Origin of the sequence: Streptomyces sp. NPDC048192 (assembly GCF_043202415.1) — a bacterium.
Taxonomy (GTDB): Bacteria; Actinomycetota; Actinomycetes; order Streptomycetales; family Streptomycetaceae; genus Streptomyces.
On record NZ_JBIDAL010000012.1, the window covers coordinates 170,883 to 226,218 of the forward strand.

General features: G+C 72.7%; 52 protein-coding genes and 3 tRNA genes (1 of these 55 running past the window's edge). 30 read left to right on the plus strand and 25 right to left on the minus strand.

Annotated elements, in window-relative coordinates; translation table 11 throughout:
* Positions 1 to 202 precede the first annotated feature (202 nt).
* Complete coding sequence (locus ACGFZN_RS26225) at positions 203 to 613, minus strand: hypothetical protein (RefSeq protein WP_393860926.1); 411 nt, start codon at positions 611 to 613, stop codon at positions 203 to 205.
* Positions 614 to 879: 266 nt separating this feature from the next.
* On the opposite strand from ACGFZN_RS26225, the gene ACGFZN_RS26230 reads away from it, so the two are divergent.
* On the plus strand, positions 880 to 2,340 hold the full coding sequence (locus ACGFZN_RS26230; protein WP_393860927.1) for a hypothetical protein: 1,461 nt from the start codon (positions 880 to 882) through the stop codon (positions 2,338 to 2,340).
* Between the two features lie 58 nt (positions 2,341 to 2,398).
* Here the strand turns inward: ACGFZN_RS26230 and ACGFZN_RS26235 are convergent, their stop codons facing one another.
* Positions 2,399 to 2,995, minus strand: coding sequence for a histidine phosphatase family protein (locus ACGFZN_RS26235; protein WP_393860928.1), 597 nt, complete (start codon positions 2,993 to 2,995; stop codon positions 2,399 to 2,401).
* Positions 2,996 to 3,210: 215 nt separating this feature from the next.
* On the opposite strand from ACGFZN_RS26235, the gene ACGFZN_RS26240 reads away from it, so the two are divergent.
* From ACGFZN_RS26240 to ACGFZN_RS26270, 7 genes are all read left to right on the plus strand, one after another.
* Positions 3,211 to 4,152, plus strand: a complete 942-nt coding sequence (locus ACGFZN_RS26240; RefSeq protein ID WP_393860929.1) for a phosphatase PAP2 family protein — start codon at positions 3,211 to 3,213, stop codon at positions 4,150 to 4,152.
* Positions 4,049 to 5,284, plus strand: coding sequence for a hypothetical protein (locus tag ACGFZN_RS26245; protein WP_393860930.1), 1,236 nt, complete (start codon positions 4,049 to 4,051; stop codon positions 5,282 to 5,284). The genes ACGFZN_RS26240 and ACGFZN_RS26245 overlap by 104 nt, the downstream gene beginning before the upstream one ends.
* Positions 5,275 to 6,873 carry a hypothetical protein gene (locus tag ACGFZN_RS26250; RefSeq protein WP_393860931.1) on the plus strand — a complete coding sequence of 533 codons (1,599 nt, stop codon included), beginning with the start codon at positions 5,275 to 5,277 and terminating at the stop codon, positions 6,871 to 6,873. Before ACGFZN_RS26245 ends, ACGFZN_RS26250 begins: the two co-directional genes overlap by 10 nt.
* Positions 6,870 to 8,207 carry an AAA domain-containing protein gene (locus ACGFZN_RS26255; protein ID WP_393860932.1) on the plus strand — a complete coding sequence of 446 codons (1,338 nt, stop codon included), beginning with the start codon at positions 6,870 to 6,872 and terminating at the stop codon, positions 8,205 to 8,207. Before ACGFZN_RS26250 ends, ACGFZN_RS26255 begins: the two co-directional genes overlap by 4 nt.
* Before the next feature lie 151 nt (positions 8,208 to 8,358).
* Positions 8,359 to 8,727 carry a hypothetical protein gene (locus ACGFZN_RS26260; RefSeq protein ID WP_393860933.1) on the plus strand — a complete coding sequence of 123 codons (369 nt, stop codon included), beginning with the start codon at positions 8,359 to 8,361 and terminating at the stop codon, positions 8,725 to 8,727.
* A 159-nt stretch (positions 8,728 to 8,886) separates the two neighbouring features.
* Positions 8,887 to 9,456, plus strand: coding sequence for a bifunctional DNA primase/polymerase (locus ACGFZN_RS26265; RefSeq protein ID WP_393860934.1), 570 nt, complete (start codon positions 8,887 to 8,889; stop codon positions 9,454 to 9,456).
* Positions 9,447 to 9,520 (plus strand) — tRNA-Lys (locus ACGFZN_RS26270). The genes ACGFZN_RS26265 and ACGFZN_RS26270 overlap by 10 nt, the downstream gene beginning before the upstream one ends.
* A 154-nt stretch (positions 9,521 to 9,674) precedes the next feature.
* On the opposite strand, the gene ACGFZN_RS26275 is transcribed toward ACGFZN_RS26270, so the two are convergent.
* Positions 9,675 to 10,964 (minus strand): M6 family metalloprotease domain-containing protein, encoded by a 1,290-nt coding sequence (locus ACGFZN_RS26275; protein WP_393860935.1) that lies wholly within the window; start codon positions 10,962 to 10,964, stop codon positions 9,675 to 9,677.
* A gap of 291 nt (positions 10,965 to 11,255) precedes the next feature.
* On the opposite strand from ACGFZN_RS26275, the gene ACGFZN_RS26280 reads away from it, so the two are divergent.
* Positions 11,256 to 13,058, plus strand: a complete 1,803-nt coding sequence (locus tag ACGFZN_RS26280) for a putative bifunctional diguanylate cyclase/phosphodiesterase (protein ID WP_393860936.1) — start codon at positions 11,256 to 11,258, stop codon at positions 13,056 to 13,058.
* Here ACGFZN_RS26280 and ACGFZN_RS26285 read toward each other — a convergent pair.
* The 3 genes from ACGFZN_RS26285 to ACGFZN_RS26295 form a co-directional block, all read right to left on the minus strand.
* Positions 13,037 to 14,134 carry an LLM class flavin-dependent oxidoreductase gene (locus ACGFZN_RS26285; protein ID WP_393860937.1) on the minus strand — a complete coding sequence of 366 codons (1,098 nt, stop codon included), beginning with the start codon at positions 14,132 to 14,134 and terminating at the stop codon, positions 13,037 to 13,039. The two genes, ACGFZN_RS26280 and ACGFZN_RS26285, sit on opposite strands and share 22 nt — an antisense overlap.
* A gap of 81 nt (positions 14,135 to 14,215) precedes the next feature.
* A complete protein-coding gene (locus ACGFZN_RS26290; RefSeq protein WP_393860938.1) occupies positions 14,216 to 14,947 on the minus strand; it encodes a decarboxylase in 732 nt (243 codons plus the stop codon).
* Positions 14,944 to 15,732 (minus strand): decarboxylase, encoded by a 789-nt coding sequence (locus ACGFZN_RS26295; protein WP_393860939.1) that lies wholly within the window; start codon positions 15,730 to 15,732, stop codon positions 14,944 to 14,946. Before ACGFZN_RS26295 ends, ACGFZN_RS26290 begins: the two co-directional genes overlap by 4 nt.
* 147 nt (positions 15,733 to 15,879) lie before the next feature.
* On the opposite strand from ACGFZN_RS26295, the gene ACGFZN_RS26300 reads away from it, so the two are divergent.
* Entirely contained in the window at positions 15,880 to 16,830 is a 951-nt protein-coding gene (locus ACGFZN_RS26300; protein WP_393860940.1) for a D-2-hydroxyacid dehydrogenase, read from the plus strand.
* A gap of 31 nt (positions 16,831 to 16,861) precedes the next feature.
* Entirely contained in the window at positions 16,862 to 18,244 is a 1,383-nt protein-coding gene (locus tag ACGFZN_RS26305; protein WP_393860941.1) for an amidase, read from the plus strand.
* Here ACGFZN_RS26305 and ACGFZN_RS26310 read toward each other — a convergent pair.
* Entirely contained in the window at positions 18,231 to 18,725 is a 495-nt protein-coding gene (locus tag ACGFZN_RS26310) for a DUF3830 family protein (RefSeq protein WP_393860942.1), read from the minus strand. The two genes, ACGFZN_RS26305 and ACGFZN_RS26310, sit on opposite strands and share 14 nt — an antisense overlap.
* 47 nt (positions 18,726 to 18,772) lie before the next feature.
* Here ACGFZN_RS26310 and ehuB point away from each other — a divergent pair, with 47 nt between their 5' ends.
* The 6 genes from ehuB (at position 18,773) to ACGFZN_RS26340 (ending at position 22,962) form a co-directional block, all read left to right on the plus strand.
* Positions 18,773 to 19,690, plus strand: coding sequence for an ectoine/hydroxyectoine ABC transporter substrate-binding protein EhuB (ehuB, locus tag ACGFZN_RS26315; RefSeq protein ID WP_393860943.1), 918 nt, complete (start codon positions 18,773 to 18,775; stop codon positions 19,688 to 19,690).
* A complete protein-coding gene (gene ehuC, locus ACGFZN_RS26320; RefSeq protein WP_393860944.1) occupies positions 19,687 to 20,406 on the plus strand; it encodes an ectoine/hydroxyectoine ABC transporter permease subunit EhuC in 720 nt (239 codons plus the stop codon). Before ehuB ends, ehuC begins: the two co-directional genes overlap by 4 nt.
* Entirely contained in the window at positions 20,403 to 21,053 is a 651-nt protein-coding gene (gene ehuD / locus ACGFZN_RS26325; protein WP_393860945.1) for an ectoine/hydroxyectoine ABC transporter permease subunit EhuD, read from the plus strand. The genes ehuC and ehuD overlap by 4 nt, the downstream gene beginning before the upstream one ends.
* A complete protein-coding gene (gene ehuA, locus ACGFZN_RS26330; RefSeq protein WP_393860946.1) occupies positions 21,043 to 21,825 on the plus strand; it encodes an ectoine/hydroxyectoine ABC transporter ATP-binding protein EhuA in 783 nt (260 codons plus the stop codon). The genes ehuD and ehuA overlap by 11 nt, the downstream gene beginning before the upstream one ends.
* Before the next feature lie 206 nt (positions 21,826 to 22,031).
* Positions 22,032 to 22,790 carry an IclR family transcriptional regulator gene (locus tag ACGFZN_RS26335; protein ID WP_393860947.1) on the plus strand — a complete coding sequence of 253 codons (759 nt, stop codon included), beginning with the start codon at positions 22,032 to 22,034 and terminating at the stop codon, positions 22,788 to 22,790.
* Positions 22,791 to 22,888: 98 nt separating this feature from the next.
* A tRNA-Lys gene (locus tag ACGFZN_RS26340) sits at positions 22,889 to 22,962 on the plus strand.
* A gap of 138 nt (positions 22,963 to 23,100) precedes the next feature.
* Here the strand turns inward: ACGFZN_RS26340 and ACGFZN_RS26345 are convergent.
* The 4 genes from ACGFZN_RS26345 to ACGFZN_RS26360 form a co-directional block, all read right to left on the minus strand.
* The gene (locus ACGFZN_RS26345) at positions 23,101 to 23,550 is read right to left on the minus strand and encodes a DUF3592 domain-containing protein (RefSeq protein WP_393860948.1); all 450 of its coding nucleotides are present in this window, start codon (positions 23,548 to 23,550) and stop codon (positions 23,101 to 23,103) included.
* A 118-nt stretch (positions 23,551 to 23,668) separates the two neighbouring features.
* Entirely contained in the window at positions 23,669 to 24,280 is a 612-nt protein-coding gene (locus ACGFZN_RS26350; RefSeq protein WP_393860949.1) for a lytic polysaccharide monooxygenase, read from the minus strand.
* Positions 24,281 to 24,417: 137 nt separating this feature from the next.
* Positions 24,418 to 25,551 (minus strand): SPFH domain-containing protein, encoded by a 1,134-nt coding sequence (locus tag ACGFZN_RS26355; protein WP_393860950.1) that lies wholly within the window; start codon positions 25,549 to 25,551, stop codon positions 24,418 to 24,420.
* A 105-nt stretch (positions 25,552 to 25,656) separates the two neighbouring features.
* Positions 25,657 to 26,757: a peptidoglycan-binding protein gene (locus ACGFZN_RS26360; protein WP_393860951.1), complete on the minus strand. Its 1,101-nt coding sequence runs from the start codon at positions 26,755 to 26,757 to the stop codon at positions 25,657 to 25,659.
* 187 nt (positions 26,758 to 26,944) lie between these two features.
* On the opposite strand from ACGFZN_RS26360, the gene ACGFZN_RS26365 reads away from it, so the two are divergent.
* From ACGFZN_RS26365 to ACGFZN_RS26380, 4 genes are all read left to right on the plus strand, one after another.
* Positions 26,945 to 27,018: transfer RNA gene (locus ACGFZN_RS26365), tRNA-Lys, on the plus strand.
* Positions 27,019 to 27,181: 163 nt separating this feature from the next.
* Complete coding sequence (locus tag ACGFZN_RS26370) at positions 27,182 to 27,931, plus strand: FadR/GntR family transcriptional regulator (RefSeq protein ID WP_393860952.1); 750 nt, start codon at positions 27,182 to 27,184, stop codon at positions 27,929 to 27,931.
* 309 nt (positions 27,932 to 28,240) lie between these two features.
* Entirely contained in the window at positions 28,241 to 30,202 is a 1,962-nt protein-coding gene (locus ACGFZN_RS26375) for a glycosyltransferase family 2 protein (protein WP_393860953.1), read from the plus strand.
* On the plus strand, positions 30,199 to 32,133 hold the full coding sequence (locus ACGFZN_RS26380; protein ID WP_393860954.1) for a galactose oxidase-like domain-containing protein: 1,935 nt from the start codon (positions 30,199 to 30,201) through the stop codon (positions 32,131 to 32,133). Before ACGFZN_RS26375 ends, ACGFZN_RS26380 begins: the two co-directional genes overlap by 4 nt.
* A 3-nt stretch (positions 32,134 to 32,136) precedes the next feature.
* On the opposite strand, the gene ACGFZN_RS26385 is transcribed toward ACGFZN_RS26380, so the two are convergent.
* From ACGFZN_RS26385 to ACGFZN_RS26425, 9 genes are all read right to left on the minus strand, one after another.
* On the minus strand, positions 32,137 to 33,159 hold the full coding sequence (locus ACGFZN_RS26385; protein ID WP_393860955.1) for a glycoside hydrolase family 6 protein: 1,023 nt from the start codon (positions 33,157 to 33,159) through the stop codon (positions 32,137 to 32,139).
* A 112-nt stretch (positions 33,160 to 33,271) separates the two neighbouring features.
* Positions 33,272 to 33,928, minus strand: coding sequence for a class F sortase (locus ACGFZN_RS26390; protein WP_393860956.1), 657 nt, complete (start codon positions 33,926 to 33,928; stop codon positions 33,272 to 33,274).
* Positions 33,929 to 33,937: 9 nt separating this feature from the next.
* Positions 33,938 to 34,498, minus strand: coding sequence for a hypothetical protein (locus ACGFZN_RS26395; RefSeq protein WP_393860957.1), 561 nt, complete (start codon positions 34,496 to 34,498; stop codon positions 33,938 to 33,940).
* 106 nt (positions 34,499 to 34,604) lie between these two features.
* Positions 34,605 to 35,387 carry an HAD-IIA family hydrolase gene (locus ACGFZN_RS26400; protein ID WP_393860958.1) on the minus strand — a complete coding sequence of 261 codons (783 nt, stop codon included), beginning with the start codon at positions 35,385 to 35,387 and terminating at the stop codon, positions 34,605 to 34,607.
* Positions 35,388 to 35,520: 133 nt separating this feature from the next.
* Complete coding sequence (locus tag ACGFZN_RS26405) at positions 35,521 to 36,228, minus strand: phosphonatase-like hydrolase (RefSeq protein ID WP_393860959.1); 708 nt, start codon at positions 36,226 to 36,228, stop codon at positions 35,521 to 35,523.
* Between the two features lie 8 nt (positions 36,229 to 36,236).
* Positions 36,237 to 37,361, minus strand: coding sequence for a TIGR03364 family FAD-dependent oxidoreductase (locus ACGFZN_RS26410; RefSeq protein WP_393860960.1), 1,125 nt, complete (start codon positions 37,359 to 37,361; stop codon positions 36,237 to 36,239).
* Between the two features lie 132 nt (positions 37,362 to 37,493).
* Positions 37,494 to 38,249 carry a GntR family transcriptional regulator gene (locus ACGFZN_RS26415; RefSeq protein ID WP_393860961.1) on the minus strand — a complete coding sequence of 252 codons (756 nt, stop codon included), beginning with the start codon at positions 38,247 to 38,249 and terminating at the stop codon, positions 37,494 to 37,496.
* Between the two features lie 47 nt (positions 38,250 to 38,296).
* Positions 38,297 to 39,184: a hypothetical protein gene (locus ACGFZN_RS26420; protein WP_393860962.1), complete on the minus strand. Its 888-nt coding sequence runs from the start codon at positions 39,182 to 39,184 to the stop codon at positions 38,297 to 38,299.
* A gap of 113 nt (positions 39,185 to 39,297) precedes the next feature.
* On the minus strand, positions 39,298 to 39,669 hold the full coding sequence (locus tag ACGFZN_RS26425; protein WP_393860963.1) for a hypothetical protein: 372 nt from the start codon (positions 39,667 to 39,669) through the stop codon (positions 39,298 to 39,300).
* Between the two features lie 114 nt (positions 39,670 to 39,783).
* On the opposite strand from ACGFZN_RS26425, the gene ACGFZN_RS26430 reads away from it, so the two are divergent.
* Positions 39,784 to 40,197 carry a VOC family protein gene (locus ACGFZN_RS26430; RefSeq protein WP_393860964.1) on the plus strand — a complete coding sequence of 138 codons (414 nt, stop codon included), beginning with the start codon at positions 39,784 to 39,786 and terminating at the stop codon, positions 40,195 to 40,197.
* A gap of 23 nt (positions 40,198 to 40,220) precedes the next feature.
* Here ACGFZN_RS26430 and ACGFZN_RS26435 read toward each other — a convergent pair whose 3' ends face one another.
* Complete coding sequence (locus ACGFZN_RS26435; protein WP_393860965.1) at positions 40,221 to 41,399, minus strand: ROK family protein; 1,179 nt, start codon at positions 41,397 to 41,399, stop codon at positions 40,221 to 40,223.
* Positions 41,400 to 41,447: 48 nt separating this feature from the next.
* Between ACGFZN_RS26435 and ACGFZN_RS26440 the strand changes: the two genes are divergently transcribed.
* From ACGFZN_RS26440 to ACGFZN_RS26450, 3 genes are all read left to right on the plus strand, one after another.
* Positions 41,448 to 42,527, plus strand: a complete 1,080-nt coding sequence (locus ACGFZN_RS26440) for a Gfo/Idh/MocA family oxidoreductase (protein ID WP_393860966.1) — start codon at positions 41,448 to 41,450, stop codon at positions 42,525 to 42,527.
* The gene (locus ACGFZN_RS26445) at positions 42,527 to 43,039 is read left to right on the plus strand and encodes a heme-degrading domain-containing protein (RefSeq protein ID WP_393860967.1); all 513 of its coding nucleotides are present in this window, start codon (positions 42,527 to 42,529) and stop codon (positions 43,037 to 43,039) included. Before ACGFZN_RS26440 ends, ACGFZN_RS26445 begins: the two co-directional genes overlap by 1 nt.
* Positions 43,040 to 43,126: 87 nt before the next feature.
* On the plus strand, positions 43,127 to 43,999 hold the full coding sequence (locus tag ACGFZN_RS26450) for an LLM class F420-dependent oxidoreductase (RefSeq protein WP_393860968.1): 873 nt from the start codon (positions 43,127 to 43,129) through the stop codon (positions 43,997 to 43,999).
* A 166-nt stretch (positions 44,000 to 44,165) separates the two neighbouring features.
* Here ACGFZN_RS26450 and ACGFZN_RS26455 read toward each other — a convergent pair whose 3' ends face one another.
* The 3 genes from ACGFZN_RS26455 to ACGFZN_RS26465 form a co-directional block, all read right to left on the minus strand.
* A complete protein-coding gene (locus tag ACGFZN_RS26455; RefSeq protein ID WP_393860969.1) occupies positions 44,166 to 45,023 on the minus strand; it encodes a fumarylacetoacetate hydrolase family protein in 858 nt (285 codons plus the stop codon).
* A 143-nt stretch (positions 45,024 to 45,166) separates the two neighbouring features.
* Positions 45,167 to 45,910 (minus strand): YidC/Oxa1 family membrane protein insertase, encoded by a 744-nt coding sequence (locus ACGFZN_RS26460; RefSeq protein WP_393860970.1) that lies wholly within the window; start codon positions 45,908 to 45,910, stop codon positions 45,167 to 45,169.
* 91 nt (positions 45,911 to 46,001) lie between these two features.
* Complete coding sequence (locus ACGFZN_RS26465) at positions 46,002 to 46,328, minus strand: DUF6412 domain-containing protein (protein WP_393860971.1); 327 nt, start codon at positions 46,326 to 46,328, stop codon at positions 46,002 to 46,004.
* A gap of 127 nt (positions 46,329 to 46,455) precedes the next feature.
* Between ACGFZN_RS26465 and ACGFZN_RS26470 the strand changes: the two genes are divergently transcribed.
* Positions 46,456 to 47,292: a serine hydrolase domain-containing protein gene (locus tag ACGFZN_RS26470; protein ID WP_393860972.1), complete on the plus strand. Its 837-nt coding sequence runs from the start codon at positions 46,456 to 46,458 to the stop codon at positions 47,290 to 47,292.
* A gap of 88 nt (positions 47,293 to 47,380) precedes the next feature.
* Here the strand turns inward: ACGFZN_RS26470 and ACGFZN_RS26475 are convergent, their stop codons facing one another.
* On the minus strand, positions 47,381 to 47,908 hold the full coding sequence (locus ACGFZN_RS26475) for a winged helix-turn-helix transcriptional regulator (protein ID WP_393860973.1): 528 nt from the start codon (positions 47,906 to 47,908) through the stop codon (positions 47,381 to 47,383).
* A 149-nt stretch (positions 47,909 to 48,057) separates the two neighbouring features.
* On the opposite strand from ACGFZN_RS26475, the gene ACGFZN_RS26480 reads away from it, so the two are divergent.
* From ACGFZN_RS26480 to ACGFZN_RS26495, 4 genes are all read left to right on the plus strand, one after another.
* Entirely contained in the window at positions 48,058 to 49,464 is a 1,407-nt protein-coding gene (locus ACGFZN_RS26480; RefSeq protein ID WP_393860974.1) for an MFS transporter, read from the plus strand.
* A 274-nt stretch (positions 49,465 to 49,738) separates the two neighbouring features.
* Positions 49,739 to 51,214, plus strand: coding sequence for a beta-1,6-galactanase (locus ACGFZN_RS26485; protein ID WP_393860975.1), 1,476 nt, complete (start codon positions 49,739 to 49,741; stop codon positions 51,212 to 51,214).
* Positions 51,215 to 51,307: 93 nt separating this feature from the next.
* On the plus strand, positions 51,308 to 52,318 hold the full coding sequence (locus tag ACGFZN_RS26490) for a hypothetical protein (RefSeq protein ID WP_393860976.1): 1,011 nt from the start codon (positions 51,308 to 51,310) through the stop codon (positions 52,316 to 52,318).
* A gap of 224 nt (positions 52,319 to 52,542) precedes the next feature.
* On the plus strand, positions 52,543 to 55,336 hold the 5' portion of the coding sequence (locus ACGFZN_RS26495) for a DUF3427 domain-containing protein (protein ID WP_393860977.1). The gene runs 356 nt beyond the window's last position; the window shows 2,794 of its 3,150 coding nt (coding positions 1-2,794); it begins with the start codon at positions 52,543 to 52,545; its stop codon lies beyond the right edge, outside the window.

The following is a 55,336-nucleotide window of genomic DNA, read 5'->3' on the forward strand; positions in this document are numbered from 1 at the left end:
CGGCCGGTCCGCGGGCCAGCTGGCCGGCAGGCTTGCTGCGGCTTCCGCAAGCCCGCCACTCCGGCGCCCGGCCGGCTGGTCCGCAGGCTATCTGCGGTTTTCGCGGGTCGACCGGTGCGCGGGGCGACCTTCTCAAGTCCGCCGCTCCGGCGCCGAAGCGGCCGGTCCGTACCACTCACCGCGGCGGCTCCGGGCGGCGGCGCTACCTGCAGTTGTCGGCCGCCTCGATCAGCCGGGCCGCCTCCCCGAGGGCCCGGCGCAGCACGGTGGGGTCGGTGGCGAGATCCGCCTCGCCGGGCGGCAGCAGCCAGTCGGAGCCCTCCAGCGGCGGTTCGGGGTTCAGCCTGAGCCCGCGTCCGTCGGTGCGCGTGCAGGTGCTGCCGGGCACGTCCCAGCCGGCCGCGGTGCCCGCCGGGACGAGGAAGCCGAGGGTGGCGCCGCCGTCGTGCAGTACGGGGCCCACCGCGTCACCGGCGCCGCGCCGCAGGATGTCGACGGCCTCCAGGCCCTGCCGGGCCGGCACCGTCACCAGATCGCATCCCGGCGCGTCCCCCACGGCTCTGGACGGCGGCGTACACGCCTCGTTGCTCTGGCGGGACTCCCCGGTCTCCATGACGTCCTCCACCACACAGCCCTGTTGCGGTCCACCGGGTTCAACGCGCGAGCACGTCAACGGCTACGGCCGAAGTGCGCCGCAAAGGATGGCAGTTCATGGCAGATCGTGGATGAGATATCCGGTTTGTAGCCAAACACTGCGTGGCGGACCCCTCACAGCAGGTACGTTCATGCCCGCCGGAATCAGGGCGTCACTCGGACAACTCGTCACGAACCCGTCCCGGATCCGGCATGGTTCGACGGTTCGCACGAGAGGACCCGGCCATGGCGTCGTCAACCGTGACCTCGTCACAGCCCGACCGGCCACCCCGGCCGAACCTCGCCTTCCGGCAACTGCGCGGCAGGCGCTCACCGGCCGAGTTCGCGGCGCTCGTACGGCGAGCCGCGCGCGAGATCGGTGAGCGGGTGAGCTGTGACGCGCGTTACGTCGGCAGGGTGGAGGCGGGTGAGATCCGCTGCCCCAACTACGCCTACGAACGGGTGTTCCTGCACATGTTCCCCGGACGCACGCTCACCGACCTGGGCTTCGCGCCCCGCTCGTCCGTCCGCGGCCGCGCCGCGCGTACGGCGGCGGACGCGGCCGGGGAACCCGCCGCCGAGGCACCCGCTGAGTCGGCCGGGGCCGTCGATCCGTATGACACGCAGGACCCGTGCGGCGCGCCAGGACCGTACGCGAAAGACCACCTGAACCACGAGGAGAGCGACGTGCTGCGTCGCGCATTCATGACCGGCGGAGGCGCCACGGTGGCCGCCGCCACGCTGAGCCCGCTGGGGCTCGCCACGGACGCCGCGCCGCCGGCCCGTCCCCCGCGCCGGCCCGGCGGCTCCGAGGCGGCCGCCCTGGAGGAGGCCGTCCGGCGCATCCGGCTGCTCGACGACCGGCACGGCGCGGACGGCCTCTACCGGCGCGCGGCGGCTCCGCTGCGCGCGGCCTACGCCCTGCTGGACGCCGGCGCGACCCGGCAGGCCACCGCCGACCGGCTGCACGCGGGCGCGGGTGAACTCGCCATCTCCGTGGGCTGGCTGGCGCACGACTCGGGCCGCTTCGAGGACGCCCGCTCGCACTACGCGGAGGCGCTGGCCACGGCCCGCATGACCGGCGACCAGGCGCTGGAGGCGCACGCCTTCTGCAACACCGCGTTCCTGGCGCGGGACGCCGGCCGGCCCCGGGAGGCGGTGCGCGCCGCGCAGGCAGCCCAGCGCGCGGCGGCGCCGCTGGGCTCGGCCCGCCTGATGTCGCTGCTCACGCTGCGCGAGGCGGGCGGCTGGGCGGGGCTCGCCGACCGCACCGGCTGCGAACGGGCACTGGCCCGCGCGCAGGCCCTCTTCGCCCGGGGCCGCTCGGACGCCGACCCGGAGTGGATGAGCTTCTACGGCGAGGCGGAGCTGGAGGGGCTGGAGGCGCAGTGCTGGTCCATGCTGGGCGACTGGCGCCGGGCGTCGCGGCACGCCTACCGCGCGACCGAGCTGCAGGACCCGCACTTCACCCGCAACATCGCGCTCTACACGGCCGAGCTGGCCGACGACCTCGCCCGCGAGGGGCGGCCGGACGAGGCGGCCGCCGCAGGGCTGCGCGTGCTGTCCCTGCTGGACCAGGTCCAGTCGTCCCGTATCCAGAGCATGCTGGCCGGCACCGCGCGCGTGCTCCTGCCGCACCGGCGGGCGTCCGGGGTGTCGGAGTTCCTGGAGCGGCACGCGTCCATGCCCCGCACCGCACGGATCTGACGGCCGTCGGCGCGAGCGGCACCGCGCCGGTGCCGCGGACGGCGCGGGCCCGGGAGCGTCAGTGCACCAGGTGCCCGAGGTCGTTCCAGCTCTCGATCGCCGGCTCGCCGTAGGCCCAGCCGAGGACCGACAGCGAGGTCGGGTTGAGGCGGATCCGCGCGGCGAAGTCCAGCGGGAGACCCAGCCAGCGCGCGCCTATGGAGCGCAGGATGTGGCCGTGGGCGAAGACCAGGACGTCGCGGTCGGCCGAGCGGGCCCACGCCACCACCTCGTCCGCGCGCGCGGTGACCTCGGCGATGCTCTCGCCCCCGGGCACCCCGTCCCGCCAGATCAGCCATCCCGGACGCACGGCCTGGATCTCGGCCGGGGTCAGGCCCTCGTAGGCGCCGTAGTCCCACTCCAGGAGCGTGTCCCAGGTGGTGGCGCGGTCGCCGAAGCCGGCCAGTTCGCAGGTCTCACGCGCGCGTGCCAGCGGGCTGGTGCGCACCTCGGCCTCCGGCAGCCCGTCCAGCGGGGCCCGGTGCAGGCGCTCGCCGAGCAGCTTGGCTCCCCGCCGCCCCTCCTCCAGCAGCGGCACGTCGGTCCTGCCGGTGTGCTTGCCGGACAGCGACCAGTCCGTCTGTCCGTGCCGGGCCAGCAGGATGCGCGGTGCCATGGGGGACCTTTCCGGAAGCGGGACGCCACGCGGACGTCGTGAAAACAGCAAAAGACGACTTCTCCATCATCGCGTACCCCCCGCCGGGGCAACCCGGGGGGCGATCTCGGCGTCTTTGTGGGCCGGAGCGCCCACATGGGCGGGATACGCACACCGTAAAGTGGCACGGTCGCCCGCCGGGGCGCGCCGCACAGCAGAAGGGGGAGGGCGATCGGATGCCGCAGACCGAGACACCGGCCACCGAGGAGGCCCGTACCCGGCTGCGCTGGTGGACCGAACTGCCGCTGATCGTCCTGGTCTACGGCTGCTACTCGGCCGGCCGGCTCCTGGTCCGCGGTGACGTCTCCTCCGCCGTCGACCACGGCCTGGCGATCCTGCGTGTCGAGCAGGACCTGCACCTCAACGCCGAGCATCCGCTCAACCGGCTGTTCACGCGCGAGCCGTGGCTCGGCGTGCCGGCCGACTTCTGGTACGCGTCGCTGCACTACGTGATCACGCCCGCCCTGCTGGTCTGGCTGTTCCGGGCCCGTGCCGAGCACTACCGGCGGGCCCGCACCTGGCTGATGACGTCCACGTTCATCGGCCTGATCGGCTTCACCCTGCTGCCGACCTGCCCGCCCCGGCTGCTGTCGGCCGGCCACGGGTTCGTGGACACCATGGCGCACTACAGCTCGTACGGCTGGTGGGGCGGCGACGCGAGCGCGCCGCGCGGGCTGGGCGGCATGACCAACCAGTACGCGGCCATGCCGAGCCTGCACGTCGGCTGGGCGCTGTGGTGCGGGGTGACGCTGTGGCGGCACGGCGGCACGCGCGCGGCGAAGGTCCTCGGCGTCCTCTATCCGCTGGGCACCGCGCTCGTGGTCATGGGCACCGCCAACCACTACCTCCTCGACGCGGTCGCGGGCGTCGCCGTGATGGGCGTCGGCGCCCTGCTCGCGCCGTGGGTGATGCGGGCCGTGGACCTGGTCCGGGCCCGCCTGCTGCCGGGCACCGCACCGGTCGCGCAGGGCACCGGTTCCCCGATTGTCAGTGCCGGATGCCAGACTTCCGCGGGTGAGCGATTTCCACGGCAGCGCGAGTCGCGGCTCGACGCCGGGGCCGAACCGGACGCCTCCCCCAGCGACGCGGGAGAAGGGGCTCCGGCACCGGCTCGCTGAGCTGCGCGGTCCCGACGTACCGGCCAAGGCCCTGGACGCGCGCGCCCTCGCGGCACTCGCCGCGAACCCCGGGTGCGCGCGGCGGGCGATCCTGGACGGCGCCGGGGTGGACAAGGCGCGGCTGGCGAGCGCGCTGGGCGCGCCGTCCGCGTTCGGGCAGTCGCAGTTCGCGCTGACGCGCGGCAACGCGTTCGAGGCGAAGGTGAAGGCGGACGGCGGCGCCGAGCTGCTCCGGCTGGCGCACGCCCGCCTCGACCCCGGCGCGGCGCCGCCCGAGGGGGCGGCCGTGCCGGACCTGACCGCGCACGGCCCCGAGGGCCGCACGGCCCGTACGGCTCTGGCGCTGCGCGAGGCCGTGCAGGCGGGCGGCTGGACCCTGCTGGACCACCCGATGCTGGCGCTGGATGTGGCCGGCTCGCTCGCCTTCCTGGAGCCGGACGCGGTGGTGGTGCACCCGGACGGCAGCTGGTCGGTGGTGGAGATCAAGTCCTTCCCGCTGCTGGACGGTTCGGCGGACCCTGCGAAGGTCGGCGCGGCGGCCCGGCAGGCGGCGGTGTACGTGCTGGCCCTGGAGGAGGTCGCCGCCCGGCTCGACCCGGTTCCGGTGGTACGGCACCGGATCCTGCTGGTGTGCCCGAAGGACTTCTCCAACCTGCCCGCGGGGTCCGCCGTCGACATCCGCAAGCAGCGCGCGGTCACCGCCCGCCAGCTGGCGCGGCTCACCCGCATCGAGGAGATCGCCGGGTCCCTGCCCGAGGAAACGTGCTTCGCGCCCGGCCGCAGCGCCGAGGAGCTGACGACGTCGGTCGAGGCGGTCCCGGCGACGTACGCACCGGAGTGCCTGTCCACCTGCGAGCTGGCCTTCCACTGCCGGGAACGCGCCCGCGAGGAGGGCGCCGTGACCCGCCTGGGCCGGCCGCTGCGCGCGGAACTGGGCGGGCTGACCACGGTGGAGGACGTCCTCGCGGCGGCCCGCGGCGAGACCGGTGACCCGGACGACCCGACGGTCGCGACCCTGCGCCGAGCGGCGGCCCTGCGCGCCGAGGCCCTGCGGTCGGCGGCCCCCGCGGTGGGCGCCGCAGCCCCGGAGTCCGCGGGCCGGGCGGCGGCGGAGGTGGGCGCGTGTCGTTGATCGCCGCCCTTGCCCGGCTCGAGGCCGTCGAGAGCGGCCGGGCGCAGCCCGCCGCGACCGTCCGGCACCGGCATCTGTCGGCGCGCCCGCTGGTGTTCGTGCCGCTCACCACGGCCGGTGAGGCCGGCGCCCCGCTCGGCGCGCTGGTCGGCACCGACCGGGACGCGCCGCGGCTGCTGGTCGTGCCGCAGCCGCGCGACCGCGATCTGCGCTTCGCCTTCCTCGCCGACCTGGCCGACGTCGTCCTGCCGTACATCGACTCCTACGCCGGGTCCGTGGAGGCGGCCGAGCGCACCGAGACCGACCCGGAGACCGGCAAGCGGGTGAAGGTCGAGGCCGAGCTGTGCTCGGACGCCCCGCAGCTGATCGTGCCGAGCCGCGCGGGCCTGGACTTCGTACGGCTGCTGGGCCGCTCGATGCGGTTCCGCCGGACCGCCGAGCAGGACCCGGAGGCCCCCTATCCGGCGCCGCCCCGGGTGCCGCTGCTCGGCCGCTGGCTGACCCACTACGGCGAGCGGTCCCGGGTCCCCGGCTCCTCGCTGCTGCTGGCCCTCACCGACGTCCTCTCCCGGCACTGGGCCACCGGCCAGTCCAGCCTGGAGGACCAGCACCTGGGCGCGCTCCTCGCCTGGATCGACCCCCCGGAGGGGACCGGCGGCGCCGAGGCGGCGCGCCGCGCCGAGCTGGCCCGGGACGCGGCCGGCCAACTGCTGTGCCCGCCGGCCGGTCCCGCCACCGACCCGGCGTTCGACAACAAGCTGCTGGCCCCGGCCATCGAGCGCTACGACCGCGCGCGCACCGCGCTGGCCGCCGCCGAGGACGCCCCGGCCGCCGACGACCGGCTGGCCGCGCTCACGGCGGCCGAGGCGGAGATCCGCGAGCTGGTGGCAGGCGTCACCCGGCCCACCTGGGACGCGGTGTGGCGGGGCCTGGACCTGCTGCGGGCGCTGCCGGAGGGCGCGCATGCCGAGGAGCGCTGGACCCGCGACCGCTGGTCCTTCACCGGGCACCGCGACCGGGTGCTGGCGGGCGAGCCCCCGCAGCCGCGCCGGGACGACGCGGTGACGGCGGCGAACAAGCTGGCCGCGCGCGAGCGCGAGCAGGCCCGGCTGGAGGCGCAGGAGGCGCTGGACGACCCGCTGGTGATGGCGGGCCGGCGGCTGGCCGGGGAGGCGTTCGCGGGCGAGGTGACCGATGTCGTCATGGCGTACAGCGAGGGCAAGCGGCCGAGCCCCCGCCCGCTGGTGACGGTCCGCACGGACGACCGGCCGCATCTCGCCGAGCGTGCGAAGGTGTACCGCTCGCTGAACGGCAAGCCGCAGTCGGCGGAGTTCGCCGGGTACGAGGACTGCCCGGACGGGCGTGTGCTCGTCCTGCGCGTCCTGGACAAGATGGGCCGCGGCAGGGAGCCGGAGCCGGGCTCGGTGCCGGAGAAGGGCGACCGGGTCTGCTTCACGCTCTTCGAGCACGAGCAGCGCGGCGGCGCGAAGCTGCCCGACCCGGAGGAGACGCCGTGGACGCACGGCGGCCCGCCGGGTGAGCCCGCGCCGGAGGCTCCCGACACCGTGACCGAGGAGGACCTGCTGTGACGACGGTCGACTTCGACCCCTCGGCCGCCGCCGCCCGCGCCACCGACGCGATCCTGTACGACACCCTGCACGGCACCGAGCGCGGTGTGGTCGTGGACTCCCCGCCGGGTGCGGGCAAGTCGACGCTCGTGGTGCGCGCGGCCCTCGAACTGGCCGACGCCGGGCGCCCGCTGATGGTCGTGGCGCAGACCAACGCCCAGGTGGACGACCTGGTGCTGCGGCTCGCCGAGCAGAACCCCCAGCTGCCGGTCGGCCGCCTGCACAGCAGCGACACCGACCCCTACGACAAGGCGCTGGACGACCTGCCGCAGGTACGCACCTCCGCGAAGGCGGCGGATCTGAACGGCCTGCCGGTGGTGTTGTCCACGGCGGCGAAGTGGGCGCACGTGAAGGCCGACGAGCCGTGGCGGCACGCGATCGTGGACGAGGCGTACCAGATGCGCTCCGACTCCCTGCTCGCCGTGGCCGGCCTGTTCGAGCGGGCGCTGTTCGTGGGCGACCCCGGGCAGCTGGACCCGTTCGCGATCGTCGGCAGCGAGCAGTGGGCGGGCCTGTCGTACGACCCGTCGGCCTCCGCCGTGACGACCCTGCTGGCCCACAATCCGACGCTCCCGCAGCACCGGCTCCCGGTCTCCTGGCGCCTGCCGGCCTCCGCGGCCCCGCTGGTCTCGGACGCCTTCTACCCCTACACGCCCTTCCGCAGCGGCACCGGCCACGGCGACCGCCGCCTCGCCTTCGCCGTCCCCTCCGACGGCTCCGGCCCGGACCGGGTGATCGACGAGGCCGCGGAGTCCGGCTGGGGCCTGCTGGAGCTGCCCGCCCGGCACACCCCGCGCACGGATCCGGAGGCGGTGCGGGCGGTGGCCACCGTCGTACGGCGACTGCTGGACCGGGGCGGCGCGGCGGTCTCCGAGCGCTCGGACGATCCCACCCCGCTCACCGCCGACCGCGTCGCCGTGGGCACGGCGCACCGCGACCAGGCGGCTGCCGTCCGCGCGGCGCTCGCCGAGCTGGGCGTGACGGACGTCACGGTCGACACCGCCAACCGTCTGCAGGGCCGGGAGTACGACGTCACGGTCGTCCTGCACCCGCTCTCCGGCCGCCCCGACGCCACCGCGTTCCACCTGGAGACCGGCCGCCTGTGCGTGCTGGCCTCCCGCCACCGCCACGCCTGCATCGTGGTCTGCCGCGCCGGCGTCGGCGACCTCCTGGACGCCTACCCGTCCACGGAACCGGTCCAGCTGGGCACGCTCGTGAAGTTCCCGGACGGCTGGGAGGCCAACCACGCCGTACTGGCACACCTGGCAGAACACCGCGTGACCTGGCGACCATGACCATCCTCGCGGCCCCTGCCCGGCAGCGGACGTGATCGGCCGCAGCGGGGGGGAGCTTCGGCCAGGGCGGCCTCTTGCGGGGGCGCGGGACAATGGACGGTGGCCCACCTGAAGGCGGTGCCCAGCGAATCGTACGAGGAGGAGACACGACATGGCGGAGCCCACGCCGCGTCGCAACGAGCCGCGGCTACGCCCCGCGCCTCTGATCTTCGAGCCCGCGGAGGCGGCCGCCGATCCGGAGCACTTCTTCGACCTGGAGTCGATCGAGGATCCGCGTGCGCTGCTGGCCCGGGCCACGGAGCTGACCCAGGCGTTCCGCGCGGCCGCCGACCGGGCCGTGGAGTTCCAGGCCATCGCCGCGGCCCAGCTCGCCGACCCGCGCCGGTTCGACCGGCTGACCCCGGCGGACATCGCCGAGCGGGCGGAGTGGACCGAGGACTATGCCAAGAAGATGGTCGAGTTCGGGCGGGACCTGATGCGGGGCGACGCCGAGGGGCGGACGTCCCCCGATCCGGTGTGAGACCACGCCCCTTCCACGCACCGGTCCACGCCGGTCGGTTCCGGCAGTGACTCGCCTGGCATATGCCAGGCGGGCAAGATACTCCTCCCCTGCCTCCGCTGTCCCGGATTTCGGCAACTCAGACGGACCGTTCGCTCACAGCCGGTATACCTGGGTGTCATGAGCAGCGCACCGAACGTGACCCGAGTCACCTCCGACGGCGTCGACTGGCTCGCCTCGGCGGCGACGTACCCGCGCAGCACCGTCGCCCTCTGGGAGGAGCGCCCCGACGCCCCGGTGGTCCTGCCCTGCGGCACCGTCTTCGACGTGGTGAGCGCCCCGGCGATCTTCGGCCGCCGGATGCTGGACCGGCTGTGGGACGACGGCCCCGGCTCGGGGCCGGTCGCGGTGTTCCGGGGCCGCGTGCTGCTGTTCGCCGCGCCGGGCACGGCACAGCGGCTGCCCTCGCTGCTGGCGTGGGAGGAGTGGGGCTCGAACCGTACGGAGGCGATGCCGCCGCTGCTGTGCCACGGCACGGGCGACGCGGTGACCGTCCCGGCGCCGGCCGGCTGCGACACCCCCGGCGACGCGCGCTGGCTGGTCGCCCCGGACACCCGTCACCCCTGGCTGCCGGGGCCGGAGGTGGTCCTCTGGGCGGCCGTCCGGGCGGCCCGCGAGGCGGTGCGCATATCGATTTTTCCTCCCGCCGACCAGGATGCTAATGTCTACGACGTCAGCAGGCGCCGCTAGCTCAGTTGGTTAGAGCAGCTGACTCTTAATCAGCGGGTCCGGGGTTCGAGTCCCTGGCGGCGCACGATGGCGATGGCGAGGCATGTCCGCACAAAGCGCGGAGCTGCCTCGCCATCTCTGTTTTTGCGCGGCTTCGCCGTGCGGTGTGGGGGCTTCGCCACCCACGCCCCTCAGGCTCCGTGGACCGTGTCGGGAAGCGGCTGAAGCGGACGGCCTAGTCAGCCGGAGACGGACTGGGTGATGCGTACCGTCCAGGCCCCCGACGGGGTCCTGTCCTCCACGGCCACCCTGACCCCCGTGCCGGGGACGGTGAAGGTCTCGCCCAGGGACACCGGGGCGTCCGCGAGGGGCGGGTAGACGGAGGTCTCCCAGCAGGCCTCGGTGCGCGGATGGGCGTCGACGACCTCGATCGGGCCGCCGCCCGACTCCGCTCCGCTTCTGATCCGGTACACCAGCACCCCCTGCCGGCAGGACGTGCGGTCGTTGCCGGCCGTGCCGCGCGCCTCGAAGCCCAGGACGCTGTCGGGGCCGGTGCGCACCAGCGCCAGCTTCACCCCGTGTCCGAGGCCGAAGGCCGGCGCGCCCGCCGTGCCCTGCACCGGGATGCCGGGCCCTGCCTCCAGCGGCTCCAGGGTCAGCCGGGCCGGGCCGGCGCCGCGCACGCACACCACCTGGCGCGGATCCAGCCAGCCCAGCTTCCACCGGTGCCAGGCGAAGAGGTCCGGGGCGAGCCCGAACTGGCTGCCCATCAGGTCCCAGTCGCCGACGTAGGTGTCCCAGTCGCCCTTGCCGTCGACCGGGCGGTGGTAGAGGTCGGGCAGGTCGAAGACGTGGCCGGTCTCGTGGGCGAGGACGAGCCGGTCCGGCGGGTGCTTCTCGAACACGGTGACGACCCGGCGCACGTCGGTGCCGTCGACGTGCACGGGCGTGTCCAGGTTGATGACCTTCGTGGCGTCCGAGTCGACGCCGGGCGCGTCCGGGTCGGCGACGAAGTACACGACCTGGTAGCGGGAGAAGTCGACCTCCTTGTCGGCCACCTCGAACGCGTCGTGCAGATAGGCGGCCCGGTCGTCCGCGTCCCAGTCCCGCTTCATGGCGTACGCCGTGGACGGCCTCGGCATGCGCAGCCAGTGCGCCAGCGGGTGCGGGCGCAGGGTGAAGCGGCCGTAGGAGGCCTGCGCGTAGTAGCGGCTGGTGGCCGGGAAGTGGTCGGCCGTCAGCTCGGCGGGGGTGGTGCGCGGGGTGGCGTCCGGGAAGGACAGGAACACCATCACGGCGTCGACGGTGCCGACCGGGTGGCTGTAGTCCGGGTTCCAGCTGTCCACGCCCTCGGAGTGGTGGGCGGCGGTCCGGTGCAGGGCGCACGGGGTCGTGGAGTACGGCTCGGCGGCGGCCGGTCCGGAGAGGATCGACGTCGCGGCGAGCGCCGACAGCGTGGTGCACACGGCGGCGGTGCTGCGCAGCTTGGGCACGGCGTGACCTCCGGATGCGGTTCTCGGGCCCCGCATCCAGATTGAGAGTGTTCGTTGCGATATGCCCTGTTTGCCTGCACCACAAGGGTGAGCGCGCCACGCGCACGCACCGGCGCGCTCCGGCGCTCGACACCCCGAAACACTCACGGAACGTCACAACAGGTCGAGGGGCTGAAGAACCCGTCCAGGTGCGGGCAGAAACGATCTGTCAGAAACTGTGCTCCGTCCGGGACACTGGTGAGTGGCTGGAAGGGCCCGGGGCCAGCCTCTATGATCGGCACACTTTCCGGCACGGACTTCAGATCGAGTGCACTGCGGGAGCGAGCGGTGAGCGGAACGTCCGAAGGGCCGACGCCCGCGGCAGACCTCGACCGGTCAGCCGTCACAGACAGTGACCACACCACCTACCACCGTGTCTTCGCGGCCGCCCCGCTCGCCATGGCCGTCGTGGACCGCGCCGGGCTCGTCGCCGGCGCCAACGCGGCCTTCGGCGAGCTGCTCGGCGCCGACCCGGACACGTTCACCGGCCGGGTCGCCGCCGACCTGGTCGACCTCGCCTCGGACGCGCGCAGCTGGCACGCCTACCGCGAGGTGCTGCGCGGCCGGCAGGCGAAGCTGCGCTGCACCCGGCGGCTGAAGCACCCGGAGGGCCACTCGGTGTGGGTGCAGGTGACCGTGGCCCCGCTGAGCGGCGGTTCCGGGGTGCTGCTCTCGGTCGCCGACATCAGCGCCCGCCGTGAACTCCAGGCCCGTCTGCGGCACTTGCAGATGCACGACCCGGTGACCCGGCTGCCCAACCGCACGCTGTTCTTCGAGCGGCTCACCGGCGCGCTGGAGGCGGAGTCGTACGAGCGCAGCGGGACCGGCCGGATCGGGCTGTGCTATCTCGATCTGGACGGCTTCAAGGCGGTCAACGACACCCTCGGCCACCGGGTCGGGGACCGGCTGCTCGCGGCGGTCGCCGAGCGCCTGACCCGGGTGGCCGACGAGGCGGGGTACGCCCGCGCGGTGACGCCGCTGGTGGCCCGGCTGGGCGGCGACGAGTTCGCGCTGCTCGTGGAGGACTCCACCGGCACCGAACAGCTCGCCGATCTCGCCGAGTCGGCGCTCAGGGCGCTCGAGGAGCCCTTCGATCTGGCCGGCCAGCGGCTGTCGTTGACCGCGTCCATCGGTGTCGTCGAACGCCATGCCGCCGGCACGACCGCCACCGGGCTGATGCAGGCGGCCGACACGACCCTGTACTGGGCGAAGGCCGACGGCAAGGCCCGCTGGACCCTGTTCGACCCCGAGCGCAACGCCCACCGGATGACCCGTCAGGCGCTCTCCTCCACCCTGCGCCCCGCCATCGAGCGCGGTGAATTCGCCCTTGAATACCAGCCGTTGGTCGGCATGGAGGACGGACGCCTGGCCGGGGTCGAGGCGTTGATCCGCTGGAATCATCCTCAGTTCGGCACACTGACGCCGAATCGGTTCATCGGACTGGCCGAGGAGGACGGCTCGATCGTGCAGCTGGGCCGCTGGGCGCTGGTCACCGCCTGCCGCCAGGCCCGCCGCTGGCAGCTGGACCACCCCGACGAGCCGCCCCTGTTCGTCAGCGTCAACGTGGCCGTACGGCAGGTGTGGGACTCGGACCTGGTCGCCGATGTGGCCCAGACCCTCGCCGAGACCGGACTCGCCCCGCACCTGCTGCAGCTGGAGCTGACCGAGTCGGCGGTGATGGGCTCGGCCGGGCGCCCGCTGCAGGCCCTGCAGGCCCTCAGCGACATGGGGGTGCGCATCGCCATCGACGACTTCGGCACCGGCTACTCCAACCTCGCCTATCTCAGCCGCCTGCCGGTCTCCACGCTGAAACTGGACGGTTCCTTCGTCAGGGGGTTCCAGTACGAGGAGGCGGCCAAGGGAGCCGTGCCGAACCCCGCCGACGAGGTCATCGTCGAGGCGATGATCCAGCTCGCCCACCGGCTCGGCATCACCGTCACCGCCGAGTGCGTGGAGACCTCCGCGCAGGCCGACCGGCTGCGCCGCATCGGCTGCGACACCGGCCAGGGCTGGCTGTACTCCCGCCCGGTGCCGCCGGATCGTATCTCCGAGCTGCTCGACGAACGGGCCTACGCGGTCGGCAAGCCGTAGGCGTCGGCGATCAGCTCGTAGGAGCGCAGCCGCAGTTCACCGCGGTGGGCGTGGGAGACGATCATCAGCTCGTCGGCGCCCGTGCGCTTGTGCAGGTCGTCCAGGCCGGAGCGGACCTCGTCGGCGGTGCCGTGCACGATGTTGGCCGTCCAGGAGGTGATGAACTCCTCCTCCATCGGGCTGAACTCGTGCTTCTCGGCCTCGTCGGGGTCAGGGAACAGGCCGGGCCGGCCGGTGCGCAGCCGGAGCATGTTCAGGGCCATCGCCCGGGTCTGGCGTCGGGCCTCATGCGCGTCGTCGGTGGCCAGGGCGGAGACGCCGATCAGGGCGTACGGCTCGTCGAGGACGTCGGAGGGGCGGAAGGTCTGCCGGTACAGGTCCAGGGCCGGGATGGTGTTCTGCGCGGAGAAGTGGTGCGCGAAGGCGAACGGCAGGCCGAGCATTCCGGCGAGGCGCGCGCTGAAGCCGGAGGAGCCGAGCAGCCAGACGGGCGGGCGGTGCGGGGACTGGACGCCGCCGGGGGCACTGCCCTGCACGGGGCCGGGGATCGCGTGGATGCGCCGGTAGGGGTGGCCGTCGGGGAAGTCGTCGTCCAGGAAGCGGACGAGCTCGGCGAGCTGCTGCGGGAAGTCGTCGGCGCCCTCGTTCAGGGTGTCGGTGCGGCGCAGGGCGGCGGCGGTGGCGCCGTCCGTGCCGGGCGCGCGGCCGAGGCCCAGGTCGATCCGGCCCGGCGCCAGTGCCTCCAGCGTGCCGAACTGCTCGGCGATCACCAGCGGCGCGTGGTTGGGCAGCATGACGCCGCCCGAGCCGAGCCGGATGCGCTCGGTGCGGGCGGCGAGGTGGGCGAGGATCACGGCGGGCGAGGAGGAGGCGACGCCGGGCATCGAGTGGTGCTCGGCGACCCAGTAGCGGGTGAAGCCGCGCGCCTCGGCGAACCGGGACAGCTCGACGCTGGTGCGCAGCGCGTCGCTCGCGGTGCTGCCCGCGCCGACGGTCACCAGGTCCAGTACGGAGAGGGGGACGGGGGCGGTGCCGTGCGTCGTGCCCCGGATCTCGTCTGCCTCGGCTGCGGACACGGTGTGGGCCTCCTGTGTGTGGCGTGGGCTGTCCTGCCGTGCGGTAACAGGAGGCAGTCTCCGGTTATTCCCCGGCGCGGTTCACACCTGCACGATCGGCTCCCGGGTGAACAGCGCGCCCAGCGTCGGCGCGTTCACCCGGCGGTCGGCGAGCCGGAGCGCCTCCCACACCGAGACCTGGTTGGCGGTGAGCACCGGCTTGGACAGCGCCTTCTCCAGCAGCTGCAGGTGCGCGGCCGTGTGCAGGGCGGTGTCCGGGAGCAGGACCGCCTCCGCGTCCGGCGCGTCGGCCGCCCGCGCCAGCGTCAGCACGTCCTCCTCGCCCCAGGTGCCGACCTCCGCGGCGGTGATGATCCCCGAGGAGCGGGTCCCGGTGACCTCGAGGCCGCCGGCCCGCAGGAAGTCCGCGAACAGCGCGGTGATGTCGTCCGGGTAGGTCGCGCCGACCGCGACCCGCCGCAGGCCCAGCTCCCGGGCCGCGTGCACGAAGCCGAACGACGTCGAGGACGCCGGCATCCCGGCCAGCCGGGCGAGCGTGCGGACCTGCGCCTGGGCGCCGTCCCAGCCGTGCACGAAGCCGCCGCTGGTGCACGCCCACACCACCGTCTCGGCGCCGGACAGCCGCAGGCTCTCCATGCCCGCCGCGAGCCGCTCGGCGGAGCCCATCTCGCGCAGCGCCGCCACCCGGTGCGCGTCCTCGCCGATGTCGGTGTGGACGAGGTCGACCCGGATGTCACTGCCCAGGAGCTGCTCGATGCGCGGATAGTCGTCCTCGGCGGAGTGGCCCGGGTAGAGGAATCCGAGTGCGGTCATGTCCAGCCTTCCTGCGTCTCTTCGGGCAGTGCGGGAGGCCAGGCGCGCGCCGACGGATCCAGCAGCGCCTGGTAGGGCCCCACGGCCCGGGTACCCATCCGGCGCAGCGCAGCCCACATCGTGACCTGGTTCGCGGAGAGCACGGGAATGCGCAGCTCGGCCTCCAGCTGGGGGATCACGTCGTACGTCGGCAGATTGGTGCAGGAGATGAACAGCGCGTCGGCGGCGCCGGGGCGGACGGCCTGCCGGGCCATGGCGACCACGTCCCGGTACGGCACCTTCCAGATGTGCCGGGTCAGCCCCATGAAGGCGCACCCGGTGACCTGGACGCCGGCCTCGGCGACGAAGTCCTCCAGCGCCCGGGTCACCGACACCGTGTACGGCGTGACCAGCGCGACCCGACGTACCCGCAGCTCCTCCAGCGCCTGAAGCAGCGCGCCCGAGGTGGTCACCGACGGCGGCGCGCCCGCGAGGGCCATCGCCGCGCACATCGCGCGCTCCCCGGCGATCCCGCCGACGAAGCTGCCGGAGGCGCAGGCGTAGGCGACGGACTCGGGCGCGACGGCGGTCAGGGCGCGCACGGCGTCGCCGAGGGTCTCGTGCTCGCTGACCAGCCGGGCCAGGTCCAGGCTCACCTCGACCGGCACGAACGGGGTCCGGGTCAGATGCAGCGACACCTCGTCGGGCACCCAGCGCCACAGCTCGCGGTCGAGGGCGAAGTCGAAGGGTGCCACCACGCCGACCCCGCGCTGGGGGCGGGGGCCGCCGAGAAAGGAGACGTCCATGGCTGCCACCCTCACGCTGGGAGACGAGCGGGCAACGGTTCGCGAATGCGCCCGTGTTGACGAAGGTAGGTTCGGGTGCGAGCGTGGTCAATCCGCGCATATGTGCGCGCTTCATCCCCGCATGTCAGACGGTCGGAGCCGCCCCGTATGACGACCCTTCCCACCCTTCTGGTGCTGGACGCCGACCCGCCGCCCCGGCTCGGCCGGCTCACCGGGCGCGCCCGGATCGTGCACACGGACGCGGCGCGTCTGGCGGAGCGGCTGCCGCAGGCGGACGTGCTGCTGGTGTGGGACTTCGCCTCGCACGCGGTGCGCGAGGCCTGGCCGGGGGACGGGCCCCGGCCGGTGTGGGTGCACACGGCGAGCGCGGGCGTGGACCATCTGATGAGCCCGGAGCTGGCCGCGTCGGACACGGTGGTGACGAACGCGCGCGGCGTCTTCGACGAGCCGATCGCCGAGTACGTCGCGGCGCTGGTGCTGGCGGTCGCCAAGGACCTGCCGCGCACGCTGGAGCTCCAGCGGGAGCGGACCTGGCGGCACCGGGAGGGCCGGCGGGTGGCGGGCACGCGCGCGTGCGTGGTCGGCTCGGGTCCGATCGGCCGGGCGATCGCGCGCGTCCTGAAGGCGCTGGGCGTGACCACGGCGCTGGTGGGCCGGGTGCCGCGGACCGGTGTCCACGGCCCGGGCGACCTGGACCGGCTGATCTCCCGCGCGGACTGGGTGATCGCGGCGGCGCCGCTCACCGAGGAGACGTACGGCATGTTCGACGCTCACCGCTTCGGCGTGATGCAGCCCTCGGCGTTCTTCGTCAACGTCGGCCGCGGCGGGCTGGTCGACGAGGAGGCCCTCGCCCGCGCCCTGACCCGGCGCTGGATCGCGGGTGCGGCGCTGGACGTCTTCACCGCCGAACCCCTCCCGGCCGACAGCCCGTTGTGGGGGCTGCCGGGGCTGATCGTCTCCCCGCACATGAGCGGGGACACGGTGGGCTGGCGGGACGAACTGGGCGAGCAGTTCATCGAGTTGTACGAGCGGTGGGCGGCGGGAAGATCCCTGGTGAACGTGGTCGACAAGACGCGGGGATACGTCCCCGGGCACTGATCCCTCGACCGCACGGCCTCTTGGAGGGTCCATGCAGCTCACCGACCTGACCGCCGTCCAGCTCCTCGACGGTTACCGCAAGGGCGAGTTCGGTCCCGTGGAGGCCACCGAGCAGGCCCTTCGGCGGGCCCGGCGGATCCAGCCGGAGGTGAACGCGTTCGTGCGCCTCACCGAGGAGGACGCCCTCGTGCGGGCGCGGGAGTCCGAGGAGCGCTGGCGGCGCGGTGAGCCGGCCGGGCTGCTCGACGGCGTGCCGGTCACGGTGAAGGACATCCTCCTGCTGCGCGGCCATCCGACCCTGCGCGGCTCCCGGACGATCTCCGAGCAGGGGACCTGGACGGAGGACGCCCCGGCGGTGGCCCGGCTGCGCGAGCACGGCGCGGTGTTCCTGGGCAAGACGACGACGCCCGAGTTCGGCTGGAAGGGCGTGACGGACTCCCCGCTGTCGGGGATCACCCGCAACCCGCACGACCCGGCGCGGACCGCCGGCGGCTCCAGCGGGGGCAGCGCGGCGGCCGTGGCGCTCGGCGCGGGCCCGCTGTCGCTGGGCACGGACGGCGGCGGCAGCATCCGCATCCCGGCCGCGTTCTGCGGGATCTTCGGCCTCAAGCCGACGTACGGGCGCGTGCCCCTTTACCCGGCCAGCGCCTTCGGCACCCTCTCCCACGCGGGCCCGATGACCCGGGACGCGGCCGACGCGGCCCTGCTCCTCGACGTCATCGGCGCGCCCGACCCGCGCGACTGGTCGGCCCTGCCGCCCGCGCCGGGCTCCTTCACCGAGGCGCTGCAAGGCGGCGTGCACGGCCTGCGGGTCGCCTACTCCCCGACCCTCGGCGGCCAGGTCGCGGTCCGGCCGGCCGTCGCGGCGGCGGTACGGCGCACGGTGGCGCGGCTGGCCGACCTCGGCGCGTACGTCGAGGAGAGCGACCCCGACTTCAGCGACCCGGTGGAGGCCTTCCACACCCTGTGGTTCAGCGGCGCGGCCCGGCTCACCGAGCGCTTCTCCCCCCGCAAGCGGCAGCTGCTGGACCCCGGCCTGCGGGAGATCTGCGCGCAGGGCGCCCGCTACAGCGCGCTGGACTACCTCGCCGCCGTCGACGTCCGCATGGATCTGGGCCGCCGCATGGGCCGCTTCCACGAGCGCTACGACCTGCTGGTCACCCCGACGCTGCCGCTGACGGCCTTCGAGGCGGGCGCGGAGACCCCGAGCGGTTCGCCGCACCGCCGCTGGACGGGGTGGACCCCGTTCACCTACCCGTTCAACCTGACCCAGCAGCCCGCCGCCACGGTCCCGGTCGGCAAGGACGACCAGGGCCTGCCGGTCGGCATGCAGCTGATCGCCGCCCGCCACCGCGACGATCTGGTGCTGCGCGCGGCGCACGCGCTGTACGAGGCGGGCCTCACGCTCGGCTGAAACCGAGCGTCTCCCCCGCCGCCCCCGTCCGCCACAGGTCGTTGCAGGCCTCGGCCATCTCCTCCAGGCCCTGCACCACCTGGCCCCACACGATGCCCGGCACCCAGCCCACGTCGCCGTTGAGGAGCAGGTTGTTGCGTTCGTAGAACAGGGCCAGGTCGACGACCGTGGCGCCGGGGCGGACCTCGCGGTCGTAGCCGTAGGCCTTCGTGCCGAGTTCGGTGCCGGCGAAGGAGAAGTAACAGAGGTCGCCGGGAATCGGGGTGACCGTCGGGTTCTCCAGTGGGGGTTCCGTGGAGGCGAACGGCGGGAAGAGGGCGTAGATCTCGTTGCGGGCGTACTTGGCGTGGTAGACGTCGCCCGTGAGCGGCAGCGCCTCCCACACCGCCGCGCAGGTCAGGGGCGCGCGGTCGGTCAGGAGGCGGGCCGTGCAGTGCACGTCTCGCCCGGTGAGGGACACGGTGACGAAGCGATCGGCCATGAAAACCAGGGTGCATACGACGAGTGCGCTTGGGTAGCCGCGCCGCCATGGCTCCACCAACTGGGAACGATGTACACACATTCAGGTCCAGACCTGGACACACCCGGCGCTCGCTGCTCGGTGGTCTCGCCGCTCTCGGGGTGCTCGGCGCGGCGGGCTGCTCCCGGGTGGCCGAGGCGTCCGGCACCGAGGGCGGCGACCTGCTGGAACGGCTCCGTGCGCAGGGCGTCGTACGGCTCGGGATCGCCGGCGAGGTGCCGTTCGGGTACATCGACAAGGACGGTCACCTCACCGGTGAGGCGCCCGAGCTGGCCAAGGTGATCTTCAAGCGGCTCGGGGTGGACCGGGTTCAGCCCGTGCCCACCGAGTTCGGCTCGCTGATACCCGGGCTCAACTCCCAGCAGTTCGACGTCGTGGCGGCCGGGATGTACGTCAACCCGGAGCGCTGCCAGCAGGTGATCTTCGCCGACCCCGATTACCAGATGCTGGATTCGTTCGTCGTCCGCAAGGGGAACACGATGGGGTTGCACTCCTACCAGGACGTCGTGGCGAAGAAGGCGAAGTTCGCCACCGGCACCGGGTACGCCGAGATCCAGTACGCGGTCGACGCCGGGTACCGGCAGAGCGACATCCTGATCGTCCCCGACCAGGTCGCCGGGCTGAACGCCGTCGAGGCCGGACGCGTCGACGTGTTCGCGGGGACGGCGGTGACCGTCCGCGAGGTGGTGAAGAAGTCGGCCAAGGCGGAGGCCACCAAGCCGTTCGCGCCGCTGGTCAAGGGCAAACCGCACGTCGACGGCGGCGCGTTCGCGTTCCGGCCGACCGAGACGAGGCTGCGGGACGCCTTCAACGTGGAGCTGCACAAGCTGAAGAAGAGCGGCGAGCTGGCCCGCATCCTCAGGCCGTTCGGCTTCACCGAGGCGGAGATGACCGACCTCACCGCGAAGGAGCTGTGCGGCGGATGACCCCGGGACTGTGGGAACTCGTACTCAAGGGCGTCTGGACCACCGTCCAGCTGCTGGTGCTGAGCGCGCTGCTGGCCGCCGCGGTGTCCTTCGCCGTCGGCATCGCCCGCACCCACCGGCTGTGGATCGTGCGCTTCCTCGCCGGCTTCTACACCGAGGTGTTCCGCGGCACCTCGGCGCTGGTGATGATCTTCTGGGTGTTCTTCGTGCTGCCGGTCGCCTTCGGCTGGCAGCTGGTGCCGCTGTGGGCGGGCACGCTGGCGCTCGGCCTGACCTACGGCGCGTACGGCTCGGAGATCGTGCGCGGCGCGCTGCAGTCGGTGGACCCGGCGCAGCAGGAGGGCGGTATCGCGCTCAGCTTCTCGCCGGCCCAGCGGATGCGGCTGATCCTGCTGCCGCAGGCGGTGCCGGAGATGATCCCGCCCTTCTGCAACCTGCTGGTCGAGCTGCTCAAGGGCACCGCGCTGGTGTCGGTGATGGGCATGGGCGACCTGACGTTCAGCGCGAACCTGGTCCGGCTGGCCCTCCAGCAGAGCGCGGAGATCTACACGTACGTGCTGCTGATCTACTTCGTGATCGCCTTCCTGATCACCCGGCTGATGCGCGGCCTGGAGAAGCGGCTGAAGGCCGGCGTCGGCAAGAGCGCGGGCACCGAGTCCGCGGCCCGTGAGCTGAAGCGGGCGCAGACGACCGGGGTAGGGGGGCGCGTCGCATGAAGTGGGACTGGAACGCCGTGAGCGGCTTCATGCCGCACTTCTGGGACGGGCTGCTGGTCACCCTCCAGGCCCTGGCCCTCGGTTCGCTGCTCTCCTTCAGCCTGGGCCTGGTGTGGACGCTGCTGATGCGGACGCCGACCCGCTGGGTGCGCTGGCCGGTCGGGGTGCTCACGGAGTTCGTGCGCAACACCCCGCTGCTGGTGCAGCTGTTCTTCCTGTTCTACGTGCTGCCCGAGTGGGGCGTGACCTTCTCCGCGCTGACCACCGGCGTCTTCGCGATCGGCCTGCACTACTCGACGTACACCATGCAGGTCTACCGGGCCGGCATCGAGGCGGTCCCGGCAGGCCAGTGGGAGGCGGCGACCGCGCTGAACCTGCCCCGGCGCCGGACCTGGACCGCGGTGATCCTGCCGCAGGCGATCCGCCGGGTGGTGCCGGCCCTCGGCAACTACGTGATCTCCATGCTGAAGGACACGCCGATGCTGATGACGATCACCGTGCTGGAGATGCTCGGCCAGGCCCGGCTCTACTCGCAGGCGCACTTCCAGTTCACCGAGCCGGTCACCGTGATCGGAGCCGCCTTCATCCTCATCTCCTACCTGGCCTCCCTTCTCCTGCGAGCCCTGGAGCGTCGCCTTGTCCGTTGAGACCCGTCCGCAGCCCTCCCTGACCGACGCCGGGCCGGCCGAGCTGGTCCGCCTGGAGAACGTCACCAAGCGGTTCGGCGCGAACACCGTGCTGGACCGGCTGGACTTCTCCGTCGACGCCGGGAAGCACGTCACCCTGATCGGCCCCTCGGGGTCCGGCAAGACCACGATCCTCAGACTCCTGATGACCCTCACCAAACCGGACGAGGGCACGATCACCGTCGACGGCGAGCGGCTGTTCCCGGCGCCGGAGAAGCAGGTCCGGGAGGTCCGCAAGAAGATCGGCATGGTCTTCCAGCAGTTCAACCTGTTCCCGAACATGAGCGTGCTGCGGAACATCACCGAGGCGCCGGTGCAGGTCCTCGGCATGTCCAGGGACGAGGCCGAGGAGCGGGCCCGGGAGCTGCTGGAGCTGGTGGGGCTGAGCGACAAGTGCGACGCGAAGCCGACCCGGCTGTCCGGCGGACAGCAGCAGCGGGTGGCGATCGCCCGCGCCCTGGCGATGCGGCCGCAGGTGCTGCTGCTGGACGAGGTGACCTCCGCGCTCGACCCCGAGCTGGTCGCGGGCGTGCTCGACCTGCTCAGGGACATCGCGCGCAGCACCGACATCACGATGCTGTGCGTGACCCACGAGATGGGTTTCGCCCGGGACATCTCGGACCAGGTGCTGATGTTCGACGGCGGCCGGGTGATCGAGTCCGGCTCCCCGGACAAGATCTTCAACGAGCCGGAGCAGGAGCGGACCCGGGAGTTCCTCAGCGCGGTGCTGTGACGGCGGCCCGCGGACCGGGAAGAAGCCGAGGTCCGACTCCTGGGTCAGGACTATGGCATATGCCAGAGGATCTGCGTCCCAGTTGGGAGGGGAGCGGCGGGCGAAACAAACCCGCCAACCCCCTCTCCCGGCACCGGGTTTGCCCTTATCGTGGGACCGCAGGACCGACCCTACGGCCCGGTAAGCGAGCGCAGGGGGAGACCACCGTGGCACTGATGCACGAGCCGACCGCCCCGTACCACTCCGCCCAGGACGCGCTGCGCGTGCTGGAGATCGTCGCCCGCCGCTCCACCGGTGTCACCGACGCCGAACTGGCCCGCCGCACCGGCCTGCGCCCCGAGCGGCTGACCGGCCTCCTGCGCATGCTGCGCCGGGAGGGCTATGTGGAGCAGATCACCGGCGGGGCGTACGTCACCGGGGACACCCTGCGCCGGCTCACCTCCGCGCACGACCGGGAGCGGGCCGTGCGCGAGAAGCTCCAGCACACCCTGGACCGGCTGCGCGACTCGGTCGGCGCGGCCGTCTACATGAGCCGGTACGTCGACGGCGAGGTCAGGGTCACCCAGTACGCGGCCGGCCCCGCCACCCCGGCGGTCAACGAGTGGGTCGACTTCCGCACCGCGGCGCACGCCACGGCGGTCGGCAAGAGCCTGCTCACCCAGCTCGACCACAACGCCCGCCGCGACCACCTCTCCCGGCACAAGATGGCCCGGCTCACCTCGCGCACCATCACCAGCGACAAGCTGCTGCTGTCCCGCCTGGAGTCCCAGCCGCCGACGGTCCCGGTCCTGGACCTGCAGGAATACGCGATCGGCACGGTCTGCGCCGCGGTCCCGATCACGGCCGGCTCCTCGGTGGGCTGTCTGGCGCTGTCGCTGCCCGTGGAGCACGCGCACCGGCTGAGGCAGGCGGCGGACACGCTCAACCGCAGCGCCGCCCCGGTGCTGCTGTCCCTCACGATCTAGACCCGGCCCGGGGTGGTCACGAGCACCCCCCGGGACCAGGTAGTATTTTCTTCGTCGCCAGCCGCGGGAGCCAGAAGTCTGCGGAGGGCGGGAGTCATGCGCCGCTAGCTCAGTTGGTTAGAGCAGCTGACTCTTAATCAGCGGGTCCGGGGTTCGAGTCCCTGGCGGCGCACGATGACGATGGCGAGGCATGTCCGCAAAGAGCGCGGACCTGCCTCGCCATCTCTGTTTCTGCGCGGCTTCGCCGCGCGTCGTGGGGGCTTCGCCACCCACACCCCCATGGCCGGTGAACCGGTGCCGGGAGCCCGGCCTACTCCGTGAACATCATGTGGGCGGTCACCAGGAAGACGACGCAGAACATGATGGCCACGCCGAGGAAGGCCACCCCGCAGCCGGTGCCGGCGGCGAGCCGGGCACGGGCCGGCGGCAGCGCGGTGGCCCGCTCCGGCCGCTCGGGCAGGTAGCGCACGGTGACGAAGTCACCCTCCAGGACAGTGGCGGGCCCGTTCTTCTCCTCGAACCGGACGGTGCGGCCGTCGTGGGTGGTGAACTCGTGGACGTGGTGCACGGTCGTGTGCACCGAGGTGTCCCCGCGGCCCCCACTGGTCGTGGTGAACATCCGCAGGCACCGGCCCTCGGCGGTCAGCCCGCGGGACCAGGTCCGGTTGATCCGCCAGGCGCGGCGCAGCAGCCCGGCCAGGGCCGCCGAGAAGCCCGCGATCATGAGGGTGGGCACGGCGTAGAAGAGCAACTCGAACATGAGGTCCCCCGAGGTCCGGTACGCCGTACCGCTCGGCCGGCGTGCGGGGAACGTACCCGGCGGCGGGGGCGGCGGCCCTCAAGGGAACCTCAGTTTCCGTGCTGTGACAGGACGGCCCTCAGAAGGTGACGTCCGAGCAGGCGTAGAACGCGTTGCCCGTGTCGGCGATCGTCCACACCGCGAGGATGACGTGGTGCCCGCTCAGCCCGGTCGGCAGGGTGCCGCTGTGGCTGAGGGTGGCCGGCGGGCGCTGGCCGTTGTACGGGACCGTCAGGAACGGGGTGAGGTTGAGATCCGAGCGGGACAGGGGGTGGTTCTGGTTCCAGCCCTGCTTGGTGACGTAGTACTTGAAGTCCGTCGTGGCGTGCATGGCGGTGAACTGCCAGCGGAAGGTGTACGTCTGGCCGCCCGTCACCCTGGTGGTGGGCCACGCCCCGCCGGAGGGGGTGGTCGGCGAGCTGAGCTGGGCGAACCGGCTCAGGCCGCCGTTGCATATCTGGCCGTCGGCGGGCCCCGCGGCCGGGAAGCCCTTGGGGCCCTCGACGCTCTGCGGCTCGTACTGGATGTCGCCGCAGCCCGTCACCGTGCCGTTGGCGCAGAGTTTCTGCCTGCTGATGGGGAGGTCGGTGTAGCCGTGCCCGCTGGCGCCGCCGGTGGAGAGCGCGAACGCTCCGGCGGTCACCACGCCCAGCACGACCGCGGACAGCTTGGTCTTGGTCCTGGTGTGCATTCTGCCGCTCCTGAGAACGTGGGGAGTTCGATGAGCTGTGCAGGTACGTAGGTCTAGACCAAGTGTCAGGTTATTGCCGCTAGTTGAACATGTCCATACCAATCACACGGCTGTCCGCGACGGCCCTCCCCCACCGCTCACGCCGGCTCCCCGCGCCCCGAGCAGAACGCGACCGTCAGGTCCCGCACCAGCGCCTTGCGCTCGTAGTCGTCGAGTTCGACCAGACCGCGCGCGGAGAGCCGGGTCACCGTGTCCTCCACCGCGTCCACCACCGCGCTGAGCATGCCGGCCCGCTGCCGGGCGTCCAGCCGGGCGATCCGGCCCCGCCGCATCGCGGCCGCGACCTCCGGGGCGTACTCCGCCCGCACCGGCTGCACCGAGAACACCTCCAGGCCGGCCGGCGCCGCGTCCTGCGCCACCAGCCCGGTCAGCGCGTCCCCCGCCGCCGTCACCCCGTCCTCGCCCGCCGGCTCCACCGGCACCCGGGCCAGCGCCGCCTCCACGCACGCCCGCAGATAGGCCTCGTGGTCGCCGACGCCGAGCAGGGCCCGCGCGGTGTCCCGCACCCGCCACACCACCAGCACCACCACCCGCAGCGGGATCCCCTCGGGATCCGCCGCCGGCATCGCCTCGCTGCGCCAGTGCCGCAGCCGCACATCGGCCGGACGCCGCTGCAGCAGCGGGTTCACCCAGAACAGCCCGGTGCGCCGTACCGTCCCCCGGTAGCCGCCGAACAGGCCGAGCACCCAGGCCCGCCCGTCCCGGCCCCGGCCCAGTCCGCCGAAGCCGATCATCGCGATGATCCAGGCCCCGGCGTACGCCGCCCACTGCGCCGCGCCGAGCCCCGCGCGCGGGGACACGGGCAGCCGGAGCGCGTGCACGACGCCCGGCGGCAGCACCCCGGCCCACCACGAGGTCGCCAGGCCGGCGGCGATCCCGGCCACCCCGGCCAGCATCCCGACCGCCCCGGGCAGCACCGGCGCCGGGCGTTCCACCAGCTTCGGGTCGGGCTGCGGCAGCGGCCGGCGGCGCACCGGCTCGGGGCCCTCCGCGCGCGGCTGCTCACCGGTGCCCTGCCGGGCGGGCACCACGGCGGCCGGCAGCGGGGGCGCCGCCGGCTTCACCGGGTCGGGGCCGTCGCGGTAGAGCAGATGGACCGGGATGTCGGTGGTGTCGTGGTGGATCAGCCGGGCGTTGCGCCCGCCCTCGTCCACGGCCTCCTCCGGGTGCCCCTCGGATTCGGGCGGTGTGTGGGACGTGGTCGTCGTCATGAGTGCCTCCAGCCTCCGCGCCAGATGCGCCGTGCGATGGGAAAGGGATGTAGCGGATGTAGCCGTGAACGGTCGTAGGAACAGGGGGTGTGACGAGCGGGGCGGTCAGCGGCCGGCCGTCCGGTCGGGGGCCGCCCCCAGGAAGAGCCGGCGCCAGGTCTCCGGGCCCGGGTGGCCGTCCGCGGCGCCGCCCCGCCAGCCCTGGGTGCGCTGGAAGGCCTCCACCGCGCGCCGGTCCGCGTCGCCCCAGCGCGGTCCGGGACCGGTGGGGTAGAACCCGCCGAAGCCCTTCTCCACCAGGCGCCGGCCCAGTTGCTCGACGGAGGCGTTCTCCGCGCCCGGACGGAAGTGGTGCCGGCCGGGATAACCGGGCACGCCGTGCGAGGCGGGCGCCCCCTGGGCGGCGTACCCGGTGAGCCGGTCGAGGTCCGGCATGCCGGGGACCGCCGCGTCCGGCAGCGCGTCCTTGCCCGTGTCGGCGGTCAGGCCCTTGTAGCGGTAGGGGACGTACTTGTCGGTGTTGCTCCAGTAGGGATAGGGGGTCGGCTGGCTGCGGGCGTGCGGGGGCGTCTGCTCGTAGACCGTGTAGGTGGTGTGGGCGTCGTCCGTCCAGCCGCCGAAGATCACCACGTGGGAGCCTTTCTCGGGGTCGTCCGGGTTGTGGTAGAGCAGGATGTCGCCGGGCCCCAGCTCCTCCTTGGTGATCTTCACGCCGAACCCGCCGAGGCTGCCCGTCCACTCGTTGCCCGGCAGCCCCCAGGCCATGGAGACATAGCCCGAGCAGTCCTGCCGGTAGCCGTCGGTCCAGTACTTGTCCATGCTGTACGGCACCTTGGCGGCCACCCAGGTCTTGGCCCGCTCGATGATCTTGGCCCGGGTGGTGGCCGGGATCGGGGCGGTGCCGGGCCCCGCCGGTGTGCCCTTGGGGCCGTGCAGCGGGCCCCTGGCGCCCTGGGGCGTCGCGGGGCCGCCGTCGCCGGGGGCGTGCGCGCGCTGACCGGCGGGGTGTCCGACGGGTGCCGCGACGGCCGGGGCGACCGCGCCGAGGACCGCGGACGCGGCGGCCACCGCGACGATTCCGCAGGCCGCGGCGGGACCGCCGAGGCGACCCGCCGACGGGCGGTGACGTGCCCGCCGGCCCTCGGCGCAGCCGGGGCAGTCACAGTCGGCGGCGGGGTGGAACTCCTCGAACACCGGAGCCGTCATGCGATCTGCCTCACATTCGGTGGTGGTTTGTCCGCGAGTGTGCACGTTGATCAGTCTGCTAACTGGCCAGCGGACCGCCACTTTGACGGTCCGAATGATGTACACGGGGCCTTCGCGCCACCGCCCGGTCACCCGGGGGTGGTCATCGGCACCCCCTGAGGTCGGGTAGAGTTCTCCACGTCAGCAGGCGCCGCTAGCTCAGTTGGTTAGAGCAGCTGACTCTTAATCAGCGGGTCCGGGGTTCGAGTCCCTGGCGGCGCACGATGACGATGGCGAGGCATGTCCGCAAAAAGCGCGGACCTGCCTCGCCATCTCTGTTTCTGCGCGGCTTCGCCGCGCGCTGTGGGGGCTTCGCCACCCACACCCCCCCGAGCCGCGGTGAACGGCTATCGAGAAGCCGAACCGGGCCGGATACGCTCTCGCCATGGCAGCCCGGGACCTGCAGGAACGGATCAAGAAGCTGATCGTCGACCGGCGGCTGCCCTCGGGCGCCCCGCTGCCGACCGAGCCCGAGCTGATGGAGTACCTCGGCGCGAGCCGGAACTCCGTGCGCGAGGCCCTGAAGGCGCTCCAGGCGATGGGGATCGTGGAGATCCGGCACGGCTTCGGGACGTACGTGGGCTCGATGTCGTTCGCACCGATGATCGAGGGCCTGGCCTTCCGCACGGTCGCGGGACACTACCGGGGCGAGGACTCGCTGCTGCAGCTGCTGGAGCTGCGCGAGGCCGTGGAGACCGGGCTGGTCTCGCGGCTGGCCGGGCGGCTGCCCGCGGCGGACCTCGTCGAACTGGACGCCCTCGTGGACCGCATGGAACAGCAGGCCGCACAGGGGGCTGGCCTCGCCGAGACCGACCGCGCCTTCCACGCCACCCTCTACCGGGGGCTGGACAACGTGCTGCTGAGCGAGGTGCTGGAGGCGTTCTGGGACGCCTTCCACCGGGTGCAGCGGGATCTGGTGGACGTGCCGCAGGACCCCGGGGTCACCTGCCGGCAGCACCGGGAGATCCTGGACGCGGTCCGGTCCGGCGACTCGTTGCGGGCGGAGAAGGCCATAAGGGACCACTTCGGCAACATCCGTGTCCGCCTCTCCACCACCGGCACACCCCGAACGCCCGGAACCACCGGCGCGTCCGAGCCTCCCGAGCCCCATGCGCGCCACAATGAACGGGTTTAGGCCGTAAACACCGCGTTTCGCGTCTTGCGATCATGCGGAGCACCGTAGAACCCTGGATGTCCAAGCTGCCGCCCTTTGGCGGCAGTTGGGGGGGAAACGGTGGCGAGACGGCGGGGAGGGGGCCCCGCTCCTGATGCGACGCCGAGGGGGGCGTCGCGCCACCGGAAGGCCGCCGCCGCCTGTCTTCGAGGTGGGCAGGACGGGGACCGCGGACACCACTGACTCCGCCGCGCGGGCGCGAGGGGAAGCCGGCCGGGCGGAAAGGAACCGAGGCGACACGCGGTGACCTGCGTGTGGGGGGAATGACTCATGACGTCGACGCCGACCGGCGCCGGACACAGCCACGTGCACGACGACTCGTCACAGACCACGCAGCTGAGGGTGAGCGGCCACCGGACGGGCCAGTTGCGCCGGATCAGGAAGACCCTGCCGAGATACGACTACGAGCACTACAGCCGGCTCGCCGGCCCTCTCACCCAGCCCGACCCGGACAGGCCGTACCGGGTGCGGTACCGGTCGCTGCTCTCCCAGGAGCCGCACCGGGTCCGTGCCGCGCTCATGCTGGGCGCGGCCCCCCTGCTCTCCCTGGTCCTGCTGTTCTGGCTGCTCCGGCCCGAGCACTGGACCGCACGCGACCATCCCGCCTACGGATTCCTGCCGGCCCTCGACGTCGTCATGCTCGTCTCGATCGGCCTGATCGAGTCCTTCCGCTGCATGAACGTGCTGTCGAACGCGCACGCCACACTCGTCGCCCGCGACCCGGTGCCGGTGGTACCGGAGACCGGCACCAGGGTCGCCTTCCTCACCACCTACGTGCCCGGCAAGGAACCGCTGGAGATGGTGACGAGGACCCTCCAGGCGGCGGTGAGGCTGCGCCACCGGGGCCTTGTGCACGTGTGGCTGCTGGACGAGGGCGACGACCCGGCCGTCAAGGAGGTCTGCGCCCGGCTCGGCGTGCACCACTTCACCCGCAGGGGAGTGGAGAAGTGGAACCGGCCCAAAGGGCCGCACCGGGCGAAGACCAAGCACGGCAACTACAACGCCTGGCTGGAGGCGCACGGCGACGACTACGACTTCTTCGCCTCCGTCGACACCGACCACGTGCCGCTGCCCAACTACCTGGAGCGGATGCTCGGCTACTTCCGCGACCCGGACGTCGGCTTCGTCATCGGCCCGCAGGTCTACGGCAACTACGACACCTTCGTCACCAAGGCCGCGGAGTCCCAGCAGTTCCTCTTCCACGCCCTGATCCAGCGCGCCGGCAACCGCTACGGCGCCCCGATGTTCGTCGGCACCTCCAACGCCGTACGCATCAGGGCCATCCGGCAGATCGGCGGCCTGTACGACTCCATCACCGAGGACATGGCGACGGGCTTCGAGATGCACCGCGCCCAGAACCCGGCGACGGGACGGAAGTGGAAGTCGGTCTACACCCCGGACGTGCTCGCCGTCGGCGAGGGCCCGGCCGCCTGGACCGACTTCTTCACCCAGCAGCTGCGCTGGTCCCGCGGCACCTACGAGACGATCCTCAAGCAGTACTGGAAGGGCCTGTTCACCCTGGGGCCGGGCAGGCTCTTCAACTACACGATGATGATCCTCTTCTACCCGATGTCCGCGCTCAACTGGATCCTCGCGGCGCTGAGCTGCGCCCTCTTCCTGGGCCTCGGCGCCTCGGGCGTGAACATCGACCCGACCGTGTGGCTGATGCTGTACGGCAACGCCTCCGCCCTCCAGATCGGCCTGTACGTCTGGAACCGGCGGCACAACGTCTCCCCGCACGAGCCGGAGGGGTCCGGCGGTGTCGCGGGCATGGTGATGTCGGCGCTGTCCGCGCCGATCTACGCACGCTCCCTGATGGACGCCGTACTGCGCCGCAGGAGCACGTTCGTGGTGACCCCCAAGGGCGGGTCCGCGAGCCCCGACACGCTGTTCGGGACGTTCCGGGTGCACTGGTTCTTCATCCTGGTCTTCGGCGGCTCGCTCGCCGCCGGATGCGCGCTCGGGCACTCCCACCCCGCGGTGATCACCTGGGCTTCGCTGGCCCTGCTGATCACCGCCTCCCCGATCCTGGCCTGGCGGTACACGCTGCGGCGGGAACGCGGGCGGCCCACGCCGGCGCCCGAACCGCAGGACGCGGTGCCCGCGGCGTACGCGGCCCATCCGCCGCTCCAGCGGCCCGCCTGGGCGGCCGGCACGGACGGGGAGCGGGCCGCGGAGAACGAGCAGACCATGCAGATCGCGCTGGGCGGACCGGGGGGACGCAAGGAATGAGGGACCAGTCCGGCCGCCGACGCGTCCGCAGGCTCGCGATCGGTACGGCGGTGGTGCTCGCGCTGGCAGGGATGAACGGGCCGTGGGTCTATCGCTTCGGCACCGCGCAGTACCACGAGTACAAGATCAACAGACCCGAGTACAAGGCCGCGAACGGCCACTGGGACATCATCGAGTTCCCGCCGCAGTACCGCCAGGACACCATCCACGCGGCGCTGCTGCACACCGGCAAGGTGCTGCTCGTCGCGGGCTCGGGCAACAACCAGGGAAACTTCGCCAGGAAGAGGTTCGACACCCGGATCTGGGACCCGGTCAAGGGCACGGTCAAGAAGGTCCCCACGCCCAACGACCTGTTCTGCACCGGCCACACCCAGCTCGCCGACGGCAGGCTGCTCATCGCGGGCGGCACCAAGCGGTACGAGAAGCTCAAGGGCGACGTCAAGAAGGCCGGCGGCGTCATGATCCTCTACAACGAGAACCCGGACAAGCCGATCACCCTGCCCGCGGGCACCAGGTTCACCGGGAAGAAGAACGGCAGGACGTTCCTCTCCCAGGACCCGGTGCTGGTCCCGCGCGCCACGAAGGTCTTCGACAAGGCCGGCAAGTGGCTGCGGAACAACCCCGGTTACGGCCGGGTCTACGTCGAGGCGCCGAAGGAGGGCGCCGCGTACGAGACCGGCACCCAGGACAACTACCGCATCCAGGGCCTCACCGGCGCCGACGCGCGCAACACGTACGGGATCGCGCAGAAACTCGCCCTCGACAAGAAGGACTTCGAGGGGATCAAGGACGCCTACGAGTTCGACCCGGTCGCCGAGCGGTACATCAAGGTCGACCCGATGAACGAGGCCCGCTGGTACCCGACGCTCACCACGCTGTCCGACGGGAAGATCCTCAGCGTCTCCGGCCTCGACGACATCGGCCAGCTGGTGCCGGGCAAGAACGAGGTCTTCGACCCCAGCACCAGGAAGTGGACCTACACGAAGACGGTCCGGCAGTTCCCGACGTATCCGGCGCTGTTCCTGACGCAGAACGGCGAGATCTTCTACTCGGGTTCGAACGCCGGGTACGGCCCCGACAACGTCGGCCGCGACCCCGGCATCTGGGACGTCGGCACCAACAAGTTCACCAAGCTGCCCGGGCTGAGCGATCCGGACATGATGGAGACCTCCGGGACCGTGCTGCTGCCTCCGGCTCAGGACGAGAGGTTCATGGTGATCGGCGGCGGAGGCGTCGGCGAGTCGAAGCTGTCCAGCAGGAAGACCCGGCTGATCGACCTGAAGGCGAAGAACCCGCGCTTCGTGGACGGGCCCGAGCTGGAGAAGGGCACCCGGTACCCGCAGTCCTCCATCCTGCCCGACGACACCGTGCTGGTCTCCGGCGGCTCCGAGGACTACCGGGGGCGCGGTGACTCGGACATCCTCCAGGCGCGGATCTACCACCCGGACAGCAACAGCTTCACCCGGGTCGCCGATCCGCTGGTGGGCCGGAACTACCACTCCGGGTCGATCCTGCTGCCGGACGGGCGGGTGATGTTCTTCGGGTCCGACCCGCTGTACGGCGACAAGGCGAACACCGAGCCGGGGAAGTTCGAGCAGCGGATCGAGATCTACACCCCGCCGTACCTCTACCGGGGGTCCCGGCCGTCGCTCGGCGGAGGCCCTCAGACGATCGCCCGCGGCGCCTCGGGGACGTTCACGTCGGATCACGCGGCCAGTGTCAAGAAGGTGCGGCTGATCCGGCCCAGCGCGTCGACGCATGTCACGGACGTGGACCAGCGGTCGATCGCGCTGGACTTCAGGACGTCCGGGAACAGGATCACGGTGACGGTCCCGAAGAACCGGAACCTGGTCACCTCCGGCTGGTACATGCTGTTCGTGGACGACGACCAGGGGACGCCGAGCAAGGCGCGGTGGGTTCGGGTGCCGTGAGGCTCATGTGCTGTTCTCGGCCAGGGCGAGTGCGTAACTCGCCCACCACTCTCCCGCCTTGGGCCCTCCCTTGCAGGTACCGTCCGACTCCCCCGGGCGTTTGATCCACAGGTAGGCGTCCACCAGGGGGTCGGCCGTCTTCGTCGTGGGGGTCTCGCCGAGGGCCCGGCCCGGCGGGTTGCACCAGCGCTGGGCGGGATCGCCCTGGGTGTAGGGGCCGTTGCCGTTCCTGCTGGTGTCGATGACGAAGTGCTTGCCGCCCACCTTCGCCGAGAGCTGCCTGCCGTAGGCGATGGAGTCCCGGGTGGAGTAGAAGTTGGAGACGTTGACGGAGAAGCCGTCGGCCTGGTCGATGCCGGCCTGCTTCAGGGGCTGGAAGATCTGGTCGGGGTGGCCCCAGCCCGCGTTGCCCGCGTCCAGGTAGACCCTGGTGTTCCTCAGGGACTTCAGCCGGGTGATCGCGCCCTTGAGCAGGTCGTAGCGCTCCTCGTGGAACCGGTCGGGGGTGCAGCCGTCCACGAGGTGCAGGACGGCGTCGGGCTCCAGGATCACGATGGCGGAGCGGTCCTGGATGCCGCGGGCGACGGCGTCGATCCAGGCGCGGTAGGCGTTGCCGTCGGCCGCTCCGCCCCGGGAGTACTGGCCGCAGTCGCGGTGCGGGATGTCGTAGAGGACGAGCAGGGCCGTGCGGTCGGACTTCTCGGCGGCCTCGGTGAAGCCGCGGGCCTCCTGCTCCGGGTTCTCCGGGCCGATCCACTCCCCCACCGGCTGCTCGGCGATCTTCCGGATCTGCGCGGCCTCGGTCTTCTTGCCGGCCTTCTCGTAGGCGGCGAGCCGGCGGGCCGCGGTGCCGTCCGGGTTGACCCAGAACGGGTCGGCGGCCTTGGGCTGCTGGGTGATCGGGCCCCCCGGGCCCCCGTGGCCGTCCCCGCCTCCGGATGAGCATCCGGCGAGCAGCAGTGCCGCTCCCAGCAGCACCGCCGCCGACGCCCGCGCGGACGCACGGGCCCCCCTGCTGTCGTCCATGCGATTCCCCCCTGGGCGCACCGGTCCGGGCGTCCAATCGTGGCATATCCGGCGCCTCGTCACGAGGTCGCGCGGGGGCGCGGCGGGGTGTGCGGGGCGGGGGGTACGGCGGTCAGCCGGTGCTTCCGGTGAGGTAGGCGGAGACCACGACGTTGGCCGTGTAGCGGTGGGCGGCGCGGTCGAAGGGGCCGCCGCAGGTGATGAGGCGGAGTTCGGCGCGGCCGGGGTGGTGGGGGGCGTAGGCCTGCCGGGCGTCGAAGCCGGCGCGGGGCAGGACGCGGACGTCGTCGACGGTGAACCGGGCGACCTTGCCGTCCGAGCGGACCACGCGGACGGTGTCGCCGGGCTTGAGGGTACTGAGCTTGTAGAAGACCGCGGGCCGGGTCTCGGTGTCGACGTGCCCGACCAGGAGCGCCGCGCCGGAGGCGCCGGGCTTGGTGCCGGCGCCGTACCAGCCGACCACGCCCGGCTGGTCGTAGGGGGGCGGGTCGATGGCGCCCTGGGCGTCCAGGCCGCGGCTCACCACGGGTGCCTGCACGCGCAGCTGGGGGATGTCGAGGCGCTGGGGCAGGGCGTCGCCGAGCGGCCGGGCCGGGCCGGGCAGCCGGGGTGCGGCGGCGAACAGGCCGCCGGTGGCGGGGCCGTCCTCGGTGTGCGGTACGCCGGTCACCCCGCGTCCCCACAGCCAGAGCCCGAACAGCAGCACCGCCCAGGTCAGGCCGGTGGCGAGCCGCCCGGTGCCGGTGGTGTGGCCGCGGTCGTCGGTCATGGGCGGCGGTCAGCGCGGGCCGCGGCCGGCGCGGGCGCGCAGCGCGACGGCGAGGGCCGCGAGGGCGGCGAGGGCCAGGCCGGTCACCGTCTGGACGGTGTCGGGGCCGGACTCGGTGGTGGCGACGGTCGCGAAGTGCGCGGTGCCGCCGCCGCCCGCGGGGACGGGGGCGACGGGCGAGGGGGCGCCGGTGGGCTCGCGTCCCGGCAGCGTGGCCGGCCCGGCGCCCGGGCCCGTGGCCCGGCCGGTGACCGTGAGGCGTCCGGTGATCACGTAGTCGGCGCAGGTCACCCTGATGTCGTAGGCGCCCGGTGTCAGGGCCGAGCGGACGCGGGTCTCGCCGGACAGGGCGTCCCGGGCGCCGGTCAGCAGGGCGTCGGAGACGAAGGCGTCCGAGACGGCGGTGCCCTGGGACCCGGGGCAGCCGTGGACCCGTACCGAGACGTCGGTGCCGGGCGCCGGGGAGGCGGGGGTCACGGAGACCGAGCCGGCGTCGGCGGCCTGGGCCGCCGGGCCGAACGCGGCGGCGGCCAGGATTCCTGTACAGACAGTGAGGCGTAGTGAGCCCATCGTGAACCTCCAGTTACCAGGAGGCTCCCCCGCCCCGGGCGCCCCCGCATCCTCGGGGGGCGCCAGATTGCTCCGAACGGGTGGATCGGGCTTTCGTCGCCGCAGGTCAGAGGACGAGGTCGACCAGGTCCGCGATGGAGTCGACGACCTGGGAGGGCCGGAAGGGATAGCGGTCGACCTGATCCGGCTGGGTGACGCCGGACAGCACGAGGAAGGTGCGCATCCCGGCCTCCAGGCCCGCGAGGACGTCGGTGTCCATGCGGTCGCCGATCATGGCGGAGGTCTCGGAGTGGGCGCCGATGGCGTTGAGCCCGGCCCGCATCATCAGCGGGTTGGGCTTGCCGACGAAGTACGGCTTCTTGCCGGTCGCGGCGGTGATCAGAGCGGCGACCGAGCCGGTGGCGGGCAGGTCGCCCTCGGTGGAGGGGCCGACGTTGTCCGGGTTGGTGGCGATGAACCGGGCGCCGGCGTTGATCAGCCGCACCGCCTTGGTCAGGGCCTCGAAGGAGTAGGTGCGGGTCTCGCCCAGGATCACGAAGTCGGGGTCGTGGTCGGTGAGGATGTAGCCGATGTCGTGCAGTGCCGTGGTCAGGCCGGCCTCGCCGATGACGTAGGCGGTGCCGCCGGGCCGCTGGTCGTCCAGGAACTGGGCGGTGGCCAGCGCCGAGGTCCAGATGTTCTCCACCGGCACCTCCAGGCCCATCCGGTTCAGCCGGGCGTGCAGGTCGCGGGCGGTGTAGATGGAGTTGTTGGTCAGCACGAGGAAGGGCCGCCCGGACTCCCGCAGCTTCTTCAGGAAGGCGTCGGCCCCGGGGATCGGGACGCCCTCGTGGATCAGGACACCGTCCATGTCGGTGAGCCACGACTCGATCGGCTTGCGGTCTGCCATGTGTGCGTCTCCTGGCGTGCGTACGGTCAAGAAAGGCGGGGGCGCCGGAACCACGGCGTACCGACGCCCCCAGCCTAATCAGCGCGGCCTGATCCTGACCCCGGCCTTTCGCCGGCCGGCGGCTGAGGGCCCGTCAGCGCCTCGAAGAGGCCGGACCCAGCAGCGCGGGCAGGCCGGCGACGGAGTCGAGGACGTGCGTGGCGCCGGCGGTGCGGAACTGCTCGTCGCCGTGGGCGCCGGTGCGCACCCCGGCGACCAGCCCGGCCCCGGCGCGCACACCGCTGAGCACGTCGTAGGAGGTGTCCCCGACGACGGCGACCTGACGGACGTCGTCGGCGGCCCGCGTGCGCAGGAACGCCGTCAGGACCATGTCCGGGTACGGCCGCCCGCGCCCGCCGGCGTCGGCGGGGCACAGGGTGAGCGGGACGAGGTCCCGCCAGCCGAGGGCGTCCAGCAGGGCGTCCTGGGTGACCCGGGAGAAGCCGGTGGTCAGCACGACGGTGCGGCCGCTGCCGGCCAGTTCCTCGACGGCCTCGCGGGCGCCGGGCACGGGGGCGACCAGACCGGCGTCGACCAGCTCGCCGTACGCCTTCTCGAAGGCGGTGTTGGCGCGCCGGGCGCGTTCCTCGTCGCCGAACAGGTGCCGGAAGACGGAGATCTTGGACTCGCCCATGGTGGCGCGGACGTACGCGAGGTGCTCGGCGTGCCGGGCCGAGCCGGGCTCGACGCCCAGTTCACGGGCCGCCGCCTCGAAGGCGCGCTCGACCAGGCCGCCGTCGGCGACGGTCGTGCCGGCCATGTCCAGGACGACGAGTCGGATGTCGGGGGTGACGGGTGTCATGGGATCGCTCACCAGCCCAGTTCGTTCGCGGTGGTCTCGGCTATGGCGGGGGCGCAGGTCATGCCGCGCCCGCCGGGCCCCGTGACCAGCCACACCCCCTCGCTCACCTGCCGGCGGTGCACCACCCGGCCGGGCTCGGTGCACTGTGCGTACACGCCCGCCCAGCGGCGCCGGATGCGCGGCAGCGGCCGGCCGAGCAGGGACTCCACGACGCCGGTGAGGTGCTCGTAGGGCTCCTCGACGGTGTCGAAGGCGAAGGGGTGCTCGTACTCGTGGGTGTCGCCGATGGTCAGTCCGCCGTCGGCGCGCTGCACCATGAGCAGCTGCATCCGGTGCGCGGCGGCGGTCTCCGGCTGCGGCTGCCGGGCGTTGAGCTCGTCCAGCGCAGGGGAGGCGTAGGCCGGGTAGTAGCGGAAGCTGTCGGCGTCGGCGACGGACGTCGGCAGCGGCTCGCCGAGCGGGTCGGTCTGCATCATCTGCAGCCGCACCCGGCGCACGGGCAGGTCCGGTCCGGCGAGTTCGCGGACGAGTCCGCCGAGCCAGGCGCCGGTGCACAGCACGACCGCGTCGGCCCGGTGCACGTCGCCGTGGTCGTCCCGGACGGTTCCGGGTCCGGTGACCTCGCGGACCTCGCGGCCGGGCAGGAAGGTGTAGTCCGGGGACTTGGACAGCTCGGCGCGCAGGGCCAGCTGGGCGGTGCGGGGCTCGACGGCCGCGTCCCGCTCGCAGTGCAGGGCGGCGGTGAAGTCGCCCCGCAGGGCGGGGTTGAGGGCGCGGGCCTCGCCGGGACCGAGCAGCTTGTAGCCGCGGTCGGCGGCGTCCGCGCGGGCCACGGCGGCCTCGGCGACGGCGAGTTCCAGGGGACCGCGTACGGGGGTCAGGGAGCCGTTCGCCCGGAAGCCCAGCGCCGGTATCCGCGCGCCGATCTCCTCCCACAGTTCCCGCGCCCGCAGCGCGGCTCGAAGCTCTTCTCCGCCCGCGCGGCCGCTCACCCAGATCTGCCCGAAGTTGCGCAGCGAGGCGCCGCGCGCCTCGGCCTCGCGCTCGATCTGGACGACCTGGTGGCCGCGCCGCACTGCCTGCCAGGCGTGCATGGTGCCCACCACGCCTGCTCCGACGACTGTCACTTTCACGACGTCAACGCTCCTGGTGATCGGGTAACCGGAGACATCCGGCGGTCAACGAGAGCGTGAACGACCCATCGGATTTGGACTAGACCCGTTATCTTTTCGTGACATTCAGAAGGGTGGGTCCGGGGCTTTTTGTCAGCCTTTGAGGTGTGCCGTGAAGGAGAACCGGTCGCCCCGGTACAGCGAGCGCACACGCTCCAGCGGGCGGCCCTCGGTGTCCCTGGAGACGCGGTGGATCAGCAGCATCGGCAGGGCGGGCGGGGTGCCGATGAGCAGGGCCTCGCGGGGCGTGGCCAGCACGGTCTCGATCCGCTCATCGGCATCGCCGAAGGCGATGCCCTGGGCGGCGAGATAGCCGTAGAAGGAGGAGTCGGGGTCGAAGCCGGCGTCCAGCCGGGGCACCCGCGCCACGGCCACGTACGTGCTCTCCAGGCCCACCCGCTCGTCGTCGGCGAGCAGCACGCGCTCCAGGTGCCAGACGGGCTCGCCCCGGGTGAGCCCGGTCTCGGCGGCGAGGGCGTCGGGGCAGGGGAAGCGGTCCAGGGTGACGAGCGTGCGGCCGGGTGTACGGCCCTGCCGCCGCACGCCCTCGGTGTAGCTGGCGAGGGACAGCGGCTGGGCGAGCTTGGGCCCGGCGACCACGGTCCCGCGCCCCTTGCGCCGCAGCCGCCCCTCCAGCACCAGCTCCCGCACGGCCTGCCGCACCGTCTCCCGGGCGACGTCGTACCGCTCGGCGAGGTCCCGCTCGGTGGGGATGACGCTGTCCTCGCCCAGCTCCTCCAGCAGGGCGGCGATCCGCGCCTTCACCGCGTAGTACTTGGGGATGCGCCCGTGCTCGGGGATGCCGGAGCGGACGGGGGCGCCGGGGGCCTGGTCGTTCGGATAGTCCACGCAGGGATCGTCGCAGACGGCACGGGCGGCGTCGTACGCCACCCGGCTCAGCGGCGCCTGCGGGCCACGACCAGCGCCCCGCAGACCACGGCGAGGAACGCCGCGCCGGCCGCGAGCAGTCCGTGGGCGAGCCCCGGCCCGGTGTCCGCCAGCTCGCGGGCCCGCTGCGCGGCCTCGGCCGCGTCCGCGGCGAACGGAAGGGAGGGCCCGGGGCTGGAAGCGCCGGTACCGGTGCCGGGCGTGGCCCGCGGGCTCGCGGACGGCCGCGGGCCCGCGCTCTTCCCGGTCGCGTCCGGCTGCGGCGGCGGCTCCTCGCCGTACGGGCCGATCGCGAACCGGTAGGCGTTGGACTCGCCGACCCAGTCGCCGTCGTCGCCCCGGCGCTGGACCACGGCGGCGTTGACGGTGACCTGGTCGGAGGGGGTGTCGGAGGGAAGCGCGAGCCTGAGCTTGACGCTGACGGTCTTCCCGGGGGGCACGGCGAACCCCTGGAACCCGGCGCCGTCGAGCACGCCGACCAGCTCCTGCTCGTCGGTGCTCTCGAACGTCACCGGCAGCGGCCGCGCGCCGTCGTAGAACTCCAGCTGCGGCTGGTCGGGGCGGAGTTCGTGCTTGTCGTCGACGAGGACGACCACCGGGTGGATGCCGGTGCAGGTCTCGCCGGCGGTGTTGGTGAGGTCGAGGTACCAGGTGCCGAATCCGCCGCCCGCCTCGTAGGAGGGCGGGCCGCCCCGGATCCGGGCGGCCAGCGGGAAGGCCCGCGTGTCCGCGCCCGCGCAGGCGGGCGGCGGGGCGGCGGCCGCGGCGGCCGGCGCGGTGGTGACGACCACGACGACGGAGGCGGACGCGGCGGCCGCGGCGAGCCGGAGCGACGGGGGCAGGGACAGGGACCGCAGCGGGGGCTGGGACGGAGGCAGGGGCGGGGGCAGTCTCATGAACACATGAGACTGCCGGTCGGCCGGCGCGTCCGGGCCCGCCACTCCGGCGGGGGGCGGGAAGTCCGCTCGATCAGCGGGGTCGCAGCGAGCGGCGCGTGCCGGTGGAGCGGTCAGCCCGTGACGGTGACGTCCACCGTGACCACGGCGTCCGGATCCGAGGCGCAGGTCAGGTAGATGTGCTGGACGCCCGGGCGCGCGTTCCGCTCGACGCCGGCGACCCCGACCAGCACGCCCTTCTCGGTCGGCTGCAGCCGGGTGGTGCGGATGGGGGTGCGTTCCGAGGTGTGCGCGCCGGTCTGCTCGCCCTCGGCGCGGCCGCCCTTGGCGGGGTCACTGCATCCCCTGAGCGTGAGGGAGACGGTCTGGCCCGGCTTCACCTTCGCGGGACTGACGGTGCCGGCCGGGGAGGCGGCGGCGGTCCCGGCGAGGGCGACGACGCTGACGCCGACGAGGGTGGCGGTGGTGATGCGGGAGCAGCGCATGCTCACTCCTCACCGCGCCGAGAGGCGCTTGATGCGACGGATGCGCTTGATTCGCTCGATGCTCTTGGTTCCATTGTGAGCACAGGTACGGGTCCGTGTCGAAGGAGCGCTGGGATGAGGATCGAGTCGTCGCAGAAGATCACCACGTTTCTGATGTTCGAGGGCAACGCCGAGGCCGCGATGACCTTCTACGCGTCCCTCTTCGACGACGCCGGGATCGTCCGCATCACTCGCTACGGCGCCGGCGGGCCCGGCAAGGAGGGCAGCGTGCAGCACGCGACGTTCTCGCTCGCCGGCCAGCAGTTCATGTGCATCGACAGCCCCGCGCGGCACGAGTTCACCTTCACGCCGGCGATCTCGCTCTTCGTCCAGTGCGAGAACGAGGCCGAGATCGACCGCCTCTACGCCGCGCTCTCCGACCAGGGCACGGAACTGATGCCCCTGGGCGACTACGGCTTCAGCCCCAGGTTCGGCTGGGTCAACGACCGCTTCGGGGTGTCCTGGCAGCTGAACCTGCCGGGCGCGTGACCATGCCGTAGCAGCGGGCGCGTTCACGCCTCCCCCCTCCCGAACACCGGCGCCAGCAGCAGTTGCGCCGCGCCCTCCGCCACCACCCGCTCCCCCCGCGGAGCGCACCGCACCGGCACCGCCCCGCCCGTCGCCCCCTCCCGCCGGGCCCGGGCGTCGAGGACCTCCGCGACCCCGCGCACGAACACCTCCGGTGCCCCGGCGACGGTCCGCCCGCCCAGCAGCACCGCGTCGATGTCCAGCAGCCCGGCCAGGTTCGCCGCCCCCACGCCGAGCACCCGCGCCGCCCGGGCCGTCTCCCCGCGCCGTACGGCGTCCAGGCACAGCGCCTCCACGCAGCCCCGGTCCCCGCACTCGCACAGCGGCCCGTCGAGCTGGACCACCTGGTGCCCGAACTCCCCCGCCCCGGTCCGCGCCCCCCGGTGCACCCGCCCGCCGATCACCAGCCCGGCGCCGAGCCCCGTGCCGAGATGCAGATACGCGAAGGAACCGCCGGCACCCCCTTCGCCGCCCACCGACAGCCCGAGCGCCGCGGCGTTGGTGTCCTTGTCCACCACGACCGGCACCCCCAGCCGCTCCGCGAGCGCGTCGCGCAGCGGGAACCCGTCCCACTCGGGAAACCCGGTCACCCGGTGCAGCACCCCGCGCGCGTGATCGAGCGGCCCCGGCACCGCCACCCCCACCCCGAGCAGCGTCCCGGCGCCGGAGAGCCGCGCGCCGCCGCGGCCCAGGCTCTCCCGCACCACCGTCTCCACCGTGTCCGCGACCACCGCCGGCACGGCGTCCGCCCCGGCCCCGAGCCCCAGCCCGGCCCGCCGCTCGCCCACCACGGCCCCGTCGAGATCGACCAGCACCACCCGCAGCTCGTCGCGGTCCAGATGCACGCCCACCGCGTGCCCGGCCTCCGGCACCAGCCGCAGCACGGTGCGCGGCTTGCCCCCGGTCGAGGCCCGCCGCCCGGCCTGTGCCGCGAGGCCCTCCTCCCGCAGCCGGGCGGTGATCTTGCTGACGGCCTGCGGGGTCAGCCCGGTGCGCTCGGCCAGTTCCAGCCGGCTGATCCCCTCCGCCCCGGCGTCCCGCAGCAAGCCCAGCACCAGGGCGGTGTTGTGGCTGCGCACCGCCCCGAGATTCGCCCCCACAGCCCCGCCGCCGATCCCGGCGCCCGCGCCGGTGCCCGTACTCGCCCTGTTCACGCCACCCATTCTCCTCACCACTTGCACTTTGGCAACAGCGTTGCGAAAGTGGACGGCATGACAGGACGCACGACTGCCACCCCCCTCCGCGTCGGCCTGATCGGCTACGGCCTCGCCGGCTCCGTCTTCCACGCCCCGCTGATCGCCGCCACCGAGGGCCTCGCCCTGGACACGGTGGTCACCTCCAGCGCGGAGCGGCAGCAACAGGCCCGCGCCGAGTTCCCGGACGTGCGGTTCGCCGCCACCGCCGAGGAGCTGTTCGACGGCGCGGACGAGCTGGACCTCGTCGTCATCGCCTCCCCGAACAAGACGCACGTCCCGCTCGCCGCCACCGCCCTCAAGGCCGGACTGCCGGTCGTCGTCGACAAGCCCCTCGCGGGCACGGCGGCCGAGGCCCGCGACCTCGCGGCCCTCGCCGAGGAACGCGGCCTGCTCCTGTCCGTCTTCCAGAACCGCCGCTGGGACAACGACTTCCTGACCCTGCGCCGGCTGATCTCCCAGGGCGACCTCGGTGACGTATGGCGCTTCGAGTCCCGCTTCGAGCGCTGGCGCCCGCAGCTCAAGGGCGGCTGGCGCGAGTCCGGCGACCCGGCAGAGATCGGAGGTCTCCTCTACGACCTCGGCAGCCATGTCGTCGACCAGGCGCTGGTCCTCTTCGGCCCGGTCACCGAGGTGTACGCCGAGACGGACGTCCGCCGGCCCGGCGCCGAGACCGACGACGACACCTTCATCGCGCTCACCCACGCCGGCGGCGTCCGCTCCCACCTCTACGTCTCCGCGACCACCGCCCAGCTCGGCCCCCGCTTCCGGGTCCTCGGCTCCCGGGCGGGCTATGTGAAGTACGGCCTCGACCCGCAGGAGGCGGCGCTGCGCGAGGGCCTGCGCCCAGGCCCCGGGTGGGGCGCCGAGCCGGAGTCCCTGTACGGCCGTATCGGCGCCGGGGAGTCCCCGCTGACCGGCGGCGGCACGCCCGTACCGACCCTCGCCGGCGACTACCCCGCCTACTACGCGGCCGTCGCACGCGCCCTGACCGGCGCAGGACCCAACCCGGTGACCGCCCTGGAGGCGGCCGCCGCCCTCGACGTACTCGAAGCGGCCCGCACGTCGGCCCGCGAGAAGGTGACGGTGACCCTCTGATGCCCCACCAGCAGCACCATCCCCAGGTCACGCCCAGGACCACTCCCGAACTCACGCCGTCCGTCGAGGAACTGGAGGCGCAGGAACGCCGCCTGGTGTTCCGGCAGTTCACCCACGACGACGCCTGGGCCCTCGGCTCGCTCCTGGTCGAGCTGGCCCGGGAGCGCCAGGCCCCGGTGGCCATCGACATCCACCGGGCCGGCCAGCAGCTCTTCCACGCCGCCCTGCCGGGCTCCACCCCGGACAACGACGCCTGGATCGCCCGCAAGCGCCGGGTCGTCGAGCGCTACGGCGCCTCCTCCTACCTGGTCGGCGCCCGCTTCCGCGCCAAGGGCACGACGTTCGAGGACTCCTCCCGCCTCGACCCGGACGCCTACGCGGCGCACGGCGGCTCGTTCCCGATCACCGTGGAGAACGTGGGCGTGATCGGCGCCGTCACGGTCTCGGGCCTGCCCCAGCTACAGGACCACCGGTTCGTCGTGGAGGCGCTGGAGCGGTTCCTGAAGGTGTGACACCCGCCGGGATTACGTGAGGGATCCCTCCCGTTGGGAATGGCTGCAGACGTTGACGATCACAGCCCCACCCGGAGGGAAGGCCCCATGAGCACCCCGAACGCGTTGAAGGACAGGATCGGCCGGTACGGCGTCTGGAGCATCGGCCTGCGTGCCGAGGACCCCGCGCGACGCGGAGAACTCGCGGAAGCCGCAGCCGAGTTGGAGCAGCTCGGCTACGGGGCCGTCTGGCTGGGCGGCAGCAGCGCCGCCCGGCACGCCGTACCGCTGCTGGAGGAGACCCAAACCCTCACCGTCGGCACCAGCATCCAGAGCATCTGGGACTACGACGCCGAGACCAGCGCCGCGTCCTTCGCCGAGGTGGACGCGGCCCACCCCGGCCGCTTCCTGCTCGGCCTCGGCGTGAGCCACGCCAAGCTCGCCGACCAGTACCGCCGGCCGTACTCGGCCCTGGTCGCCTACCTCGACGCCCTCGACACGGCCGGCGTCCCCGCGGACCGCCGCGTCCTCGCCGCCCTCGGCCCCAAGACGCTGGAGCTGGCCCGCGACCGGGCGGCGGGCGCGGTGCCGTACCTGGTCACCGCGGAGCACACCGCCCAGGCCCGCGAGATCCTCGGCCCGGGCCCGCTGCTCGCGCCCGAGCTGAAGGTGGTCCTGGAGACCGACCCGTCCCGGGCCCGCGCCCTCGCCCGCGAGACCCTCGCGATGTACCTCGCCCTGCCGAACTACACCAACAACTTCCTGCGCCTCGGCTTCACCGAGGACGACCTGGCCAACGGCGGCAGCGACCGCCTCGTCGACGCGGTCTTCGCCTGGGGCGACGAGACCCGGATCCGGGACCGCATCCACACCTTCCACGAGGCGGGCGCGGACCACGTGGCCCTCCAGATCGTCACGGGCGGCGACCGGAACGCCCTCCCGAGGGAGGAATGGCGCACACTCGCTTCTCTCTTGGGGTGAGGCGAAGCGCCCCGAAGGGCCGCGGGGCCGTATCGACATGCGGCTCCGCCGCGATGGGGGTCCCCCCGGGTTCGAGCGAAGCCGAGAACTTGGGGGAGCGACCAGCCACGAACCACCCGCACCCGGCGACGAACCCGGAGTTCCCCGGCGCTGGCCAGCGGAGCGCCTACGCGTCCTTCAGCTCCTGCCGCTGCCGCCCGAGCCCCGCGATCTCCAGCTCGACCACGTCCCCGGCCCGCAGGTACGGCTTGGGTTCGGGCCGGCCCATCGCCACCCCCGCCGGCGTCCCCGTGTTGATGACGTCGCCGGGGTACAGCGTCATGAACTGGCTGACGTAGCGCACGACTTCACCGACCGGGAAGATCTGCTCGGCCGTCGTGCCGTCCTGCTTCAGTTCGCCGTTGACCCACAGCTTCAGCGACAGGCTCTGCGGATCGGGCACCTCGTCCGCCGTCACCAGCCACGGGCCCAGCGGGTTGAAGGTCTCGCAGTTCTTGCCCTTGTCCCAGGTCCCGCCGCGCTCGATCTGGAACTCCCGCTCGGACACGTCGTGCGCCACCGCGTACCCGGCGACATGGGCGAGTCCTTCTTCGGCGGAGCCGAGGTAGCGGGCGGTGCGCCCGATGACGACCGCCAGTTCCACTTCCCAGTCGGTCTTGGCCGACCCCCGCGGGACGAGCACCGTGTCGTTGGGCCCGACGACGGTGTCCGGCGCCTTGAAGAAGACGACCGGCTCGGCGGGCGGCTCGGCGCCCGTCTCGCGGGCGTGGTCGTGGTAGTTGAGCCCGATGCACACGATCTTCCCGATGCGGGCCAGCGGCGGCCCGATCCGCAGTCCGGTCGCGTCCAGCGCGGGCAGCTCGCCGGACTCGGCCGCCGCCCGTACCCGGCCGAGCGCGCCGTCGTCGGCGAGGAGCGCGCCGTCGATGTCGTCCACGAGGCCCGACAGGTCCCTCAGGGTCCCCCCGGCGTCGAGCAGCGCGGGCCGCTCGGCCCCTGCCGTACCGACTCGCAGCAGCTTCATGGTCACCATCTCCCTCGATCGCGGACGCCCGGACCGATGGGTGCAGCCATCGGAGGACTGGTCGATCCTCCAATTCACCGGTCCACTAGGCAAGACCCTGTTCACGTACTGGACCCCACCGCCCTGTGCTCTGCCGATGTCCGCTACCGGTACAGCACGGCCCGCTCGGCCGCGCTCCACGCCGTGCTGGTGACGACGTAGAGCGCGGCGGCCAGCGGGACGACCGCGACGGTGACGAGCGTGAAGAAGGACAGGAACGGCATGGCCTTGGTGACCGCGCCAAGCCCGGGCGCCTGCTCGCCGTCTGCGCCGACGCCCTCGACCGGGCCGGCCGCCGTCATCCGCTGGGCGCGGCGGTAGTTGAAGGTGGCGACGGCCGCGACGACGGCGAACAGGCCGAGGTAGACCAGCCCGGCCGGGCCGAACACCCCGCCGCCGGCGAGGGCGTCGGCCCAGCGCCCGGCGAGGGGCGCCGCGAACAGCCGGTGGGCGAGCAGGCCGTTGCTCGCGCCGCCGATCGTGGTGCTGGAGAAGAGGTGGTACAGCAGGAAGAAGGCGGGCGTCTGGAGCAGGCTGGGCAGGCAGCCGGACAGCGGCGAGACGCGTGCCTCGGCGTGGAGTTCGAGCACCGCCTGCTGCAGCCGGCGCGGGTCCTCGGCGTGCTTGCGGCGCAGCTCTGCGATGCGCGGCTGGAGTTCGGCGCGGGCCCGCTGCCCGCGGGCGGCGGCCCGGGACAGCGGGTGGACGAGGAGCCGTACGAGCGCGGTGAACAGGACGATCGCGGCGGCGGCCGCGCAGCCGTGGAAGAGCGGCTGGAGCAGGCCGGCGAGGCGCTCGACCAGCTCGGCGAACACGGAGAAGACGGGGAAGACGGAGAAGACGGACATGGGTGAGCCCTCCGGAGGTCTCGTCGTGCCGGAATGACGCGGAAAACGGCATGACGACCCGCGCGGGGTCACCTACGGGAGTGCGGGTGCCCTACGCGGCGGTCGCCGGAAGGGCCTGTCCGGGCGCCCTGGGCCGGCGCCGGCCGGGCGCGTCGGGATCGCGCTGCGGCAGGAAGGCCGTACGCCGGGCCCGGTCGCGGATCGCCGTGCGCACCCGGGTGGGCGGTACGGCGGGCGCGCTGCGGGCGGCGATCAGCGCGCAGGCGGCGAAGGCGGCCCCGGCCGCCGTGGTCGCGGCGAGCGCGACGGTCGCGGAGAGGTTGCCGGCGTCGAGCAGCAGGACCGGCAGCACGAGGAGCGGCAGGAGCAGGAGCAGCAGCGGGGCGAGCGCACGCGGCCGTGCGAGACGTCGGACCACCACCCGTCTCCCCCTCTCCCGGTCTCGACCCTCCCGCGGGCTCGACCTCCCCGCGGGCTCAACCACCAAGGCCTGCTTGCCCTCTGTCTCCTTGTATACCTGATGGCGGACACGTGAAGGGCACCGCATGCCTCGCATTCCCACCTGCGTCCTCACCGACGCCTCTCCCGCGCGCGTCACCGACGGCCACGCCGTGGACCGGTTCGTGGAGATCGGCTCCTTCACCAAGGTGCTCACCGGTACGGCGCTCATGCGCATGGCCGCAGCGGGCCTGCTCGACGCCGACGACCCCGTCGAGCGCTGGCTCCCCGCCGTACCCGGCACCGGCATCACCCTGCGGCACCTGGCCGCGCACACGTCCGGCCTGCCGCGCCTGCCGCCCGGAGCGGTCCGCCTCCGCGATCCGTACGCCGCGTTCGACGCCGGCGCCCTGCACCGGCTGCTGGGCCGCCTGGACTCGGTCGTCGTCCGCCCGCCGGGACGGCAGGAGGAGTACTCCAACCTCGGGTACGCCGTCCTGGGCGCCGCGCTGGCCGGGGCGGCCGGCGCGCCGTACGAGGAACTGCTCGCCGAGCACGTGCTGCGCCCGCTGGACGTCCGGGAGGTGAGCGCACGGCCCGCGCCGGACCAACGACTGCTCGCCCCGGGGCTGTTCGGCAGGGGCCGGCGGCCCTGGACCATGGACGGGGCGATCCTTCCGGCGGGCGGGCTGTGGGCGACGCCGCGCGCGGTCGCCGACCTGCTCGTCCGGCTGGTGATCGAGCGCCGGCTGGGCGATCCCGCGCCCTCGTGGCAGACGGCGGGGCCCGTCCACTGGCACAACGGCGCGACCCGCCACGCGTCGGTCTTCGCCGGGGCTCGCGCGCAGGACGGCCGCTGGGTGGTCGTCCACCGGCTGGGCGGCGACTCGGACGCCACCGACCGGACAGGCATCGGCCTGCTCCGGGAGACGGGCGCCGGCTGAGGGGCCGGGCGGGCGCCGGCTGAGGGGCCGGGCGGGCGCCGGCTGAGGGGCCGGGCGGCGCCATCTGAAGGACTGGAGGGCTGGAGGGTCAGGCGGGTTCCGTCTCCAGCGGCTCCAGCAGCCGTTTCGGCTTCAGCAGGGCCCGGCTGACCGGATCCGCCGGGTCCGGGTCGAGGCCGGGCCCGGGCTCCATGACCACGTCCCCGACCGGCACGACGCCCCCGCACGCGGGACATTCGCCGTACGGGCCGAGTTCCGTGCCGCACTCGTTGTGCCGGAAGTAGCGCAGCCGCGCCTCGGTGAAGTGCTCGCGACCCCACAGGCCGAGCGCGCGCAGGGTGGGCCACAGGGCGATGCCGCGCTCGGTGAGGACGTACTCGTCGCGCGGCGGCGACTGCTGGTACCGCCGCTTCTCGAGGATGCCCTCGGCGGTCAGGGTCTGCAGCCGGGCGGCGAGGACGGCGCGCGGGATGCCGAGGTGGACCAGGAAGTCGTTGTACCGCCGGATGCCGTAGAGCGCGTCGCGGACGACGAGCAGCGTCCAGCGCTCGCCGACGATCTCGAGCGCGCGGGCGATCGAGCACTCCTGCGACGCGTAGTCCTTGCCCAGTGCCATGCCGTCCACTGTAACCACTTTCCAGGCATAGGTTCACTGACCGAACTGTGGGTGTTACGGTGGTGCGGTCAGGTCGGTTCAATGACTGAACCTTTGCTCCGCTCCGCCGCTCACCCCGGCCGCAGCCCCCGGAAGGACAGGACCACACCATGACCGGGCTCGACGCCTCCACGACCACCGCATCCGCCGCCCCCGCCGTACGCGGCGCCACCACCCGGGACGCCCCCGTCCGCCCCCGGGCCACGCTCGCCGTGACCAGCGCGGCCACCGCCGTCACGCTGATGACGTACACCGCGCCGATGGTCACGCTGCCCGGCACCGCGACCGCCCTGCACACCCCGCTCTCCGCCCAGGCCTGGCTGCTGAACGGCACCCCGCTCGGCCTCGCCGCCGTACTGCTCGTCGCCGGCAGCCTCGCCGACGACTACGGCCGCCGCCGGATCTTCCTCGCCGGCACCCTGGCCCTCGGCCTCACCACCGCGCTCGGCGCCTTCTCCACGTCCACCTGGCAGTTCACCCTCGCCCGCATCGCCCAGGGCGCGGCGAGCGCGGCGATCCTCGCGAGCAGCCTCGGCCTGCTGGTCGCCGCCTTCCCGTCCCCGCGCGGCCGGCTGCACGCGACCGGCGTGTGGGGCGCCTTCGTCAGCGGCGGCATCGCGGTGGGCCCCCTGGTGGCGGGCGCGCTGCCGAGCTGGCGGGTGGCCTACGGCGTGCTGGGCGCCGCGGCCGTCGTCCTGGCCGCGCTCGGCACCCGCGCGCTCGCCGAATCACGCGCCCCGCGCGGCGGCCGCCCGGACATCCCGGGCGCCCTGACCTTCGGCCTGGCGCTGGTCGCCCTGGTGGCGGCCCTGACCCTGGGCCGCGACGGCTGGCTGCGCGCCCCGGTCGGCCTGCTGCTGGCGGCCGCGGTCGTCCTGCTCGGGCTCTTCACCGCCGTGGAGCACCGGACGCGTACCCCGATGATCGAGCTGGGCCTGCTGCGCCACACCCCGTTCCTGGCCTCGGCCGCGGGCGGCCTGTTCACCGGGCTCTCGGTGATCGGCATGTTCAGTTTCCTGCCGGCCCTGTTCCAGCAGGTCCTCCACCTGTCCCCGATACGGACGGCCTGGCTGCTCCTGCTCTGGTCCGGCCTGAGCTTCGCGGTCGCCCTCCAGGTCAAGCACCTGGCCGGCCGGATCGCCCCGCGCGCCCAGCTCGCCGTCGGCTTCGCCCTGCACGCCGTCGCCGTCCTGACCATGATCGGCGCCCTCGCCTCCGGCTCCTGGACCCGGCTGCTGCCCGGCCTGGTCATCAGCGGCATCGGCAGCGGCCTGCTCAACGGCGCGCTGCCGCTGCTGGCCGTGGACTCGGTCCCGCGCGAACGGGCCGCGATGGGCTCCGGCGCCCAGCAGACCCTCCGCTACATCGGCTCCTGCGCCGGCGTGGCCCTGACCATCGCCGTCGCCACCTCCTCCCGCACCCTGGCGAGCGGCACGGACACCGCACTGCTGGTGTCGGCGGGCCTGGCACTGGCGGGCGCGGTGCTGGTGGGGGTGCTGCGGGAGCGGCGGCGCTAGCGGGACCGGGGCGAGCCAAGGCGACGGGGGCCGGGGCGACCGCGGCCGGGCCGACCGGGGCCGGGGCGACCGGGGCCGGGGCGACCGGGCCCGGAATCTCCGTGGCGCACGGACCACAACTGGCCTTATCCACAAGGAAGTCGGATACGAACTCGAAGGACGACACCTCTTCCTCAACGGGTTTGAGAAAGGCCTGCCGGAACCCTCGACAACCCCGTCCGCCACCCCCGATGCTTCCTGCTGCCGGAGCCGCAACGGAGAAGCGGAGACCCCCATGATCCGACGCAGAACCCTGTTGGCAGCAGCGGGCGGCGCCGCCCTGGGCAGCGCCCTGGCCACGGGCACGGCGCGGGCGGACGCGACGATCGCCGTCGACCCGTCCGCCGCCTACGGCACCTGGGAGGGCTGGGGCACCTCGCTGGCCTGGTGGGCGAACGTCTTCGGAACCCGGGACGACTTCGCGGACATCTTCTTCACCACGAAGACGACGACGTACAACGGCACTCCCCTGCCCGGCCTCGGCCTGAACATCGCCCGCTACAACCTGGGCGCGTGCAGCTGGAACAGCGTCAACGGCGAAACGATGGCCGTCTCCCCCGACATCCCGCGCTTCAAGCAGATCGAGGGCTACTGGCAGGACTGGACGAACGAGGACCCCACGTCGTCGTCCTGGAAGTGGACGGCGGACGCGACCCAGCGCGCGATGCTGGTCAAGGCGACCCAACGGGGCGCGATCAGCGAGCTGTTCGCCAACTCCCCCATGTGGTGGATGTGCCTCGACCACAACCCCTCCGGCGCCGCGGACGGCGGCAACAACCTCCAGTCCTGGAACTACCGCCAGCACGCCTCCCACCTGGCGTCGGTGGCGCTGTACGCGAAGCAGAACTGGGGCGTGGCCTTCAGCACGGTGGAGGCCTTCAACGAACCCTCGTCCTCCTGGTGGACGGCCACCGGCACGCAGGAGGGCTGCCACATGGACGCGACGGTCCAGGCGGCCGTACTGCCGCACCTGCGCAGCGAGTTGGACAAGCGGGGCCTGACGGCGACGAGGATCTCGGCGTCCGACGAGACGAGCTACGACCTGGCCCGCACCACCTGGAACTCCTTCTCCGCCACCACCAAGGGGTACGTGGACCGGGTGAACGTCCACGGCTACCAGGGCTCGGGCGGCCGCCGGGACCTGCTCTACACCGACGTCGTCACGACGGCGCACAAGGCCCTGTGGAACTCGGAGACCGGGGACGGCGACGCCACGGGCCTGACCCTGGCCGGCAACCTGCTGTACGACTTCCGCTGGCTGCACCCGACGGCGTGGGTGTACTGGCAGGTGATGGACCCGAGCGCGGGCTGGGCGACGATCGCGTACGACGCGAGCACCCTGCAGCCGGGAGCGGTCCAGACGAAGTACTACGTGCTGGCCCAGTTCACCCGCCACATCCGCCCGGGCATGACGATCATGGACACCGGGGCGAGCTACGCCGCGGCGGCCCTGGACAGACCGGCGAAACGCCTGGTCATCGTCGCCGCGAACACCTCCTCCTCGGCCACGACCCTGACCTTCGACCTCTCCCGCTTCTCGTCGGTGACCGGAGGCTCGGCCGGCCTGGTCCCCCGCTGGAACACGGTGACGACGGGCGGCTCCGACCTCTACACCCCGCACACCGACACCCATCTGTCCGGCACAACCCTGTCGGTCCCCTTCGCCCCGAAGTCGATCCAGACACTCCAGGTGGACGGCGTGACGGTGTGAACGCGGCCGGAGCCACACCGTAAAGGACGCCCTAAGGGGACCCTGACCTGCACTTACCCCCTCGAGACAGTGCTCGGCAGTACGGTGTCCCCCATGCGCCCCGACACGCCTGCCGAGAACGTCGACCACACCGCCGAAGCGGCACGCCTGGAGCGGACCGCCGGACTGTATCCCGAGGACGCCGAGGCCCTCCTCCTGCGCGCCGCGGCCCACCTCGAACTGTCCGGCGACCGCCCCGCGGCCACCGCGCTCTACGACCGCCTGCTGTCCTCACCGGACGGCCTGGAGAACCCTGCGCTGGTGCGCGCCCTGAAGGCCTCCAACCTCTGGGAGTACGACCACGAGGCGGAGGCCAGGGCGATCATCGACGGCATCCGCGCGACGGCGCCCCGGGACCCGGCCCCCTGGGTGATCGTCGCGGAGTCCCTGGAGTCGCACGACGAGCTGGAGGCGGCGGAGGAGACCTTCACGGAGGCGGCGCGCCTCCTCCTGCCGGCCGAGGAGGCGCCCCCGCCCGCCACCCACCCCCTCCTCTACGGCCGCCACCGCGTCCGCCGCATGCGCGGCCTCCCGCACGACGACTGGGACGTCCTGGCGGACACCCTCCACACCTCCCCGGTGTCCCTGGACGAGCTCCACGACCCCAAACGGGTCTGGTCCCTCGGCTCGGACAACCCGGCGGAACTCGCCGCGGAGATCTCCCGCCTCCGCGCCGAACTCGGCGCCTACCGCGAGGCCCTCTCCCGCCCCTTCCCGGTCGCCATCCTCCACTGGCCGGCCCCGGAACTCTCCGAACTCCTCTCGGCGTACCCCACCCTGTCCTCGGAGTACCCGTCCCACGAGACCCACCTGGCGACCATAGAGTCCTCCCTCCGCGAACTCTCCTCCTCCGGCACCCCCAACCTGGGCATCGTCACCGGCACGGTCCCCTCCTACGAGGCCTTCGCAGCCTCCGAGGGCGCCTCCCCGGCAGACGCGACCCTGCTCCCGCAGTACGCGACGACGCTGGCCGCGCGGGGCCGGGCCGTGGCTTGGCCGCCGGGGAGGGGGGCGGAGTGCTGGTGCGGCTCGGCCCGTCCGTACGAGGGCTGCCACGGCGCATAACCCCGCCACCCACCTGGCCCCCACGTCCCCGGGCCGCCCGCTCGCTTCTTACCCGTGCTGGAGCGGCCCGGGTCAAGCGGGCGGCCTACGGTCGCTGCAGAACCCCGGCGACCCAATCGCGTCCCGACACGCAGCCTCCGTCTGTCAGTAGTTGCTGTTAGAACTGATCCCTATCGGCGCGCAGGGGGCGCCCGGGCATCACGAAGGATCAGGGGGGAGCGGTCATGTCGGAACCGATGGCCCAGTCAGAGCCGATCGCTGGCGTCTACGAGAAGCTGATCACGGATGACGTACGCGATGAGCTGGCGCAATTCGAGGCGGCTGGCTGGAAAGCCATCGACGCCGAGGTCAGCCCGGACTCCGCTCCCCACGTCCTGGCTCGGCACATCGGTGAAGCTGTCGGCCGAAGGCTCGCTGAAGTCCCCGCCCAGGATCGCGTCAAAGTCGCGAACCGCATCCTCGATGCACTGGCCGCTACACACACTCCAGAGTCGAGTGAAGCCGAGGCCCTCAGCTCCATTATCGAGGGCCCTCGCCAGCTTCTGACTCTCGCCCGGCAGGAAGCTCCAGGTGTGTACGCCTTGCGCCCCTTGACGCCGCTGTCCGAGACGTCGCTCATCACCAACTCCCCAGAGGACCTCAGCCTCGGTTCCGAACTCAGGGCGGAGCTGGCTACGGCAGACCGCATCGATCTGCTCTGCGCATTCGTGAAATGGTATGGCCTTCGCGTCCTGGAAGACTCCCTGCGCGCCGCGAGAGAGCGGGGCGTGCCGATACGCGTCATAACGACCACCTACATCGGCGCCACCGACCGCCACGCGCTCGACCGTCTGGTCCGCGACTTCGGCGCCACCGTCAAGGTCAACTATGAAACGCGTTCGACCCGATTGCACGCGAAGGCCTGGCTGTTCAGGCGCAAGACGGGCTTCGACACGGCTTACGTCGGCAGTTCCAACCTTTCGAAGGCGGCACTGCTCGATGGGCTGGAGTGGAACGTACGGCTGTCGTCCGTGGCGACGCCGGCCGTGCTGAACAAGTTCGAGGCGACCTTCGACGCGTATTGGAACGACACCGCGTTCGAGACGTACGATCCCGATCTCCACGCCGCCCGCCTCGATGAAGCGCTGGCCCAAGCCAGTGGCACCAGCGCCGGCGCCGACCTCAAGATCAGCCTTTCCGGTCTAGAGGTACGCCCTTATCCCCACCAGCGGGACATGCTGGAGCGGCTCACCGTCGAGCGGGAGATCCGCGGACGGCATCGCAACCTCCTGGTAGCAGCGACCGGCACCGGGAAAACGGTGATGGCTGCCCTCGACTACCGCAGCCTGTGCCGCAAGTCGGAGAGCGGCCTACCGAGGTTGCTGTTCGTGGCCCACCGCAAGGAGATCCTCAAGCAGTCCCTGCGTACCTACCGTGAGGTGCTGGACGATGCCTCGTTCGGGGAGCTGCTCCACGCAGGGCAGGACCCACGCGAGTGGAACCACGTCTTCGCCAGTGTCCAGTCGCTCAACGTGCAGCGTCTTGAGCAGCTGGCGCCCGATCACTTCGACATCATCGTCATCGACGAATTCCACCACGCCACCGCCTCCACCTATCGGCGCGTGATCGACCACTTCACTCCGAAGGAACTGCTGGGCCTGACAGCCACCCCCGAGCGGATGGACGGACTCAACGTCCAAGACGAGTTCTTCGAGGGCCGGATCGCCGCCGAGATGCGGCTATGGGAAGCCCTCGAGAACGATCTGCTCTGTCCTTTCCACTACTTCGGAATCCCTGACGGCACGGATCTGACGAATCTCGGCTGGCAGAAGGGTTCGTACGCCGATCACGAACTCGGCAACCTCTACACAGGCAACCACGCCCGCGCCCGGATCGTGGTCAAGCAGATCCGGGACAAGGTTTCCAACCCCGGTGCCATGCGGGCGCTGGGCTTCTGCGTGACCAAGGCGCACGCCCACTTCATGGCGGACTTCTTCCGGGAGACCGGCTTCGCGGCAGTGGCGCTCGACAGCGACTCACCCTCAGACGTACGCGCCCAGGCCTTGTCGGACCTGCGTGACGGAAAGCTCCAAGTGATCTTCTCCGTCGATCTGTTCAACGAGGGGCTCGACATCCCTGACGTCGACACGGTGCTTCTCCTCCGCCCCACCAACAGCGCCACCGTCTTCCTTCAGCAGTTGGGCCGGGGCCTGCGGCGTACCGAAACGAAGCCCGTGCTCACCGTCCTCGACTTCATCGGGCAGCACCGGGCCGAGTTCCGCTTCGAAGAACAGTTCCGTGCCCTGACCAATCTGACGCGGAACCGGCTTCTTGACCACATCGAGCACGACTTCCCCCAGCTGCCGTCGGGCTGCCAGATTCTCCTGGAGGGCAAGTCGAAAGACCTCGTCCTGGACAACATCCGGACCCAGCTCGGCGCCACGGTGAAGACCCTGGTGAAGGAGGTCAAAACCTATGGAACGCCCCGCCTCGCCGGTTACCTGAGGGAGAGCCGCCGGGAGATCAAGGAGCTGTACAAGAGCGACAACGCCTGGACGACCGTGCTGCGCCGCGCCGGCCTGATCGATGAACCCGCACCCTCTGGAGAAGCTGCACTGCTCAAGCGGGTCCACGCCTTCCTGCACGTAGACGACCCGGAGCGCGCGCAGGCCTACCTCCGTCTCCTCCAGGACGACGCTCCTGCGTACGAGGAACTCAGCCCCACTGACCAGTTGTATGCCCGCATGCTCTTCTTCAACCTCTGGGACAACGCAGGCGGCTTCACCAGCTTCCGGGAAGGTCTGGAATCGCTGAGGGAGCAGCGAGTGTTCCGCGACGAACTGCGGCAAGTGATCTCGCACGTCATCGAGCAGGCCGACCATGTCCCCCTCCCTCTCTCCGGCCCGCTCAGCCATGTCCCGCTGAAGGTGCACAGCGCCTACAACCGCTCCGAAATCCTCGCCGCGCTCGGCGTGGCCCGCTTCGGTGGCCAGATGCCTCGCACCTTCGCGCAGGGTGTGCAGTGGGTGGAGGAGTTGA

Coding starts and splice junctions, on each gene's coding strand:
- ACGFZN_RS26390 (WP_393860956.1), bottom strand. CDS start 33,928: ATGACCGACGACCGCGGCCACACCACCGGCACCGGGCGGCTCGCCACC.
- ACGFZN_RS26275 (WP_393860935.1), bottom strand. CDS start 10,964: ATGCGGGGCCCGAGAACCGCATCCGGAGGTCACGCCGTGCCCAAGCTG.
- ACGFZN_RS26435 (WP_393860965.1), bottom strand. CDS start 41,399: ATGGGTGGCGTGAACAGGGCGAGTACGGGCACCGGCGCGGGCGCCGGG.
- ACGFZN_RS26305 (WP_393860941.1), top strand. CDS start 16,862: ATGCAGCTCACCGACCTGACCGCCGTCCAGCTCCTCGACGGTTACCGC.
- ACGFZN_RS26405 (WP_393860959.1), bottom strand. CDS start 36,228: ATGACACCCGTCACCCCCGACATCCGACTCGTCGTCCTGGACATGGCC.
- ACGFZN_RS26350 (WP_393860949.1), bottom strand. CDS start 24,280: ATGCACACCAGGACCAAGACCAAGCTGTCCGCGGTCGTGCTGGGCGTG.
- ACGFZN_RS26295 (WP_393860939.1), bottom strand. CDS start 15,732: ATGGACGTCTCCTTTCTCGGCGGCCCCCGCCCCCAGCGCGGGGTCGGC.
- ACGFZN_RS26265 (WP_393860934.1), top strand. CDS start 8,887: ATGAGCAGCGCACCGAACGTGACCCGAGTCACCTCCGACGGCGTCGAC.
- ACGFZN_RS26230 (WP_393860927.1), top strand. CDS start 880: ATGGCGTCGTCAACCGTGACCTCGTCACAGCCCGACCGGCCACCCCGG.
- ACGFZN_RS26450 (WP_393860968.1), top strand. CDS start 43,127: ATGAGCACCCCGAACGCGTTGAAGGACAGGATCGGCCGGTACGGCGTC.
- ACGFZN_RS26420 (WP_393860962.1), bottom strand. CDS start 39,184: ATGAGACTGCCCCCGCCCCTGCCTCCGTCCCAGCCCCCGCTGCGGTCC.
- ACGFZN_RS26455 (WP_393860969.1), bottom strand. CDS start 45,023: ATGAAGCTGCTGCGAGTCGGTACGGCAGGGGCCGAGCGGCCCGCGCTG.
- ACGFZN_RS26490 (WP_393860976.1), top strand. CDS start 51,308: ATGCGCCCCGACACGCCTGCCGAGAACGTCGACCACACCGCCGAAGCG.
- ACGFZN_RS26300 (WP_393860940.1), top strand. CDS start 15,880: ATGACGACCCTTCCCACCCTTCTGGTGCTGGACGCCGACCCGCCGCCC.
- ACGFZN_RS26470 (WP_393860972.1), top strand. CDS start 46,456: ATGCCTCGCATTCCCACCTGCGTCCTCACCGACGCCTCTCCCGCGCGC.
- ACGFZN_RS26400 (WP_393860958.1), bottom strand. CDS start 35,387: ATGGCAGACCGCAAGCCGATCGAGTCGTGGCTCACCGACATGGACGGT.
- ACGFZN_RS26430 (WP_393860964.1), top strand. CDS start 39,784: ATGAGGATCGAGTCGTCGCAGAAGATCACCACGTTTCTGATGTTCGAG.
- ACGFZN_RS26480 (WP_393860974.1), top strand. CDS start 48,058: ATGACCGGGCTCGACGCCTCCACGACCACCGCATCCGCCGCCCCCGCC.
- ehuB (WP_393860943.1), top strand. CDS start 18,773: ATGGCTCCACCAACTGGGAACGATGTACACACATTCAGGTCCAGACCT.
- ACGFZN_RS26240 (WP_393860929.1), top strand. CDS start 3,211: ATGCCGCAGACCGAGACACCGGCCACCGAGGAGGCCCGTACCCGGCTG.
- ACGFZN_RS26440 (WP_393860966.1), top strand. CDS start 41,448: ATGACAGGACGCACGACTGCCACCCCCCTCCGCGTCGGCCTGATCGGC.
- ACGFZN_RS26445 (WP_393860967.1), top strand. CDS start 42,527: ATGCCCCACCAGCAGCACCATCCCCAGGTCACGCCCAGGACCACTCCC.
- ACGFZN_RS26385 (WP_393860955.1), bottom strand. CDS start 33,159: ATGGACGACAGCAGGGGGGCCCGTGCGTCCGCGCGGGCGTCGGCGGCG.
- ACGFZN_RS26380 (WP_393860954.1), top strand. CDS start 30,199: ATGAGGGACCAGTCCGGCCGCCGACGCGTCCGCAGGCTCGCGATCGGT.
- ACGFZN_RS26260 (WP_393860933.1), top strand. CDS start 8,359: ATGGCGGAGCCCACGCCGCGTCGCAACGAGCCGCGGCTACGCCCCGCG.
- ACGFZN_RS26485 (WP_393860975.1), top strand. CDS start 49,739: ATGATCCGACGCAGAACCCTGTTGGCAGCAGCGGGCGGCGCCGCCCTG.
- ACGFZN_RS26375 (WP_393860953.1), top strand. CDS start 28,241: ATGACGTCGACGCCGACCGGCGCCGGACACAGCCACGTGCACGACGAC.
- ehuC (WP_393860944.1), top strand. CDS start 19,687: ATGACCCCGGGACTGTGGGAACTCGTACTCAAGGGCGTCTGGACCACC.
- ACGFZN_RS26235 (WP_393860928.1), bottom strand. CDS start 2,995: ATGGCACCGCGCATCCTGCTGGCCCGGCACGGACAGACGGACTGGTCG.
- ACGFZN_RS26225 (WP_393860926.1), bottom strand. CDS start 613: ATGGAGACCGGGGAGTCCCGCCAGAGCAACGAGGCGTGTACGCCGCCG.
- ACGFZN_RS26360 (WP_393860951.1), bottom strand. CDS start 26,757: ATGACGGCTCCGGTGTTCGAGGAGTTCCACCCCGCCGCCGACTGTGAC.
- ACGFZN_RS26395 (WP_393860957.1), bottom strand. CDS start 34,498: ATGGGCTCACTACGCCTCACTGTCTGTACAGGAATCCTGGCCGCCGCC.
- ACGFZN_RS26310 (WP_393860942.1), bottom strand. CDS start 18,725: ATGGCCGATCGCTTCGTCACCGTGTCCCTCACCGGGCGAGACGTGCAC.
- ACGFZN_RS26475 (WP_393860973.1), bottom strand. CDS start 47,908: ATGGCACTGGGCAAGGACTACGCGTCGCAGGAGTGCTCGATCGCCCGC.
- ACGFZN_RS26290 (WP_393860938.1), bottom strand. CDS start 14,947: ATGACCGCACTCGGATTCCTCTACCCGGGCCACTCCGCCGAGGACGAC.
- ACGFZN_RS26370 (WP_393860952.1), top strand. CDS start 27,182: ATGGCAGCCCGGGACCTGCAGGAACGGATCAAGAAGCTGATCGTCGAC.
- ACGFZN_RS26425 (WP_393860963.1), bottom strand. CDS start 39,669: ATGCGCTGCTCCCGCATCACCACCGCCACCCTCGTCGGCGTCAGCGTC.
- ACGFZN_RS26460 (WP_393860970.1), bottom strand. CDS start 45,910: ATGTCCGTCTTCTCCGTCTTCCCCGTCTTCTCCGTGTTCGCCGAGCTG.
- ehuD (WP_393860945.1), top strand. CDS start 20,403: ATGAAGTGGGACTGGAACGCCGTGAGCGGCTTCATGCCGCACTTCTGG.
- ACGFZN_RS26345 (WP_393860948.1), bottom strand. CDS start 23,550: ATGTTCGAGTTGCTCTTCTACGCCGTGCCCACCCTCATGATCGCGGGC.
- ACGFZN_RS26355 (WP_393860950.1), bottom strand. CDS start 25,551: ATGACGACGACCACGTCCCACACACCGCCCGAATCCGAGGGGCACCCG.